Source organism: Micromonospora sp. H33, from assembly GCF_052068455.1.
Classification (GTDB): Bacteria; Actinomycetota; Actinomycetes; order Mycobacteriales; family Micromonosporaceae; genus Micromonospora.
In genome coordinates this window covers 1,074,087-1,129,009 of the sequence record NZ_JBQHDE010000001.1, presented here as the reverse complement: position 1 = coordinate 1,129,009, position 54,923 = coordinate 1,074,087, and the positions used below count along the sequence as shown (strand labels likewise).

Below are 54,923 nucleotides of genomic sequence, written 5' to 3'. Positions count from 1 at the left end.
TTGGCTGGTGCCCGAACTACCGGAGGTTGAGGCGCTCGCGGAGTACCTGCGCCAGCGCGCGGTGGGCCGGTGTGTCGACCGCCTGGAGGTCGCCGCGATCAGCGCCCTGAAGACGTACGACCCGGCGCCCACGGCCGCGGCCGGACGGGTGGTGACCGACGCGCGTCGCCACGGCAAGTTCCTCGACGTGGTGCTCGGCGACGACCTGCACCTGGTGGTCCACCTGGCCCGCGCGGGCTGGCTGCACTACCGGGAGGCCTTCCCGTCGAGCGCACCGCTGCGCCCCGGAAAGGGCCCGGTCGCGCTGCGGGTACGCCTCGACGACGGCTCCGGGTTCGACCTGACCGAGGCCGGCACGCAGAAGAGCCTCGCCGGGTACCTGGTGACCGATCCGGCGGCGGTACCCGGGGTGGCCCGCCTCGGCCCCGACGCGCTCGCCGCCGACCCGGCCACCTTCGCCGAGCGCATCCGCAGCCGGAAGGGCCAGGTCAAGGGCGTGCTCACCGACCAGACGGTGCTGGCCGGGGTGGGCAACGCGTACTCCGACGAGATCCTGCACGCGGCGAAGCTGTCGCCGTTCGCGCTGACCAACCGGCTCACCGACGAGCAGCTCGTCACCCTGCACGCCGCGACCCGGGACGTGCTCGGCGACGCGGTGGCCCGGTCGGTGGGCCAGCGGGCGGCGGAGCTGAAGGGCGAGAAGCGCTCCGGGCTGAAGGTGCACGCCCGGACCGGGCTGCCCTGTCCGGTCTGTGGCGACACCGTCCGGGAGGTCTCGTTCGCCGACTCGAGCCTCCAGTACTGCCCGACCTGTCAGACCGGCGGCAAGCCGCTCGCCGACCGACGGTTGTCCCGGTTGGTACGGTGAGTGACAACCCTCACCGACTACGGAGAGGAATTGGCCGCCGCGCGACGAACGTCCGGGTCGCGTCTCCACTCCGGCCCTCATCCATCGGTATAGTGGCTCGGTCCCCGGCTTCTGAAATGGTCCGGAGCCGGCCAGATGCCATGCGGTACGTCCCGACGCCACGCCCCCCGGGGCAGCGTCCGGGTCCGGTGACCGCGTGGGAGACTGGGACGGTGGGCGATGCGAGTCCCTCACGCCGAGTGAGCGGCTCGCGTCATGCGGGAGGACATGGGTGAGGTGACGACAAGCCTCCAGCGCCCGGTATCCAACGAAGGGCCGAGCAAACTCGTGCGGCACGTCGACAGCTTCGAGATCCAGCCGCCGACACCGCCGTCCCCCAACGGCGTACCCCGGTCGGCATGGGCCCGCGCCCGGCGCCGGGTCTCCCGCTGGCACCGCCCCTACACCGCCATTCTGCTGCTGCTGGACTTCGCCGCCGCGGCCTTCGCCAGCTTCACCGCGATCCGCACCTTCGACCAGGCCCGGTCCGGCTTCTACCAAGCCCACGACGACCCGACCTGGTTCTACACCGTGGCGTTCGGGCTGCTGCCGCTCGGCTGGGTGGTCATCCTCTGGTTCAACCGGTCGTACGACCGGCGGTACCTGGGCCTCGGGCCGGACGAGTTCAAGCGGGTGATGCGGAGCGGGGTGGCGGTCTGCGCGACGGTCTCCTTCCTGGCGTTCGCCACCAAGACCGACCTGTCCCGGTTCACGGTCGGCACCGCGCTGCTCCTCGCGCTGCTGCTGGTCCTGCTGGGCCGCATCCTGGCCCGGTTCGTGCTGCACGTCGTCCGGCGCAACGTCGGCCAGGCCGGGCACCGGATGGTGCTGGTGGGCACCCTGCCGGAGTGCCTGGAGGTCCACCGGTCGGTCACCCGCAGCCCGGCCGCCGGCCTGGTGCCGGTCGCCATCCACATCACCGACGGGTACGCGGCGGCCCGGGGCGTGGAGACGCCGGTCCCGATCTACGCCGGGCGGGACGTCCTCGCCCTGGTCCGCGAGGTGGGCGGCGACACGATCGCCGTCTGCGGGTCGGCCAGCGCCGAGCCGGGTGAGCTGCGCCGCCTGGCCTGGCAACTGGAGGGCTCGGGCGTCGACCTGATCGTGGCCCCGCAACTGACCGACATCGCCGGCCCCCGGGTGCACATCCGGCCGATCGAGGGCCTGCCGCTGCTGCACGTGGAGGAGCCCACCCTCTCCGGGCCGGCGCTGCTGGCGAAGAACCTGCTCGACCGGATGGCCGCCGGGCTCGGCCTGCTGCTGCTGGCCCCGATCTTCCTCGCGATCGCCGTCGCGATCCGGATCTCCGACCCGGGCCCGGTCTTCTTCCGCCAGCCCCGGGTCGGCCACGAGGGGCGGACCTTCCGGGTCTGGAAGTTCCGCACCATGTACGTCGACGCCGAGGACCGGCTGGCCGGCCTGGTCGACCAGAACGAGACCGACGGCATGCTCTTCAAGATCAAGCAGGATCCCCGGGTGTTCCCGGTGGGCCGTTTCCTGCGCGCGTCGTCGCTCGACGAACTGCCTCAGTTGATCAACGTGCTGAAGGGTGAGATGTCGCTGGTCGGGCCGCGCCCGCTGCCCGCCGACGACGGTGACTTCCTCGGCGACGTCCGGCGGCGGCTGCTGGTCAAGCCCGGCATGACGGGTCTGTGGCAGGTCTCCGGCCGCTCCGACCTGTCCTGGGACGAGGCGGTCCGGCTGGACCTCTACTACGTCGACAACTGGTCGCTGGCGTACGACCTGAGCATCCTGTGGCGGACGGTCGGGGTGGTGCTCGCCCGCAAGGGCGCGTACTGACCTCTTGGCGGGGCGGCCCACAGGGGCAAGGATCGCTGCGTGGGTGGCAACCTCTCCGCCGTCGTCGGCGTCGTCTCGCTGGTCACCGCGCTGGCCGCGGCCCTGTTCGCGGTCGTACGCCTGCGCGGGCGCCGGGGCATCGCCACCGCCACCCAGCGGGCCACGTACGAGGTGCTGCACACCGCCGGGCTCGCCGCCGAGCCGCTGCGCGCCGGGCTGACCACCGCGAACGCGGCGAAGGCCGTACGTCATCTGCGGGCCCTGGTCGGCGCGGTCGGCCTGGCGCTGACCGACGCCGACGGGCTGCTCGCCCTCGACGGACGCGGCGCGCACCACGAGGCCCAACTGGTCGCGGCGGCCCGGCGGGCGGTGGCGGTCGGCCGGTCGACCGTGCTCGGGGAGGCGGAGCTGCACTGCGACCGGGTGGACTGCCCGGTGCGGGGAGCGGTGGTCGCCCCGCTGACGGGGGTGGACGGGCGGGTCGTCGGCGCGCTCCTCGCCGTCGCCGACGGCGCACCCGCGCCCGGCCTGGTGCAGGCGACGCTGGAGACGGCGCACTGGGCCGGGAACCAGCTCGCCCTGGCCGAGCTCGACTCCTCGCGGGAGCGGATGGCCCGGGCCGAGGTACGCGCGCTGCGGGCGCAGATCAGCCCGCACTTCATCTACAACGCGCTGACCGCGATCGGCTCGTTCGTCCGCACCGACCCGGACCGCGCCCGGGAGCTGCTCCTGGAGTTCGCCGAGTTCACCCGCTACTCGTTCCGGGCCCACGGTGAGTTCACGACGCTCGCCGAGGAGCTGCGGTCGATCGACCGTTACCTGACCATCGAGCGCGCCCGGTTCGGCGACCGGCTCCAGGTGCGGCTCCAGATCGCGCCGGAGGTCCTGCCGGTCACGCTGCCCTTTCTCTGCCTCCAGCCACTGGTCGAGAACGCGGTGCGCCACGGGTTGTCCCGAAAGCCCGGCACGGGCATGGTGAGCATCGAGGCCCGCGACGCGGGCACCGAATGCCACATAACGGTGGAGGACGACGGAGTGGGGATGGATCCGGCCGCGCTGACCGCCGGCATCGCCGAGCTGGCCGGCGCCAGTGGCGACCCCGGCGACGACGCGGGCGGCCACGTGGGCCTCTCCAACGTCGACGAGCGGCTCCGGTCGGTCTTCGGGGACGGCTTCGGGCTGGTGGTGGAGACCGGCATCGGTTCCGGCACGAAGGTCAGCATTCGCGTGCCGAAGTTCCACCCCGGCGTACGGGCGGGGTCGTGAGCGAGCGCAGCGAGCGAACCATCAAGCACAGCGCGCTTGTGCCTCATGGCGGCACGGAGCGAAGCGGAGTGCCGACATGAGCGGGTTTTTGCGGGTGCTGGCGGTGGACGACGAGCCGCCGGCGCTGGACGAGCTGGCGTACCACCTGCGGACCGACCCGCGGGTGGCCCGGCTGCACACGGCCGGGGACGCCACCGAGGCGCTGCGGGTGCTCCGCGACGACGACGTGGACGTGGTCTTCCTCGACATCCGGATGCCCGGCCTGGACGGCATGGAGCTGGCCCGGGTGCTGCGGCGCTTCGCCCGGCCCCCGGCGATCGTCTTCGTCACCGCGTACGACGACGGCGCGGTGGACGCGTTCGACCTGGGCGCCACCGACTACGTCCGCAAGCCGGTCCGCGCCGAGCGGCTGGCCGAGTCGCTGCGCCGGGTGATCGGATCGCGGGTGGTGCCGACCCATCCGGCGGCGTTGGCCCGGGCCGAGGAGGATCCGACCATCCCGGTCGAGCTGGCCGGGACGACCCGCATGCTGCCCCGCTCGGCGGTGCGCTGGGTGGAGGCGCAGGGCGACTACGCCCGGCTGCACACCGCCGACGGCTCGCACCTGGTCCGGGTGTCGCTGGCGACCCTGGCCGAGCGCTGGGCGGATGCCGGGTTCGTCCGGATCCACCGGTCCTACCTGGTGCAGTTGAAGCTCATCGCCGAGCTGCGGCTGGTCAACTCCGGCTACGTGGTGGTGGTCGACTCGACCGAGCTGCCGGTCAGCCGGCGGCACACCCGGGAGTTGAAGGACAAGCTGGTCCGGGCGGCCAAGCAGGACTGGAGCCGCTAACCGACGAGCATCGCGAGGAGCGCGGCTCCGAGCATCGCCGGCCCGTACGGGACGGGGGTCCGCCAGCCGGCGCGACGGGTGATCAGGAGGCCGGCGACGAGCGGCAGGTTCACCAGCGGGGCGAGCACCACACCGGCCCCGACGGCCGGCCACCCCAGCCAGCCGAGGTGGAGCCCGAGGACGGCGCCGAGCTTCACGTCGCCGAAGCCGAGCGGAGAGCGGGGCAGCAGGGCGAGCGCGAGGTAGCCGGCGGCGCAGACCACCACGGCGAGCGCACCGCGTACCAGTGCCGGGACGGCCTCCTCCGCGAGCGCCGCCACCGCCAGGAGCACCACCCCGCCGAGGAAGGCGGCACCGACCAGCGGGTCGGGCAGCCGCAGCACGCGCAGGTCGACCAGGGCCAGCGGCACCGCGAGGGCGGCCAGCAGCAGGAACGCAGGCAGCGCCCAGGACGGGCCGGCCGCCACCGCGGCGGCCGCGCCGGCGGCCGCGGACAGCGGCACGGTGACCGCCGAGCCGGGTACGGGTCGCCGCCCGCACTCCAGGCACCGGCCCGTCGACCGCCACCAGGGCGGGCTCGCCGTCGCGCAGTCGGGGCAGGCACTGCGCCAGGGCGGCTTCGGCTGGCCGTCCGGCCACTCCACCGCGTACCGGTCGATCAGCCCGGGCAGCAGCAGCCCCCAGCCGGCGCCGGCGACGGTGGCGGCGGCCACGAGGGGGAGCAGCACGGGCGGGATAGTATCCATGCCCGTCGCTGTGGCGGGGTCCCGAACGACGTGATCGGCCGGACCGGGAATAGATGCGGCTTGCCGTACACTGTACGGTAGGCCGTACGAGCCCGAGGAGGACGCCCGTGACCGATACCCCCTTCGACCCCGGCGCAGAGTTCGACCGCCAGGTGCACCGACTCGTGGAACTGGGCTACCCCGCACTGGCCGGCCTCAGCCCGGAGAGCTTCCGCGACCTGGTCGTCCCGTTGCGGGCGGCGGCGGTCACCGGCGCGACCGGGCTGCCCGCCCCGACCGAGGGGCGCGTGCCGTTCCTCCTGGTCGTGACGCGCGACCTGGTGCCCGTCGAGGCGCGCGTCGCACTGACCACCCTGGCGGGCAAGAGCAGGCCCGGGATCGTCGACCGGCACTACGCCGAGGGCGACCTGGCCCGCTTCGATCCGATCAAGGAGCTGGAGGTGCCGGCCGGGCCGGCGTACCTCCTCTTCGACGTCGATCGGGGTGAGGAGACGCGCAACCTGGCCCCCGCCTCCGCGATGGAGGTGATCACCGGCCAGGACCGGCTGCCGCTCACCATCGACGAGGGCCTCGCCTTCGTCACGCTGCACCCGCCGGCCCTGGCGAAGAACAAGTGCTTCTCCCTGGTCGGCTCCCGCTGCGGCGACAAGCGGGTGCCGGCGATCTGGATCAGCCAGGGCGCGCCGAAGCTGGGCTGGTGCTGGTGGGGCAACCCGCACACCTGGCTCGGGTCCGCCTCCGCCCACCCCGTCCGCGTCGGCCTGGAGTGACCCTCGTCGGTGGGCCGGGCCCCCGTGTGCCCGGCCCACGGACGGCTCCCGTCAGTCCGGCAGCGAGAAGCGCACCCACGTCTCGCCATCGGTGGTGAGCTGCACGTGGTCGGGACCGAGCACGGACATGTCGTCCCGGCCGTAGAGCCAGGCGCTCCCGGGCGCCACCCCTGTCCCGCCCTCCCGGCCGTTCTCGCGCACACGGGTGAAGTGCCGGCCACCGTCGCGGCTTACCAGCAGGTGATCTGTGACCCTGTCGGCCTCGTGCCGGCTGTCCGAGATCATCAAGGAACCGTCCGCGCCGATCGTGAAGCCGCGCACGACCGGGGTGCTGGGCAGGTCGGTGCCGACGTCCGTCCAGGTCCGTCCGCCGTCGGTGGTGTGCAGCAGCCGCGACGCGACTCCGGGCTTCATGGGCTCGGTCCCGGGCGGCGGGTCCGGCTCGGTCAACAGGTACGCCTCCGTGCCGCTCACCGCCGCCACGGCGGTCACCGAGGCGCCGGCCGGCGCCTTGGACGTACGCCAGGTGGCCCCCCGGTCCACGCTGCGCGCGACGGTCGCCCGCAGATCCGCGTCCCCCGGCCAGTACGTCACCCAGATCGCCCCGTCCGCAGCCGGGTAGATGCTGAACGGCGGGTACGGAGACACCGGCTCGCCCCGCAGCCGGTAGACCGTTCCCGTCCCCGGGTCGGTCGCCAGCGGCTCGGCCATCGCACCGCATCCCTCCTGACAGAAGACCGGGCGGGCGACCCTCGGAAAGGCCGTCACCGTCACCATCGCCTCGTCCGCCGACCGCCAGGTGCGGCCGTGGTCGGTGGAGAGGTGGCGCTCGCCGTTGTGTAACACCAGGTAGGAACGCTCGTCGAGCACGGTGAACCGCAGGTCGGTGGAGGCCATCCCGTTCTCGTCCGGCCGGCAGCCCGGTACCTGGTACACCGCCGTCGCGTAGTCGCTCCAGGTCCGGCCGGCGTCCCGGGTATGGGCGAAGCGGAGCACGCAGCTCCGGTGCTCCACACCGACCGCGCTGTCGCCGCCGGTGAGGAAGAGCCGCGTCCCGCGATCCTCCCGGGTGGCGGTCGGCTCGGGCGTGGCCCAGTCGACGCCCGGCGACCGGTCGCCCAGCGGCACGGCCGTCATTCCGACCGTCACCACCACGGCGACCAGGGCCATCCCGGCGACCCGCCGTCGGCGTCGTGCGCGGACGGTGGCCCACAGCTCGTCGAGGGGTGGCTGGCGTACCGCGTCGGCGACCGTCGCGGTGTCGAACCCGGTGAACTCACGATCGGACATCGATCCTCCCGGTTCGCGTCGGGTCGGAGTCAGGGTCGGTGAGCCGCGCGGCGAGGGCCGTCCGGCCCCGGGACAACCGGGACTTGACGGTGCCGACCGAGACGCCGAGGGCGTGGGCGACCTCGTCCACCGGCAGGTCGACGAGGTAGTGCAGAGCCAGCGCCTGCCGCTGTCCCGTGGGCAGCTCGCGCAGGGCGGCGAGCAGCGCCAGGTGCTCGGGCGCGGTGTCGGCGACCATCGGCGGTGGTCCGATCCGGTGCAGCAGCCGGTCGAGTACCCGGCGGCGCCGGTGCCGGGTACGGGCCACGTTCACGGCGACCCGGCGCAGCCACGCCTCCGGGTTGTCCAACCGCACGAACCGCCGGGGCCGCGCGAGCGCGCGGGTGAACGCCTCCTGGACCGCCTCCTGGGCCTCGCCCAGGTCTCCGGTCACCGCGTAGAGCTGCACCACGAGCCGCCGGAAGCACCCGGCGTAGATGTCGCCGATGACGTCGTCGTCGGACACCGTCACCTCCCTCCTCCACCTCTTCCACTCGCGGGCGGGGCGGAAGGTTCCGAGGTGACGGTCGGAAGACGCCGGGAAGCGTCAGCGGGTGGTCCCGCATCGACCGTCACCCACAACGGACCAGGGTCGTCGGCGCAGGTCACCCGCGCCGGCGCGGATGTTATCCACAGGGGTGACGCGTTCTCCACAAGTTGTCCACAGGCCTCCTGTGCACCGCTTGACATTCCCGGCGATCGGGCCAGACTGCCGGAGTGGCCGCTGCCGACGATCCCGGCCAGGCGCCCCGGGCACGGACACGGCCCGGGGCGCCGCTCCGACGTGACGACCCCGGCCGGGTGCCGGCCCAGGCCGCCCGGCCGCCGGAGCGCACCCGCATCGTGCTGGCCGACGTGGTGCGGCGCGAGACGCGCACCGACCGCACCCGCACCGAGCTGGCCCAGCAGACCCGGGTCGGCGAGGCGCTGGTCCGGGGCCTGGTCCGCGCACAGCTCTCCCTCGCGCTGCGGCTGTCGCTGGTGGTGGCGATCGGGCTCGGCGGGCTGCCGTGGCTGTTCGCCATCGCTCCCTCGGTCGGCCGGGTCACCGTGCTCGGGGTGAACCTGCCGTGGCTGCTGCTCGGGGTGGCCGCCTTCCCGTTGCTGGTCGCGGTCGGCTGGGCGTACGTGCGGCTGGCCGAGCGCAACGAGCAGGACTTCACCGACCTGGTCCAGCGGCCGGAGCGCTGAGGTGGACAACGGGTACGTCGTCCCGGCGATCGTGGCGGTTACTCTGGTCACCGTCGGCATCGGCTTCTACGGCCTGCGCCTCGCCCGCACCACCTCGGACTTCCTGGTCGCGTCCCGGATGGTCAGCCCGACCTGGAACGCCGCGGCGATCGGCGGCGAGTACCTGTCGGCCGCGAGCTTCCTCGGCATCGCCGGCCTGATCCTCAAGTACGGCGTCGACGTGCTCTGGTATCCGGTCGGGTTCGCCGCCGGTTACCTCGCACTGCTGCTCTTCGTCGCCGCGCCGCTGCGCCGCTCCGGCGCGTTCACCCTGCCCGACTTCTGCGAGCTGCGGCTCGGCTCCCGGTGGCTGCGTACGCTCGCCACCGTCTTCGTGATCTTCATCGGGTGGCTCTACCTCGTACCCCAGTTGCAGGGCGCCGGGTTGACGCTGGCCACGCTGGTCGGCTCGCCGTACCCCGTGGGCGCCCTCGTGGTCGCGGCGGTGGTCACGGCGAACGTGGCGCTCGGCGGCATGCGCGCGATCACCTTCGTGCAGGCCTTCCAGTACTGGCTGAAGCTGACCGCGCTCGCCGTACCCGCGATCTTCCTGGCGTTGCAGTGGCAGGCCGACGCCCGCCCGGCGGTGACCCCGCCCGACGGGCCGACGTTCCGGGCCGCGACAACCGTCGTGGTCGAGCATCCCGCGACGCTCACCCTGCCCGACGGGGCCACCCGGGAGGTACGCCCCGGCGACGAACTGACGTTCGCGGCGGGTGACCCGGTGCCGGAGGTCTCCGGGGTGGCCACGGACGCGGCGGACTGGCTGCTGCCCAGCACCGCCGGGGACGACGACCGAGGGCTGTTCGCCACGTACTCGCTGATCCTCGCCACGTTCCTGGGCACCATGGGACTGCCGCACGTACTGGTCCGCTTCTACACCAACCCCGACGGCGCCGCCGCCCGCCGCACCACGCTGGTCGTGCTCGCCCTGGTCGGCGCCTTCTACCTGCTCCCGACCATCTACGGGGTGCTCGGCCGGATCTACACGCCACACCTGCTGATCACCGGGCAGACCGACGCGGTGGTGGTCCTGCTGCCCGGCGCGGCGCTCGGCGACGGCACGACGGGGCGGCTGCTCGCCGCACTGGTCGCCGCGGGGGCGTTCGCCGCGTTCCTCTCCACCTCGTCCGGGCTGCTCACCAGCGTCGCCGGGGTCATCTCGACGGACGTGCTGGGGCGGGGCTCGGTCCGCGGGTTCCGGCTGGCCACGGTGATCGCGGGCACGGTGCCCGCGGTGCTCGCGCTCAACGTCTCCGGGCTGGACGTGTCGCAGGTGGTGGGGCTGGCCTTCGCGGTCGCCGCGTCGAGCTTCTGCCCGCTGCTCGTGCTCGGCATCTGGTGGCGGGGGCTGACCGACCTCGGCGCGGCCGCCGGCGTGCTGACCGGTGGCGGCGCCGCCGTCGGGGCGGTGCTGGTGACGGTGCTCGGGCCGCCGCTGTCCGGCTGGCCGGCCACGCTCACCGCGCAGCCGGCCGCCTGGACGGTTCCGCTCGCCTTCACCGTGATGGTGGCGGTGTCGGTGGCGACCCGCCGCCGCGTCCCGGCCGGTATCGGCGCCACGATGCTCCGCCTGCACGCCCCCGAAGCCCTGCGCTTGTAAGGAAGAGCCCCTCTTGACGCGCGGTAGCGGAAGGTCCCCCTGCCAACAACTCTCAGCAGGCGTCCGTGCCCGCGCAGAGCCGGCTCGCCACCGTACGAACGTAGGACCGCGCCTCGTGCTCGGTCGCCTGGTCGCCCAACCGGACCTGTGCCACCAGGTCGCCCGCACGGACGAGGAGCAAGCGGCCCGGCTCGCCCTCGATGACCGAGCCCACCAGCAGCGACTCGGCTCCACCCAACCCGTCGGCCAGAAGGGTGAGCGAGTCGCCCGGGCGGTTCGGGACACAGCCCGCGACCAGCCGGCGCGCGTTGTCCATCACCGTGGCGGCGGCATCGCCCGAATGACGGGTCACCCGCTCGATGAGCACGTCGGTCTGCGAGTCGAACCGGACGTCGCGTCGGCCCACCTCGCCGACCAGCAGCGAGGGCGAGGTGTCGCGGCAGTGGACCGCCAGCGACTCCAGCGGCCAGTCGCCGCCCACGTCGCTCCTGAGGGACCGGAAATCGTCGGGCAGGTCGGCGAGTCGCAGCATCGCCGCGGCCGGGACCGACCGGGGCGGCGTACCGGCGCTCGGCGGGCCGCTGCCGGCACCCGGGGTCGACGGCGTCGACGGCTGGACCGACGGCGTCGGACCGGCGGTCCGGCTGGGGGCCACGCTCGGCGTCGGGCTTTCCGTCGTAGGTGCCGGTGGCGGCGCGGCGTCCGGACGGCCCGCCACGGCCACCCAGGCGCTGACGACCGTGGCGACGGCGACGGCACCGGCGAGGCCGGCGGCGATCCGGGTACGGCGGGCACTCCGGCCCACCTGGTCGGCGGGTTCCCCGAGCAGGCGCTCGGTGTCGCGGTGCGGCTCGGCGAAGAGCAGATCAGGCATGGCCGATCTCCCCGCGGTAGAACTGCTGGAAGCCACCATCCCCGTTCACACCTCGCCCCTCGGTCCAGGTCCTGCCCTCCATACGCCTGGCGCGAAGAGCCGGTTGCATGGCTACGCCCGAGGAATGACGGTGGATCATCCCTCAGCGGGAGCGGTCGGCTGGCCCTCGCCGGATACGGTCGGACGCATGACTGGTGAGCACCAGGCCCTCGCGTTGCGTGGGCTGGCCAAGCGCTTCGACGACAAGGTGGCGGTGGCCGGCGTCGACCTCGACGTGCCGGCCGGGTCGTTCTACGGCCTGCTCGGCCCGAACGGCGCCGGCAAGACGACCACGCTGTCGATGGCGGTGGGCCTGCTCCGGCCGGACGCCGGGCGCGCCTGGGTGCTCGGGCACGACGTCTGGGCCGACCCGGTCCGCGCGAAGCAGCTGCTCGGCGTCATGCCCGACGGCGTACGCCTCTTCGACCGGCTGAGCGGCGCGGAGCTGCTCGCGTACCACGGTCTGCTGCGCGGGATGGACCCGGCGGTGGTCGACCAGCGGGCGGCGGAGCTGCTGGACGTGCTCGCCCTCGGCGACGCCGGCCGGACGCTGGTGGTGGACTACTCGGCCGGCATGAAGAAGAAGATCGGCCTGGCCTGCGCGCTGCTGCACGGGCCCCGGCTGCTCGTGCTGGACGAGCCGTTCGAGGCGGTCGACCCGGTGTCGGCGGCGCTGATCCGGGACATCCTCCAGCGGTACGTGGCCGGGGGCGGGACGGTCGTGTTCTCCAGCCACGTGATGGAGGTCGTGGAGCGGCTCTGCTCGCACGTCGCGATCCTCGCCGCCGGCACCATCAAGCGCGTCGGCACGCTGGACGAGGTACGCGGGGACCGCTCGCTGGAGCAGGTCTTCGTGGAGGTCGTCGGTGGGCGTACGGCGACTGGTGAGGAGCTGGCGTGGCTGTCGCGGTGACCGGCTCGGCGGCACCGGCCCGGCGGGTGTCCGCACGGCACTTCGTACGGCTGAAGCTGCGGGTGATGGGCAACAACTTCCGTGGCCAGGGCTGGCGGATCGCCCTCTTCGTGGTGGGCTCGCTGGTCGGGCTCTGGTTCGCGGTGACCGGCTTCCTCCTCTTCGCCGCCCCGGGTTTCGCCGACAGCGACCGGTACGCGCTGCTCGTCGCGGCGTTCGGCGGCGGGCTCATGGTGCTCGGCTGGCTGCTGCTGCCGCTGGTCTTCTTCGGCGTGGACGAGACGCTGGACCCGGCCCGGTTCGCGCTGCTGCCGCTGTCCCGCCGGACGCTGGTCACCGGTCTGTTCGCGGCGGCGCTGGTGAGCGTCCCGGCGGTCGCCGTGCTGCTGGCGCTCTCCGGCCTGGTGGTCACGGCCGGCGCGCTCGGCGGGTGGTCGGCCGCTCTGGTGCAGGCGATCGGCGTGGTGGCCGGCCTGCTGCTGTGCGTCGCCGCCGCCCGCGCGGTCACCAGCGCCTTCGCCACCATGCTGCGCTCCCGCCGGGTCCGCGACCTGGCGGCGGTGCTGCTGGCTGTGGTCGCCGCGCTGATCGGCCCGCTGCAACTGGCCGCGACCGCCGCGCTCCGGGACGCGGACTGGGACCGGTTCACCTCGGCGGCGACGGTGGTCGGCTGGACGCCGCTCGGGGCGCCGTGGACCGTCGGCATCGACCTCGCGCAGGGGCGGGTGTGGGCGGCGCCGGTGAAGCTGCTGATCACCGCGCTCGCCGTGGGGGCGCTGTTGACCTGGTGGTCCCGCTCCCTGGAGTCGGCGATGGTCGGCGCGGCCAGCAGCGGCAAGGCCCCGACCCGGCCGGAGGCGAGCGGCGCCCCCGTCGCGCAGCTCTTCCCGCGTGCGCTCGGCTGGCTCCCGCGGGACCGGTTCGGCGCGCTGGTGGCACGGGAGGCGCGGTACTGGTGGCGGGACGCCCGGCGGCGGGCGAACCTCATCACGGTGGCGGTGGTCGGCCTGTTCGTCCCGGCCATGGTCAACCTGGGCGGCTCGAACGTCGTCGACGGCTCCGGTGGCTTCGGCACTCCGGACACGTCCTCCCCGGTGCTGGTGAGCCTGTCGATGCTGTTCGTCGGCGTCCTCGCCGCGGTCACCCTGGCCAACCAGTTCGGCTTCGACGGCAGCGCGTACGCGGCGAACGTGGTCGCGGGCGTACCGGGAAAGGTGGAGCTGCGCGCCCGGATGGCGGCGTTCTCGCTCTACGTGCTGCCACTGGTCGTGGTCATCTCCGTCGTGCTCGCGCTGATCCTGGGCGAGCCGGGCTGGATCGGGTTGACGGCGGGCAGCCTGCTCGCCACGTACGGCGCGGGGCTGGCGGTCAACACGTTCCTGTCGGTGCTCGGGGCGTACTCGCTGCCGGAGACGAGCAACCCGTTCGCGCTCAACACCGGGGCCGGGGTGGCCCGCAGCTTCCTGACCCTCCTGTCGATGCTCGCCTCGGCGGCCGCCGCCGTCCCGATGATCGTGGCCGCCGCACTCCTCGGGGACGTGTGGCTCTGGCTGGCCCTGCCGGTCGGTGCGGCGTACGGGCTGGGCGCAGCGCTGCTCGGCGCGTACCTGGCCGGCGACGTCCTGGACCGCCGCCAGCCCGAACTCCTGGCGACGGTCACCCCCCGCCGCTGACGCATCGGCGACACCTGCAACCGGCGCTGGTGGCAAGGGGTGTGCCGGGCAGAGCCGCACTCGAGCGGCGAGCCAACAGGGGAGGCGCCATCGTGATGGTGCGGATGCACGACCCCGGCGACATCCCGGAGGAGCTGTCGCCCACGCCCACGGGAGGCGTGGGCGACAGCTTCGAGGCGTTCTACGCGGCCAACTTCCAGCCGTTGATGCTCCAGTTGTACGCATACACGGCCGACCTCGGCCAGGCGCAGGACGCGGTGCAGGAGGCATTCAGCCGAGCCTGGCCCCGGTGGGACCGGCTCGTCCGGTACGACCGCCCGGCCGCCTGGGTGCGCACGGTCGCGCTGAACGTGGCTCGGAACCGTTGGCGCAGGCTGCGGGCCGCCCGCGCGCACGCGCGGTTCCATCGTGACGAGGTGACCGAGGGGCCGGGCCCGGACCGGGTGGCGCTGGCTCGCGCACTCGCCACCCTGCCCGAGAACCAGCGGCGAGCCGTCGTGCTCTTCCACGTGGCCGACCTCAGCATCGCCGACATCGCCGACCAGGAAGGGGTCGCTCCCGGGACGGTGAAGTCCTGGTTGCACCGGGGCCGTACCGCGCTCGCCACCGCACTCTCCGACTCGGACGGAGGAGCCTGATGCCTGAGCACGACACCGGGCCGAACCTGAACGACATCTTCACCGCGTACACCTCGGGGGGGCCGCTGGTGGCACCGCCCGGCGCCGCCGCCGCTCAGCAGGTCGCCCGCCGGCGCCGTACGGCCAGGATCGCGGCGGCCGGCGTGCTGGCGATGGTGCTGGCGGCCGCCCCGGCGTTCGCGGCGACCTGGGTCGACCCAGATCCGCCCGCACCGCCGGGGAACACGGCGACGCCGTCCGCCTCCGCCAGTTCCCCGCCCCCCTCGCCGACCCCGTCGTCCACGTCGACGCCCGCCGCGCCGCCGCCGGACGGCCGGATCGGCGAGGCGGAGTTGGGCGACGCCACCCTCGAGCTACCCGCCTGGCCGACGAACCTGAAGGACTACTGTCCGGCGGGGCAGGTCCGGTTCTCCGACGGCCGCGCCAAGCTCTCGCCGGACGCGGAACTCGACGTGCGCATCGTCCAGGTCGTCCATGCCGATCTGGACCGGGACGGGGCGCAGGAGACCGCAGCCCTGATCATCTGCAGCGGGCTGGAGATGAGCGAGTCCCGGGTGCTCGCCTTCGACCGGACCACGGACGGCCGGATCGCGACGATGGGCCTGGTGACCGGGGAGACCGACGGCATCGCCGGCATGCGCCGGATCCGCGCGAAGGGCACCGCCGTCGAGGTGGAGGTCGTGGACGCGGCAGGCGACGGGGTTGCGGACGGACTCGCGCAGCCACAGTGGCGGAGCTACTCGTGGTCGGACGGGCGCTTCGTCCAGTCGGGCGGACCGACCGCCTTCCCGGCGAACCCGCGGGTCACCGATCTCTCCGTCAGTGGTGGCGACGTTCGACTTACGCCCGACGGCGCGGACACGGCGTCGGGCACCTTGCGCCTGACCGTCGGCAACGAGGGACCGCAGCGGGCCACCGAGCCGCGGCTGCGGGTGACCCTGCCGACCGGGTTCGAGATCACCTCCCTCCCCCCGGACTGCACGACGTTCGTCTTCGCCCGGGGTACGGACTACACCTGCCAGCTGCCGACGCTGGCGGTGGGGGGCAGCTTCGGCGTCGACCTTCCGGTGTCCCTGCGACGGTCCCCGCTGGGCAGCGGGAAGGTCGGCGAGTGGTCGGCCAAGGTCGTCTGGAGTCCCGGGGACGGCGAGGGCGCACCCTACCCGGAGCCGGACGGCGCCGAGAAGGACAATTCGGCGAGGGGAGGCCTGGCGGTGGCCGACTGAATCCGGTCCAGACCGCCCGGCGACCCCGTCTACAGGTTGCCGGGCGGCGGCACAATGCCGTGATGCCTGTCGTCGAGGCGGTGGCGACCGTTCCGGTCCCACCCCAACTGGCCTTCGCGGTCTCGCAGACCACCGCGCCGGTGCGTTACCGGTGGGACCCGTTCGTCCGTGAGCAGCACTTCGTCGGAGGCGCCACCCGGCCCGGCAAGGGGGTGCGGACCTTCACCCGCTCCCGGCACGGGCTGGTCATGGTCAGCGAGTACGTGTCGTTCGCGCCGCCGACCAACGTCGGCATGAAGATGGTGCGCGGCCCCTGGTTCTTCGAGATGTTCGCCGGCGGGTGGCGGTTCGCGCCCGGCCCCGAACCGGGTACGACGGTCGCCACCTGGCGGTACAGCTTCCGCTGCCGTCCGGCGTTCCTGCGCCCGGTCGCCGACCGGCTCGGCACGTGGCTGCTCGGCCGGGACCTCCGCCGCCGGATCGCCGGCTACGCCGCCGGCTGCACCGACCCGGACGTGCTCGAAGCGGCCCGCCGCTCACTGCCGGCCGGCTGACACCCTCACCTTCGTCGCAGGCAGCGGCCCGGCTGCCCGGTGCGTGCCCGGCGGCCCGGCGGAGGAGGCTGTCGAGGTTCGCGTCCCCGCCCCACTGCAGATCTTGGACAGTTTCCGTCAGCAGCGAACGGAAACTGTCCAAGATCTCGGCGTGGCACGACCAGCGGGCGCCCGTCGAGGGCGGGGTCGGCAACGGTCGTCTGGGGTTGGACCTCCGCCGGCCGGGTCAGCGGGTACGGGTGGCGGCGATGAAGGTACGCCAGGCGTCGGGGCGGAACGTGAGCGCCGGACCGGACCGGTCCTTGCTGTCCCGCACCAGCACGACCCCCGGCAGATTGTCCGCCACCTCGACACAATTGCCTTGATCGTCCGACCTGGTCGACTTGCGCCAGCGAGCAACGGAGTTCACGGTGTCACCTTCAACTTGTTGATCAACTCAAGCGACGCGCGTTGCGAGAGCGCCTCACCCAGAAGACTCTCCCACTTGCGCAGCACGAGCCCAATCCACTCGGGATAGTCGACGATCTGCCCCCGCGCCGTGTTGTCAAGGCAGAGGAAGCGGTCGTTCCCGGGCAGGTCGGCGAGCACGAATCCCCCGCCGAGGCTGACATGGGCCCCCGCATCGAGCGGCACGACGTGCAACCGCACGTGGGACAACTCGGCCGCCTCCAGCAGCCGACCGAGTTGGCGATCCATCACGGCCGGTCCACCGATCGAGCGGCGCAGAGCGCTCTCGTCGATCAAGAAGACACACTCCGGCGGATCGTCCCGATCCAGCAACTGCTGCCGACTCATCCGAAGTCGGAGCAGTTCTTCCACCCGGTCACTACGGTTTATTCCACCTGCCGAAAAGATCGCCCGGGCATATTCCTCCGTTTGAAGCAGCCCCGGGATGAGGCAGGGCTCGAAGTGCCGCAACCGCTCCGCCTTCTCCTCGTAGCCGTGCCAGGGCAGGAACCATGACGGCGCGCGATCGCCCTCGTGCTCCTTCAGGAGGCCGGCGAGGAGGCCGCCGGTGCCGAGGGCCTGGTCGGCGGCCACGGCGAACTCCATGGTCGGTCGTCGGCGGCCGGTCTCGATGGCGGCGACGGTGGACGGGCTCCACTTGATCAGTGTCGCCAGCCCTTCCTGCGAGACCTCCGCGCCGGCCCGGGCGGCCTTCAGAGCGCGGATCCACATCTCGACGTTCATCCCTTACGTCTCCCGTAAGTATGCGACTGCGTTCCGTAGTAAGCCCTGGCATCCTCCCCCGTCCGGGGCTGACGAGTCCAGGGTGGAGGGTGCGCGGCCCGGCCGGTGGAGGCGACGACCCGGCGGCCGGTCCTGCGTCGGGCCGCCCCGGTCATTCCCCCGGTCGGGGCGGCCCCCGACCTCGAGGAGGCCACCCGTGTTCAGACTGTTCGGGAGGAACGCCGCGCTGCGGTCGTACCGGATGAGGAGCCGGCCGGTGCCGACCGGGGCGCCGGGCGCGACGGCGCCGCACCCGGTCCCGACCCGGTCGCCGGTGCCGCCAACCTGGGCGACCCGGCCGAAGGTGCCGCCGGCGACGGTGGCGCTGCCGCGACCGGGCCGGGCCGGCTGGCTGACCCCGGCGCAGACCTGGCGGGCCAACGGCGGTCGCTGGTGACCCGAACTGGTTGCCGTCCAGATCTTGGAAGATTTCGGCCCCTCGGGGGGCCCGAATCTTCCAAGATCTCCAGCGGCGAGCCGCACCCGGGAGCACGGCGGTGACGCGGTACGTGCCGCATGTGGCGATGCGCCCGCTCTGGCGGTGCCGGGCGTGCGGCGCGCACTGGCCGTGCCAGCCCGCCCGGCTGTCGCTGCTGGTGGAGTACCGGCACGACCGGCCGGCGCTGCTGGTGTACCTGGGGACGCTGATGGCCGAGGCGGCGACCCAGCTCGCGCAGCTCAACGGGAACGGGCGACCGGACGGCCTGCACGAGCGCTTCCTCGGCTGGGCGCGGGCCCGGGACGGCAGAATGTTCCACGTGAATCATGAGCCGGGTGCCGAGATCCACCACACCGACCCGTTCGCCGTGCCGGTGGACCGGCGTTCCCCCGTACGCCGGTTGCGCGGCCGCCTGGCGGCGCCGGTGACACTGTGGACGGCGCCCGGGCCGGCGGGCCTGACGGTCTCCTCCACGCTGGTGGCGGAGGGTGAGCCCGACCGGCTGCTCGGCCTGATCGACCCGGAGTCGGACCTGTGGGCCGCGGTCGAGGAGACCCGCCGCTTCGCGGTCACGCCGCTGAGTCCGTCGCACCGGCAGCTCGCGGACCGGTTCGCGGGGCTCTTTCCGTCGCCCGGCGGCCTCTTCGCCACCGGCACCTGGACGCAGACCGATTACGGTCCGGTGCCGTCGGACGCCGGCGGCTGGGCCGGATGCCGGCTCGACAACGCCCGGGAGTACGGCTGGGGCCTGCTGGTGGAGGCCACGATCGAGACCGTCGAGCTGGCGGAGGAGACGGACCCGCTGCTGCACTACCGGGGCCGGTACCGCGAGCTGACCTGACCAGGCACGCCTCCTTCCAGGCGGAGCGGCTCCCTGCGCCCGCCGGGGGCCTGACGATGGCCGACGCCCTCCCGCCGACGCCGGGGAGGCCGACCGGTCACCGGAGTGAGCCACGTCACTCGGCGCACCCACCGTGCCGTTCGGCGCAGCCGCCGACCGGCGCCGATCTCGCCCTTCCCGGGTTGGGAGCGCGCTACTTACCGTGCGCGAAACTCCCCGATGCCTGTGAAGGTGGTGATCCACAGATGTCCACGGACACACCCGCGTCCGCCCCCACCGAGTCGGTGGCGGAGCGCTATCTGGCCGTACAACGGTCGGACGAGTTCGCCGGGTTGCGTCGCGCGCTGCGCGGCTTCGTCTTCCCGATGACCGTCGCGTTCTTCCTGTGGTACGCGCTCTACGTGATCCTGTCCGCGTACGCGCGGGACTTCATGGGCACGAAGCTCGTCGGCAACATCAACGTCGCCCTGGTCTTCGGGCTGCTCCAGTTCGTCTCCACCTTCCTCATCGCCTGGCTCTACTCCCGGTACGCCGACCGGAAGATCGACCCGGTCGCCGACCGGATCCGCGCCGAGATGGGGGAGGTGACCCATGAACACGGTCCTCGCGGCTGAGGCGGGCGACACCACCGCCCGGAACCTCACCATCACGCTCTTCCTGATCTTCGTGGCGGTGACCCTGGCCATCACGATCTGGGCCAGCCGGCAGACCAAGACGGCCACCGACTTCTACGCGGGCGGTCGCTCCTTCTCCGGCTTCCAGAACGGCATGGCGATCGGCGGCGACTACATGTCGGCGGCGTCGTTCCTCGGCATCGCCGGCATCATCGCCCTGTACGGCTACGACGGGTTCCTCTACTCGATCGGCTTCCTGGTCGCCTGGCTGGTGGCGCTGCTGCTGGTGGCGGAACTGCTGCGCAACTCCGGCCGCTACACGATGGCCGACGTGCTGGCCTTCCGGATGCGGCAGCGGCCGGTCCGCACCGCCGCGGCGGTCTCCACCATCACGGTGTCGATCTTCTACCTGCTGGCCCAGATGGTCGGCGCCGGCGCGCTGGTCGCGCTGCTGCTCGGCATCAGGCCGGGAACGACCTTCCTCGGCATGGACGCGGACGCTGCCAAGATCGCCACGATCATCATGGTCGGCGCCCTGATGATCATCTACGTGACGGTCGGTGGCATGAAGGGCACCACGTACGTGCAGATCGTCAAGGCGTTCCTGCTCATGGGCGGCGCGCTCGTGATGACCCTGCTGGTGCTGGCGAAGTACAAGTTCAACCTCTCCGGGCTGCTCGGCGACGCGGCGGACGCCTCCGGCAAGGGGGCGGCCTTCCTCGAACCCGGACTCCGCTACGGCGTGGAGACACCCGGCGACGCACTCAAGACCTTCTACAGCAAGATGGACCTGCTCTCGCTCGGCATCGCGCTGGTGCTCGGCACGGCCGGCCTGCCGCACATCCTGATCCGCTTCTACACGGTGCCCACGGCGAAGGCGGCCCGGAAGAGCGTGCTCTGGGCGATCGGCATCATCGGCACCTTCTACCTGCTCACCCTCGCGCTCGGCTTCGGCGCCGCGGCGCTGGTGGGCAGCGAGGCGATCACGGCGCAGGACCGGGCGGGCAACACCGCCGCGCCGCAGCTCGCCGAGGCGCTGGGGATCGACTTCCTCGGCGGCGACCTGGGCGGTGCCGCCCTGCTGGCGATCATCGCGGCGGTCGCGTTCGCCACGATCCTGGCCGTGGTCGCCGGCCTGACCCTGGCGTCCTCGTCCAGCCTGGCGCACGACTTCTACGCGAACGTGATCAAGAACGGGACGGCGTCCGAGCGGCAGGAGGTGACGGTCGCGCGGATCTCCGCGCTGGTGATCGGCGCGATCTCGATCGTACTGTCGATCTTCGCGCAGAACCTGAACGTCGCCTTCCTGGTGGCGCTGGCCTTCGCGGTGGCGGCGTCGGGCAACCTGCCGGCGATCCTCTACAGCCTGTTCTGGAAGCGTTTCAACACCTCCGGCGCGGTGTGGGCGATCTACGGCGGCCTGTTCGCCGCGGTCTTCCTGGTGTTCTTCTCCCCGGTGGTCTCCGGGGCGCCGACCGCGATGTTCCCCGAGCAGGACTGGCAGTGGTTCCCGCTGTCGAACCCGGGCATCCTCTCCATCCCGTTCGGCTTCCTGTGCGGGTGGCTCGGCACCGTGCTCTCCAAGGAGCGCGACGAGGACAAGTACGCCGAGCTCGAGGTGCGCTCGCTCACCGGGGCGGGCGCGCACTGACCACCCCGGGTGGGCCGTGCGAACGTGCGCCGGCCCACCCGGCGGTGACCAACCCGGGCCCCCGGTCGACGACCCCGTCGACCGGGGGCCTTCCTCGTCGGGTCGCCGGCCCGGCCGCTCGGTAGGCTGACCGGCATGAAGGTTGTGCAGCGCTTCGGGCCCGGTCACCGCATCCTCGTCACCGGCGGCGCCGGTTTCGTGCCGTCGCACGTGGTGGACGTCCTGATCGCCCGGGGCTGCACGGTGGTCGCGGTGGACAACTTCGTCACGGGGTCGAAGGAGAACGTCGCCCACCTGGCCGACACGCCGACCTTCACGCTGGTCGAGGCCGACATCTCGGACGGTCTGCCGACCCACCACCCCGCGCTCGCCGAGCGGTTCGACGCGATCCTGCACATGGCCTCGCCGGCCAGTCCGACCGACTTCGAGAAGCTGCCGGTGGAGATTCTGCGGGTCGGCTCGGTCGCCACCCTGCACCTGCTCGAGCGGGCGGTCGCCGACGGCGCCCGGTTCCTGATGGCGTCCACCTCCGAGGCGTACGGGGACCCGAAGGAGCACCCGCAGCGCGAGACGTACTGGGGCAACGTCAACCCGATCGGCGTCCGCAGCGTCTACGACGAGTCGAAGCGGTTCGCCGAGGCCGCCACGATGGCGTACCACCGCAGCCGGGGGCTGGACGCCGCCATCGTCCGGATCTTCAACACGTACGGGCCGCGGATGCGCCCGGACGACGGGCGGGCCATCCCGACCTTCATCTCGCAGGCGCTGCGCGGCGAGCCGATCACCGTGCACGGCACCGGCAACCAGACGCGCTCGATCTGCTACGTCGACGACCTGGTGCGGGGCATCCTGCTGCTGCTCGACTCCACGGAGACGGGGCCGATCAACTGCGGCACCGAGCACGAGATGAGCATGCGGCAACTGGCCGAGACGATCGTGTCACTCTGTGGCAGCAGCTCCGAGGTGACCTACATCACCCGCGCGGCCGACGACCCGGAGATGCGCCGCCCGGATCTCACGCTCGCCCGGGAACTGCTCGGATACGAACCGCGCGTCGCGCCGGAAGAGGGCCTCCGACGCACGATCGCGTACTTCCGCGAGCGGCTAGGGTAACCAGTCCGCGACGAGCGGTCGCGACGCCGGCTCCGCCTCGGGGCGACACTGGCCCGACGTACGTACCCTGAGTTACATGTCAGCGACCACGCCCGCCGGTTTTCCGCTTCCGCACTCCGGGGGTGTCCACCGCAGCGCCGGGCGCGCGTCGGTGCCGGGCTCCGGCCCGGCTGGACGTGCCCGGTCGACCGAGACGCAGTGGTACCCCTCGCACGACGAACCGTCGGCGGGCGGCCCCCGTGGCCCCGTCGGCCCGGGTGGCCCCGGCGACTTCGGCGGCGGGGACGATGGTTCCGGCCGGCCGGGGCGGCGTGGCCCCCGCCCCCGCTGGGGCCGGATCGGTCTGGTGGCCGGCATCGCGGTGCTGGTGCTCGCGCTGCTCGGCGGCACCGGCGCCTGGTTCTACGCCCGGGGCCTCAACGAGGACCTGGGGCGCACCGACCCGTTCTCGCAGATCACCGGCGGCCGGCCGGCCAAGGCGGTCGACGGCGCGCTGAACATCCTGCTGGTCGGCAGCGACTCGCGCGACCCCGACGCCCCGGTCAACGAGGCCAGCAAGTGGCGCGCGGACACGATCATCGTGATGCACATCCCGAGCAACCACCAGCAGGCCTACCTGGTGTCGATCCCGCGTGACCTGTACGTGCCGATCCCGGAGAGCGCCAGTGCGGACTGCGGCTCGGGCCAGCGCGGGAAGATCAACGCGGCGTTCGCGTTCGGCGGCCTGCCCCTGGCCGTACGCACCGTGGAGTGCTTCACCGACGTACGCCTCGACCACGTGATGGCGATCGATTTCGCCGGCTTCAAGCAGGTCACCGACGCGCTCGGCGGCGTCGACCTGACCGTGGAGAAGACGATCACCTCGATCCACAAGCCGTACCGGACCTTCACCAAGGGCGTCAACCACATGGACGGCGCCGAGGCGCTGGACTGGATCCGGCAGCGCAAGCAGTTCCCGAACGGCGACTTCGACCGGATGCGGCACCAGCAGGAGTTCCTCCGCGCGCTGATGGACAAGGCCGCGAGCACGGGGACGCTCAGCAACCCCGTCAAGCTGAACAACTTCCTGAAGGCGGTGACCGCCGCGGTCACCGTGGACGAGGGCTTCTCGCTGGTCGACATGGCCGTGCAGTTCCGCAACCTGCGCGGGGAGAACCTGACGTTCGTGACGAGCCCGCACAACGGCAGCCAGACGATCAACGGCGAGTCGGTGGTGGTCTCGGACCGGGAGAAGGCGCTCTCCATGTACCAGGCGATGGTCAAGGACACGATGGCCGACTGGGTCAAGGCGAACCCGAAGAGCGACGCCGGCAACTGATCGTCCCGCCACCCGCCACATCGACGTCGGTCGTCACCGGTCGGCGGCTGAGCACCCCGGATCCCGGGCGGCAGCCGTCGACCGGCCGTATCCGACCCCTCCGTTCGGTCGATTTCTTCATTGGGCGGCCTGGATAACGGCATTTGGCCGTGGGGTGAACTCGCCAGGACGGGAAAGCATCCGTACAGTGATCCCGCCCCCCGATCACGAGCTGGAGCACCGCATGCCGGTTCAGACCAGCGGCCGCCCGCCGTCGCTGGAGGCCCCCCGCGCCCCGGTCCGGAGGTCCGCCACCATCCCGGCGCAGCCCGGGAGCGGCCGCCCGCCCACCACCCCCGCCACCCCCGCCACCCGGAAGCGCCGCCGCAAGGATCCGCTCTGGGCGCGCCTCACGCTGATCTTCGGCGCCGTCCTGATGCTCACCAGCGGCGTCGCGATCGTCGGCGGCAAGGTGATGATCGACCAAGCCACCGGCAACATCGACCAGCGCAACCTGCTCGGCGACGCCGGCAAGTCGGGCGCCGAGGGCGGCGCCAACCTCGACGGCCCGATCGACATGCTGCTGCTCGGTGTCGACGCGCGGCAGTCGTGGGCACCCGACGACGTCCGGGCCGACAGCATCATCGTGCTGCACATCCCGGCGAGCCACGACCAGGCGTACCTGATCTCGATCCCCCGGGACACCGAGGCGCCGATCCCGGCCTTCCCCAAGACCGGCTACCCGGGCGGGGTCGACAAGATCAACGGGGCGTTCCAGGCCGGTGCCCGCAACGGTGGCGGCTGGGAGGGCGGCGCGCAGCTGACCGCGCAGACCATCAAGCAGATGACCGGGATCAGCTTCGACGGTGCCGCGATCATCAACTTCGGCGGCTTCAAGCGCATCATCGACACCCTGGGCTCGGTCCGCATCTGCGTCAGCCAGGAGGTCAAGTCCCACCACATGGTGTACGTCGACGGCAAGCCGATGTGGAACGCGGAGGCGAAGAAGACCGGCAAGCCGATGACCCCGGTGGTGCACAAGAAGGGCTGCCGGGAGATGGAGGGCTGGGCGGCGCTGGACTACTCGCGCCAGCGCTACGGCCTCAAGAACGCCGACTACGACCGGCAGCAGAACCAGCAGCAACTGATCAAGGCGATGGCGAAGAAGGCGACCAAGGACGGCACGCTGACCAGCCCGACCAAGATCAGTAAGCTCCTCGACGCCGCCGGCGACGCGTTCGTCCTGGACACCAATGGCGTGGCGGTCGCCGACTTCATCTTCACGATGCGCGGGGTCACCGGCAACGACCTCACGATGCTGCGCACGAACGGCGGCACCTTCAACGGCAACGGCAACAACCGCGAGGCGCTCAGCGAGCAGACGCTGGAGATGTTCCGGGCCATCAGGGAGGACCGGCTGGCCGACTTCGTGGTCGCCAACCCGGAGGTGCTCTCCACCCGGAAGTGACGGAGAACCGGTTTCACCGAACCGGCCCGCCGGCGGTGCGCCGGACCGTAGCCTGACGTGAAGAGGATTCGCGCACGGGTGGCGGGGAGGAACCACGTCCAGGTCGGGGGGTGGACGGGAGCGGGCCGGCGCGGGCGTCCGACCCGGACCGCCCCGCTGGCCCCATCTCCTGCTCCGTCTCGGCCTCGCCCTGGCGCTGCTGGCGGGACTCGCCGTGGTCGGCCTCCGGGCGCTCGCCGAGCGGTACGACCGGGCCGTGGTCAAGGAGCAGTTGCTCGACGCGAGCGCCCGCCGGAAACGCACCGACCTGGACGGGCCCCTCAACTACCTCCTCGTCGGCACCGACCGGTGGCGGAGCAGCAGTGTCGCCGACCGGCGGTCGGACACCATCCTCATCGTGCACGTGCCCGAGGGCGGGCGGGAGGCGTACCTGGTCTCCGTACCCCGGGACCTGCTGGTCGCCATCCCCGCGACCGCCGGCTACGGCGGCGGGCAGGACAAGATCAACTCGGCGTACGAGCACGGCGGCGGCGGACTGCCAGGCACCAGACTGCTCTCGGCGACCCTGGCCCGGCTGACCGGGATCCGCTTCGACGGCGCCGCCCTGATCGACTTCTCCGGTTTCCGCAGGGTCATCGACCTCCTCGGCGGCGTCCGCATGTGCGTCGACACCGAGGTCCGGTCGATCCACACCGACCGGGTCTTCACGCCCGGGTGCCAGCAGATGGACGGGGGCACCGCCCTGGACTTCGTCCGCCAGCGGTACGACCTGCCGAACGGCGACTACGACCGGCAGACCCACCAGCAGCAACTGCTGCGGGCGCTGCTGGACCGGGCCGGCGAGACGTCGGTGCGGACCAACCCCGTGAAGCTCGACCAGGTGATCCGCGCCGTGGGCGGGTCGCTGACCGTCGACACCAACGGCGTACCCCTGGAGGACCTCGTCATCGCGCTGGGCGACCTGCCGGCGGACGCCCTGCGCGGGCTCCAGGTGCCGTCCCGGCCGGAGACCATCGGCCAGGTGTCGTACGTCGTGCTGGACGACGGCGGCGGCGGCCTCTTCGAGGCCGTCCGGACCACCCGGGTGTCGGAGTGGGCCCGGGCCAACCCGCGCTGGGTCACGCGCCTCTGAGCGGCGCCGCGCCCTAAGCTTGGTAATCGTGTTCGGACCCCGCGTACCCACCGTGACCATCTCCGAGATCGCCGACGACACGTACCTGCTCGACGTCCGGGAGGACGACGAGTGGTTCGCCGGCCACGCCCCCGGCGCCCACCACCTGCCGATGATGGAACTGCCGTCCCGGCTGGCGGAGGTGCCGACCGACCGGGACGTCGCGGTCATCTGCCGCTCCGGCGGACGATCCGCCCAGATCGTCGCGTACCTCATGCGCAACGGCTGGGAGCAGGTCCGCAACGTCGAGGGTGGGATGGGCGAGTGGGCCGCCGCCGGGCGTCCCGTGGTCGGCGAGGACGGGCAGCCGGGCCGGGTCCTGTAGCGGGGACGGACGGATGCACCGACCCCTGGTCTTCGCACACCGCGGCTCGTCGTACGACCTCCCGGAGCACACCCTCGCCGCGTACCTGCGCGCGCTCGACGAGGGTGCCGACGGGCTGGAGTGCGACGTCCGGCTGACCCGCGACGGGCACCTCGTCTGCGTCCACGACCGCCGCCTGGACCGGACCAGCAACGGGCGGGGCCTCGTGAGCGCACGCACCCTCGCCGAACTGGAGGCGCTCGACTTCGGGTCCTGGCACCCGGGCTGCGTGCCGGCCGACGGGGACGAGGTGCTCGACGAGTCGCACACCCGGCTGCTCACCCTGGAACGGCTGCTGGACGCGGTGCTCGCCGCCGGCCGGCCGGTCCGGTTGCTGGTGGAGACCAAGCACCCCTCCCGGTACGGCCGGGACGTCGAGCGGCGGCTGGTCGCGCTGCTGCGCCGGTACGGGCTGACCGACCCCCGGCCCGAGCACCCGGTCCAGGTCACGGTGATGTCGTTCTCGCTGCTGGCGGTCCGCCGGATCCGCGAACTGGCGCCCGCGCTGCCGACCGTGCTGCTGCTGGAGGTGCTGCCCCGCCGGGTGCGGCTGGGCCGGCTGCCGTTCGGGACCCGGATCGCCGGGCCCGGGATCGCGCTGGTGCGGGCCCGCCCGGACCTGGTGCCGGCCCTGCGCGCGGCCGGCAACCAGGTGTACGTCTGGACGGTCAACGATCCCGCCGACCTGGACCTGGTGCTGGCCGCCGGGGTGGACGGCATCATCACCGACCGCCCGGCCCAGGCCCTGGCCCGCGTCCGAGGGTAGGGGGCACACTCGGGGGCATGCCGGAGCGCACGGACTTTCCCGCTCTCATCGCGGGCCACACCGTGGTCATCGAGATGATCAACTGTGGGGACTCCGGCCTGCCGGTCCTCACCCAACTGCTCCGCGTCGCGCAGTCGGCGCTCGGCGCGTCGGGCATGGCGTTCGTCGAGTTCGCGCCCGCCGGTGGCCGGGTGATCGCCGCCAGCGGCGCCGCCGAGTGGACGCTCGGCCGCCCCGTGCCGGCCGACGAACCGGACATCGTCTGCCTGCTCTCCGGGCCCCGGGTGCGGCAGGTCCGGACGGACCGCCTCAGCGGCAAGCTCGCCCACGAGCTCGCCGGCCGCGGGTTGCACCGGATGGTGGTGTCCCGGGCCGAGATCGGCGGCCTGACGGTCGGCAGCCTGCACGCCCTCTACCCGGCCGACGGCGACGGGCCGCACGCCGAGCAGCACGGGGTCGTCGGGTACCTCGCCTCCTGTATCGCCCACATGTACGGCGACCAGACCGGTCTGCCCGTACACGGCGACGGTCCGGTGGTGGCCGCGATGGCGGACGGGCTGGCCGTGGTCGACCGCGACGGTCACGTCCGGCTCTGGAACCCCGCCGCCGCCCAGGTGACCGGCCGCCCCGCCGCCGACGCGCTCAACCAGCCGCTGCCGTTCCCCCTGCCCCCGTCCGGGCAGGTGCTCGACCACCGGCTGCCGGACGGCCGCTGGCTGCGGGTCACGTCCGGGGAGCTGCCCGGCCCCGGCACGCTCCGGGTGGTCACCTTCCGCGACATCACCGACCAGCAGCGCCGCGACAACGACCGGGACCTCTTCGTCGCGGTGACCAGCCACGAGCTGCGGACCCCGGTCACCGTCATCAAGGGGTACGCGGACACCCTCACCGACCACTGGGAGTCGCTGACCGACGCCGACCGGCGGATGGCCGCCCGCGTGATCGGCCAGCGCGCCAACGAGCTGGCCCGCCTCGTCGACCGGCTCCTCTCGTCGGCGGCCGAGGCGGGCCCGGGCGAGGAGGCGCCGGCCCCGTACGACCTCGGCGACGCCCTGCGCACGGCGGTGCTCGACCTGCCGGCGGAGCTGCGGCACCGCATCACGCTGGACCTGCCGGCGGGGCTGCCGAAGGCGCTCGGCCACCGGGCGAGCCTGGCCACGGTGCTGACCGAGCTGTGCACGAACGCCGGCAAGTACTCGCCGCCCGGCACCCCGATCGGCATCACCGCGGAGGCCGACGGGCAGACCGTCTCCTTCCGGGTCGCCGACCAGGGCATCGGCATCCGCCCGGAGCACGTCGAGCGCGCGTTCGACCGGTTCTGGCAGGGCGAGTCCGGTGACCGCCGCCGCTATCCGGGCGCCGGGCTGGGCCTCTATCTCGTCCGCCGGATCGTTGAACAGCAGAATGGATGGGTATCCCTCCGACCGAAGGTCGGTGGCGGTACGGTCGCAGAGGTGCGGCTGCCCCGCGGGTGACCGGCGGTGGCGGGGGGCGTGGAGGGGCGACGGTGTCGACGGAAGGTGCCGAACGGGCTTGGTGCGTGGTGGTCCCCCACCACGCGACGGGGGCGCGGCAGGCGCGGCACCGACTCGCCGACGAACTGACCGCGGTCGTGAGCCCGACCCTGCTCGCCGACCTGGTGGCGGTCCTCGCGGAGCTGGTGGGCAACGCCGTACGGCACGCCGACCCGCTCCCGGGCGGGGTGATCCGGGTGGCCTGGCGGCTCCGCGACACACCCACCGGCCCGCGCGTCCAGCTGCGGGTGACCGACGGCGGCGCGCCCGCCGGGCCGCGCATCCGGGCAGCCGATCCGGACGCGATCGACGGCCGGGGCCTGCACATCGTCTCCGGCCTGTCCAGCCGCTGGGGCGTCGACCGGGACGGGCTCGGCCAGAGCGTCTGGGCGGAGTTCGAGCCGGCCGGGTCCCCGCGCCCGGACCTGGTGGTGGCGTGACCGGGGGGTACGGGCGGGTCCTCCCCACGCCGGCCCGCGCCGGCCTCTAGGCTGTCGACCCGTGAGCAAGCGTCGAAAGAGCCAGCGGGCCGCGGACACCACCGGTAAGCGCGAGAAGGTACGGGACGTCTTCGTGCCCCGCCCCTTCGAGGGGCTGACCGACGAGCCGGAGTGGATCGCGCTGCGCGAGCTGGTTCCGGCCGCCTCCGCGCCGCTGCGGCTCGCGCCGGACCTCGTCGAGGAGTACGGCGACCGCGAGGTCCTGCTGGCCACCGTGCTGCCGATGGCGGCGCCGGCGATGACCAAGCCGGACGGGCGGGTCTTCATCGGTCTCCAGCGGCACCAGCAGTCCGGCGACGTCTCGCGGGACCTGGCCGAGGCGCTGCTCTGCGCACTGCGTACCGAGCCCGGTGGCCAGGTCACCGTGCCGCCGCTGCCCGGCCCCGGCCCCCGGCTCCAGGACGTGCTGGTCGACGGGCCGCTGGAGATCACCATGCACGACGGCTTCGAGTTCTGGCTGGACCCGGGCGCGGCGGACGACCCGACCGTGCAGGCGTCGCTGGAGCGGGCCAACGCCGCGATCTACCCCACCGTGCGGCTGAACGCGGCGCGGGCCGCGTACTGGTGCCAGGTGCCGGAGAAGGCGCACGTGCGGTGGGTGCTGCCCGACGACGAGGACGCCGCGCTGGACGCGCTGGCGCGACTCAGCGCGGCCGGCACCCTGACGCTCGGCGAGCAGACGAAGTTCGCCGGCATGTTCCGGGCGCACGGCCGCCTCGTACCGGTCTGGGACCTCCCCGAGGACACCCCGGCCGGCGAGTGGGAGCAGCCGGTGGCGGACTTCGCCAAGCGCTACGCCGAGGCCCTGGCGGACCCGACCCCGCTGGACGCGGCGGCCCGGCGCGCCCGGCACGGCCTGCTCGGGCGCCAGCTCACCCTCCGCTGAGGGACGTTCCTCCCCGCAGCGGGTCGCGGACCAGGGGGCAGGACATGCACCGGGGGCCGCCACGGCCGGAGCCCAGCTCCGAGCCGGCGATCGGGATGACCTCGATGCCGGCCCGTTCCAGCTGCGCGTTGGTCTCCGTGTTGCGCTCGTAGCCGACGCAGAGCCGCGGAGCGAGGGCGAGGGTGTTGTTGCCGTCGTCCCACTGCTCGCGCTCGGCGGTGACCGGATCCAGACCGGTGTCGATGACCCGGAGCTGGTCCAGGTCCATCGCGTCGGCGGCGGCCCGCAGGAACGGCGCCGGCCCGTCCACCCGCGGGTCCTCGCCGTCCGCACCGGCGATGACCGTGTACGCGGACAGCGTGTTGGCGATGTTCGGGTACATGAGGACGGCGTCGACGTCGACCATCGTGCAGACGGTGTCGAGGTGCATCGTGGCGCGCTCCTGCGCGATCGGCACCACCAGGATGGTGTGCGCCAGCCGGGCGGCGAAGACCTGGCGGGCCAGGCGCTCGGCGCCCGCCGGCGTGGTCCGCTCACCCACCCCGACGGCCAGTACGCCGGGGGCGAGCAGCAGCACGTCGCCGCCCTCCAGGTGCTCCATCTCCGGGTGGTACACGAATCCGGTGCCGGCGAACCGGGGGTGGTGCCGGTAGATCGCGTCGGTGAGCGTCGTCTCCCCCCGGCGGGCCGGCATGGCCAGGCTCGTCACGGCGACCCGGTCACCGATCCAGACCGACGAGTCCCGGGTGAAAAGCAGGTTCGGCATGGGGTCGATGACGAAGTCGTGCCGGTCCATCAGCGTGTAGACCAGGCCGCCGGGCCGGTCCCGGCTGATCCGCAGCTCCTCGTGGGCCAGGCCGGCGATGAGCACGTCGGCCAGCGCCGCCGGGTCGAGGTACGCGAGGTGGTCGGCGACCCGGGCGCGCAGCGAGTCGCCGAGCCGGGGCGAGCGCAGCACGATGTCGGTGAGTTCGGCCCGCGCGTCGGCGACGGCGAGCGTCTCGGCCAGCAGCTCGGCGAGGTAGAGCACCTCGACCCCGCGCTCGCGCAGGGCGGCGGCGAACGCGTCGTGCTCCTCCTGCGCCCGGCCCACCCAGGGGATGGCGTCGAAGAGGAGGGAGTCGTTGTTGCGGGGGGTGAGCCGCGCGAGTTCGGGCCCCGGCCGGTGCAGCATGACCGTGCCGAGCCGGCCGACCTCGCTGTCCACGTAGTGGGTCACCACCGAAGCCTAGGGCTTGCGTCGACGTCCCGGCGTCCGTCGCGTCGACTCATGCCTTGCGGCAGGGTTTGGCGGCATCCGGCAAAACATCTGTGGATGAATGCGGCATTCATCCACAGTCACTCCGGCGCTCCAACTTGCCGACCCGGGGGACTGGCAACGTAGGGTAGTGAGGACATAACTTCGAGGGACCTTTTGCCGGAGGTCGCGATGACTGTCTTCCCCGCTCGACGAGCCGTACCGTCCCCCCGGGCACTGCCGCCCGTCGCGGTGCCGCACCCCCGGACGGAGGTCCAGGGCGTTCTCAACCCGGCCCGTCCGTCCCCGTTGGAGTGGGCCCGCCGCCTGCGGGCGGAGCGCGGGGCCCGGCGGCTGGAGGCGGCCGGCGCGCGGGCGCTGGGCCAGCTCGACCACCTCGGCCCGGCCTGGCACGTCATCGAGTGGCCCCGCACCGACGCGGCCGACCTGCTGCGGGACCAGGCGGGTGACGACCGCGCCGGCTTCCTCGCCATCGGCCCGAGCGGCCTCTACGCGGTCACCATCGCCGACCACGGCCGGACCCGCGTGCTGGTGGCCGGTGACGTCGTGCAGATCAACGGCAAGCGCCCGCCGTACGTGGCCGAGGCCCGCCGCGACGCCAAGCGGGCGAGCAAGGCCCTCTCCGACGCGGTGGGGCTGCCGATCCCGGTGACGCCGGTGCTGACCTTCGTCGGCTCCGGCGTCATCAGCGTCTACGGCCTCCCGAAGGACTGCCTGATGGCGACCCACCGGGAACTGGACCGGCTGCTCGTCGCGGCCGGCAACCGGATCAGCCCGGCCACCGCGGAGAAGCTCTCGCGCGTCGCCCAACATCCGGCCACCTGGCTCAACGGCACCTACCGACCGGCCGCCGACTACCGGTGGTTCGAGGAGGGCCGAACGGCCGCTGACAAGCCGGTCGGCCGGCGGTAACGTCAGCCGCGACGCCACGCGGCCCGGGGCCGGTCGGCATCCGCCGGTCGCGCCGTCGCCGGCCGCCCGGTCAGGGCCTGGATCACCACCCGGCGGCCCGGTGGCTTCAGCGCGGTCAGCGGCCGGCTCCCGGACCAGCTAGCGTGGACAGACCGTCGGTGTACATAGGAGGCTCGGTGGCCCACGTCGAACTCTCGCTCTCGGAAGTGTTCGTGCCATCGGCAGGGGCATCGACAGAGCAGGGGTCCGACAACTTCGGGCAGTGGTCGTCGACGGTCTCCCGGGCGGACGAGCCGTGCCTGCTGATCGACGCCGAGGCCCGGGTGATCGCCGTCTCCACGTCCGGGTGCGAGCTGCTCTGCCTGGGCGCCCCGCAGGACGTGATCGGGCGGCCGTTGCTCGACGGTGGTCTGCGGCTGCTCGACTTCACCGCCAACCGGGGTGAGCTGACCGAGCCGGAGATCGACAAGATCCCGCCGCTGCTCGCCCTCTCCTCGGGTCGCCTGGCCCGCGGGCTGCTCCGGGTCCAGGGGGCGTCGCCGGACGCGCCGGACGCCACCGTCGACGCGATCTCCACCCCCGTGCTCACCGACGGGGCGGTCGCCGGCTCGCTCACGTTCTTCTCCGAGGTCTGACCTGCGGCGGCATGTGGCGTTCGCCGCACGCGGCGAAGCTGGGGCGGGCGCTCGCCGAGGCCGTAAGGTGCCCTCATGCTGGATATCGCTCTGCTGCCGGGTGAGTACGCCGTCTGCCGCCTCGCGGCCGGCTCCGCCCTGCCGCCCGCCCTGTCGGGCGGCCTGAGCGACGGCGACGTCGTCACGGTGAGCTGGACGGCCGACGGGGTCTCGCTCATCTGCCCCGCCGACCGGGCGCCCGAGCAGGCCGTGGTGGAGACCGCCTGGCGCTGCCTGCGGGTGGCGGGCCCGCTCGATCTCGCCGTCTCCGGCACCCTGGCCGCGCTGGTCGACCCGCTCGCCGAGGCCCGGGTCAGCGTGGTCGCCTTCTCCACCTACGACACGGATTACCTGCTGGTCCCCGCGGTACGCCTCGACGAGGCCGTCACCGCCCTGGACCGGGCCGGGCACCGCGTGCTCACGTAGAAGTGCCGGCGCGAAGCATCGAGACGCGGCGGATGAAACTTCGGGACACCGCCTCCGCTTCACCCGGCCGCCGGATGCTCCTACGATGGGCACGGCCGGCCCCGGCCGCAACGGTCAGCGTCGATGTCATGAGGATCGGTCCGTGCCGCCCACCCCGCCCCGCCGTGCCACCGCCCGCCCCCGCGCCGCGGTCGTCGCCCTCCTGGTCGTGCTGCTGACGGCCGGCTGCGGCGCCCCACCCGACCTGCGGCAGCCCGCACCCACCCGGGCCGCCACGCCCGGCCCGACCGGCACACCCACCGCCGTCCCGAGCCCGCCGGTGACCGGGCTCCCCGAACTGCCGGGCACCGGGTCGACGTCCTCCCCGGGCCTGGTCGCCGTCACGTGCACCGCCGGACCGTCCGGCCAGCGGGTCACCGACCTGGTACGCGGGCGCGACGTGCTCCCCCGCGACGCCCGCGTCCAGGTGAAGACCGGGCCGCTCTGCGCCGACGACTGGCACTACACCGTCCTCGACGTGGCCGGGTACGAGCCGCTCCAGGTGGTCACCCGCGGCCCGGGCGGCGCACCGCGCCTGGTCACCGCCGGGACCGACGTGTGCACCGTGGAGGTGCGGGTTGCCGCCCCGGCCGGCATCCGGGCCCTGGCCTGCGACGCCGGCACGGTCACCGTCTTCGGTGCGTAGGCTGTCGCCATGCCGGGAACACCGCCGACCCGCTTCGTCTACCTCGGGCCCGAGGGCACCTTCGCCGAGCAGGCGCTGCGCACCATCCCCGCCGCCGAGCGGGCCAGCCGTACGCCCGCCCGCAGCGTCGGCGAGGCGCTGGAGAGCGTACGGGCCGGTGACGCGGACGCGGCGCTGGTGCCGCTGGAGAACTCGATCGGCGGCGCGGTCGGGGTGACCCTCGACGAACTGGCCGAGGGGGATCCGCTGGTGATCACCCGCGAGGTGATCCTGCCGGTGGAGTTCGTGCTCGGCGCCCGCCCCGGCACGTCGCTGTCGGCGGTCCGCAGCGTCGCCGCCCACCCGCAGGCGTCCACCCAGTGCCGGAACTGGCTGCGCGCCCACCTGCCGGACGCCGTGGTGGTGGACGTCCTCTCCAACGGCGCGGCGGCGGCCGGTGCCGCGGCCGGCGAGTACGACGCGGCGATCTGCGCCCCGATCGGCGCGACCCGGCACCGGCTCGAGGTCCTGGCCGACAAGATCGCCGACCATCCGGACGCGGTGACCCGGTTCGCGCTGCTGTCCCGACCGGGGCCACCCCCGCCGCCGACCGGGGACGACGTCACCTCGCTGGCGGTCTACATCGCCCACGACCGGGTGGGTGCACTGCTGTCGGTGCTGATGGAGTTGGCCGTCCGCGGGGTCAACCTGACCCGGATCGAGTCCCGCCCGACCGGTGAGGCGCTCGGCCGGTACGTCTTCTTCCTCGACTGCACCGGCCACGTGGCCGACGTACGCCTCGGCGAGGCGTTGCAGGGGCTGCGCCGGGTGTGCGCGGACGTCCGCTTCCTCGGGTCGTACCCCCGGCACCGCTGGACCGCCGCGGTGGGGGACCGGCCGGTCCCCGCCCCGGCGGGACTCTCCGACGCCGACTACGCCGACGCCGCCGCCTGGCTGGCCCGGCTGCGCAGGGGCGACCTGACCTGAGGGCCGGTGGAACGGGGCCTTGGGGGCGCACCGCGTCCGCGGTGCGCCCCGAGCGGCGTCAGCTCAGCAGGCCGCCGAGGAGGCCGCCCTGCTGCTCCTGGGCGCCGCTGCCCATGATCGGCGGCTCCTCGGAGGGCTGGACGACCACGAAGCCCTGGCCGGCGAAGCTCATCGTGAACGCCTCACCGGTGCGCCGGCCGAGCAGCGTGCCCAGGCCGAGTTGCTCCGCCCGGTGGTAGCCGGTCTGGAGGTTGGCCGACCAGCAGACCGCCGCCTGCGGATCGACGTAGGTGGGGGCGTCCACGTTGAGGACGACCGGCGTGCCCTTGGTCGTGATGGCGATCCGGCCGTGGCCGCTGAAGACGCAGTTGAACAGGCCGGACGACGACGCCATGCCGGCGCCGCCGACCATGCGGATGTCGTACTGGAGGGAGGAATCGAAGGCGAGCACGCTCGAGCCGTTGATCGACAGGGCGTCGCCCGGCTCCAGGTCGATGATGTGCACGTCCTTGGCGAAATCGGCCAGGAAGACGTCACCCTGACCGGTCACCTTCATCAGCGGGACGCCCTCGCCGGTGAGCTTCTGCTTGAGGAACTTGCCGAGCCCGCCGGAACCGAGTGCCTGGAACTGCACGTGCCCCTGGTAGGCCACCATCGAGCCGACCCGGGCCATCGCCTCACCGTTGAGTTCGATCTTGAGCATTTTGGAGTTCTGCAGCCGCATACCGGGCTGGGCGGACTCCTTCTCCAGGTTCTCGGAGGAGAAGAGCTCGCTGCGCATGGACGTGCCTCCTACAGTTCGCGGTGCCTTGGGCCCGACGGTAGGTCAGCAGCGCAACGGACGGCCATCGGCTGACCGGAGCGTCAGGCCCACCCCAGCTCGTGCAGGCGGTGGTCGTCGATGCCGAAGTGGTGGGCGATCTCGTGCACCACGGTGATCGCCACCTCGTCCACCACGTCGTCCTCGCTGTCGCAGATGCGCAGGATCGGGTTGCGGTAGATGAGGATGCGGTCCGGCAGCACGCCCGAGTAGTCCCAGCCCCGGGTGGTCAGCGCGTGCCCCTCGTAGACGCCGAGCAGGTCCTCACCCGGGGGCGGGTCGTCCTCCACCAGGATGACCACGTTGCTCATGAGGGCGAGCAGCTCCTCCGGGACCTCGTCGAGTGCCTCGCCGACCAGCTCCTCGAACCGCTCCCGACCCATCTCCACCGCCACACCCCCATTCTGCCCCGCCGGCCGGCGCCCCCAAGATCCCCGCGCCCCCCGGAATGGTCGCGCGCACTTTCACGGAAAGAGGGCCCACCCGTCGCCGGATGGCCACTCTTTCCGTGAAAGTGCGACGCGGAACGTGCGGTGCGGGCGCCCGGGTCAGGAGGCGAGGCGGGCGTTCAGGGTGATCTGGGCGCCCGGCGAGAGCAGGCGGGAGATCGGGCAGTTCTCCTTGGCGGCCTCGGCGAGCTTGGTGAACTGCGCCTCGTCCATGCCGGGCACCTGGCCGACCGTCTCCAGGTCGATCCGGGTGACGGTCATGCCCGCGTCGGTCTTGTCGAAGTGCACCTTGGCGGTGGTCTCCACCGAGGTGCCGGTCGCGCCGGCGTCGGCGAGCTGCTTGGAGAGGGCCATCGAGAAGCAGCCGGCGTGCGAGGCGCCGATCAGCTCCTCCGGGTTGGTGCCCTCGCCCTCCTCGAAGCGCGACTTGAAGGAGTAGTTCCCCTCCAGGCCGCCCTTGCCGGTGCGGACGGTGCCGGACCCCTCGGTGAGGTTGCCCTGCCAACGTGCGGAAGCGGTACGGATAGGCATGCACCCGACGCTAGTCGAAAGCGGACGCCGGGGCGACCGACCGGCGCACCCCGCCACTCGCGGTGCCGCTCGCCGGTCGTCGCCTGTGTCATGATTCGCCTCTGAGACCCTCAAGGACCTGTCCCGTCCGCCCCCGGGCCAGCCCCGACGGGACGGACGTCAGCGCGGAAGGGTGCCCCGATGTCCCAGGACCTCCCCATCCCCCGGCAGGAAGACCGGTCCGACGACGCCGTCGTGGAGTGGGGCGGGTCCGACCCACGGCCGCCCGGCCGGGCCGGGCGCTTCCTCACCGGGCTCGCGCGGGACCGCCGCCTGCCTCTCGTCCTCGCCGGTCTCGGGGCGGCGGCCGGCCTGGCCTCGCTGATCGGGGAGTGGGTGGTGCTGAGCATGCCGACCGCCGGGCCCGACGGCGGCCCGCTGCGCGTCCCCGAGGGGGTCTCCAACGTGGGCGGGTTCGGCTCCGCGTACCTGGCCGGCCTGCTCGCGCTGGTGGTGGCGGTCGCGCTCGCGTTGCGGGGCACCGAGGCCGCCCGGCCGAACGCCCGCACCGCCGGTCTGGCGCTGGCCGCAGCGCTGCTGGCCGTGCTGACCGCCGCGGCCGTGACGATCGGCGACGCCGACATGCGCGCCATCTACTACGGCGACCAGGACGGATTCGCCATCGAGTACGGGCGCGGGCTGGTCACCGCGTTCCTGGCCTGCGCGTTGCTGGGGGCGGCGCTCCTGCCCAGCCCCTCGGCCACCGCGCCAGTGAGCGACACGGAGGGCGTCGAGCCGGTCCCACCGGCACGGCGACGCCCCCGAGGGGGCGACCCGGGCGAGGCCCTGCCGCCCCCGGCCGACCTCACCGTCGGGCCCGCCATCCCGTTCACCCGCCCCGAACCGCCGATCTGAGTCGGGCGGTACCGAGCGGATCGGCGGCGTCCGGGCCCCCGGGAGGCTCCGGCGGGTGCGCGCCCGGTCGTCCGACGCCGCCCGCGCGACAGGCCGCTGGGGAGCGTGCGAGCCGCCGACGGCAGTCCGGAACGGGCACCACGGGGCAGACGTTCCCCGTTGGCACCGGATTCGTCTGATCGCCATGGTTGCGACCGCTCTCGCGAGGTACGGTTGCTGCCCGCCGTCACGCCGGGTCACAGGACCGGAACGGCTGGCAGCGACGGCGGCGGGCGAAGGAGGAACGATGACCCGCCCGGGCCTGCCCAAGCTGATCGCCACCGATCTCGACGGGACGCTCGTCCGCAGCGACGAGACCGTCTCCGCGTACACCCATGAGGTGCTCGACCGGGTGCGGGCCGCCGGCATCCCGGTGGTCGGCGCGACCGGTCGCGGCCCCCGGCTCACCGAGCTGACCCGCAACGACATCCGCGCCGCGGACTTCCTCGTGATGGCCGGCGGCGGCCGGGTGGTCGACCAGAGTGATCCGGGCGGGCCGGTGGTGCTGCGCGACGAGCGACTCCCCGGTGCCGTCCTGGCCGGGCTGCTGGCCGACCTGGAGGCCGAGGTCGGCCCGCTGACCGTGATGGTGGAGGCGTCGGACGAGCACGACGCGCCGCTGTGGGGCGACTACCACGCGAGCTGGCCGTACCAGGACCGGTTCGAGGCCCGCACCCGCGCCGAGTGCCTCTCGCGCGATGTGCTCAAGGCGTTCGCCCGTACCGCCGACCACCACGTCGACGAACTGCTCGACGTGGCCCGGCGGATCGTCCCGGCGGAGGTCGCCACGCTCACCCAGGCCGGGCTCGGCTTCGTGGAGATCTGCCCGCCGGGGGTCGACAAGGCGACCGGGCTCACCGTGGTGGCGGAGCGGCTCGGCGTCGACCCGGCGGAGGTGCTGGTCTTCGGCGACCAGCCCAACGACCTGCCGATGTTCGCCTGGGCCGGATGGGCCCGGGTGGCGGTCGCCAACGCCCACCCGACGGTCCGCGCGGCGGCCGACGAGATCACCCTGCGCAACGACGACGACGGGGTGGCGGTGTACCTCGATCGACTACTCTCCCGCTGATGGGAGAGCCACCCCGCCTGATCGCCACGGACATCGACGGCACGCTGCTGCGCGACGACCGGACGCTGAGTCCACACACCGCCGACGTACTGGCCCGGATCTCCGCGCGGGGCACGCCGGTCGTGCTGGTCACTGGCCGTCCCATCCGCTGGCTCAAGCTGGTGTACGAGCAGCTCGCCGAGCCGCTTCCGGCGATCTGCGCCAACGGCGCCGTGGTCTACGACCCGGTGGCGGACGAGGTGCTGCGCGCCGACCCGCTCGCCCCCGAACTGCTCGCCGAGGTGGCCCGGCGGCTGCGCGCCGAGGTGCCCGAGGTGACCTTCGCCGTGGAGATCGTCGACAGCCGGGAGATGCGGCACGAGGCGCACTACCCGCTGCTGTGGGACGCCGACCACAAGGCGATCCGGGCGGTCGAGACCCCGGAGGAGCTGCTCGCGGCGCCGGCGGTGAAGCTGCTGGCCCGCGCCGGGGAGCAGGATCCGGACGCGTTCGTCGCGCTGGTGGCCGGGGCGCTGGCGGGGCTGGCCGAGGCGACGCACTCGTCGTACTCGGGGCTGGTCGAGATCTCCGCCGCCGGCGTGACCAAGGCGGCCGGCCTGGCCTGGTACTGCTCACGGCACGGGATCGACGCGGCCGACGTGCTGGCCTTCGGTGACATGCCGAACGACGTGCCGATGCTCACCTGGGCGGGCCGGGGCGTCGCGGTCGCCAACGCGCACCGCTCCGTCCTGGCGATCGCCGACGACGTCACCACGGCGAACACCGCGGACGGTGTGGCGGCGTACCTGGAGAGGGTCTTCGGGCTGGACTGAGCAGCCGGCCGGCTCCGCGGCCGGCCGGGGCCAGGCAGCGCGGCCGGCTCCCGGCCGGCCGCGCGCCAGGCGCTACAGGTACTGACCGGTGCCGTGCCCCTCGCCGCCCTGCGGCTGGCCCACGCCGGGCATCCCCGGGACGATCCCACCCGGTCCGCTCGGCAGCGCGGGCCGGCCGGACCGCATCTGCTCCAGTTGGACCCGGGCGGCCATCTGCTGGGCGACCAGGGCCGCCTGGATGCCGTGGAACAGCCCCTCCAGCCAGCCGACGAGCTGCGCGTGCGCGATCCGCAGCTCGCCCTCGCTGGGTGCCTTCTCCTCGGTGAACGGCAGCGAGATGCGCTCCAGCTCCTCCCGCAGCTCGGGGGCGAGCCCTTCCTTGAGCTCGACGATCGACCGTTCGTGGATCTCCCGCATGCGGTTCCGGCTCGCGTCGTCCAGCGGAGCGGCCTTGACCTCCTCCAGCAGCTGCTTGATCATGCTGCCGATCCGCATCACCTTGGCCGGCTGCTCGACCAGGCGCGTCGGGTCCTCACCCTGCCCCTCGTCGGTCTGCACCGTGCCGACCGGCCGGCCGTCGGGCCCGACCACCACCACGGTGCCGGAGCGAGCGGTGCCGTCCGGGCCCGGCTCGTCGTTCTGTTCAGCGGAGTGTGCTTCGGTCATGGGGTCCATCTTTACCCAGCCGCGCCCCCGGATGCGCCCCGGGAGTCGCTGCCGACGACGATCGGGTGCCGGTGGCGCGCTAGCGTCGCTGGCATGCCCAGCGACCCGCGAGCCGTGCTCACCCGCCCCGCGCCGGCCCCGGACGTCACGGTCGCGTACGGCGACCACCCGGACCAGATCGCGGACCTGCGCCGGCCGGCCGGCACCGGCCCGGCCCGGCCGCTGGTGATCGTCGTGCACGGGGGCTTCTGGCGGGCGGAGTACGACCGGCGGCACACCGGGCCACTCGCCACCGCGCTGGCCGCGCTCGGGCACCCGGTCGCCCAGCTTGAGTACCGCCGGACCGGCCAACCCGGCGGCGGCTGGCCGGGAACGCTCACCGACATCCTGAACGGGGTGGCCCAGCTGCCGCGGCTGGCCGCCGAGGCGCTGCCCGGCCAGGTGGCACCCGACGCGCCGATCCTGGTCGGCCACTCCGCCGGCGGACACCTCGCCCTGTTCGCGGCGGCGGTCGCGCCGGCCGAGGTCGGCGCGGTGCTGGCCCTCGCGCCGGTGGCGGACCTCGCCGAGGCGTACCGGCTGGACCTGGACTCCGGGGCGGTGGCCGCGCTGCTCGGCGGCGGCCCGGCCGACGTTCCGGACCGGTACGCCGCCTGCGATCCACGGTCATTGGTGCCGATCCGAACACGCAGCGTAATCATGCACGGCGCGCTCGACCAACAGGTGCCGGTCGCCATGAGCCGGGGCTTCGTGGCGGCGGGCCAGGCCGCCGGAAGTGACGTACGCCTCGTTGAGCTGCCCGATTGCGAGCACTTCGGCCTGATCGACCCCGAGTCCGCGGCCTGGCCGGAGGTTGCCAGTGCGTTGCGGTCTTTGCGTGAAGATCACTAGGCATTGACGGAGCGTCGCCGAGCAGGTAGAACGCCGAAGGGGCGAGACCCGCCCTGCATCCTTCTGGAAGGAACTCGGTGTCGCAGATGAACCGCAGGCGGGCCCTACAACTGCTGGCCGCGCTCGGTACGACCGGACTCGTCGCCGGATGCGGCACCGACGACAGCGGGGCCGAGTCCGGCCCGGAACTCAGCCCGATCAAGATCGGCCTCATGGCGCCGCTGACCGGCAACCTCAAGGCCATCGGCCAGGAGATCGTCAACGGGTTCCAGCTCTTCCTCGAACTCAACCAGGCGCGGCTGGGCGGCCACCCCACCGAACTGCTGACCGCCGACGAGGGCTACACCGCGAAGTCCGGCAAGGCCGCCGTCGACGAACTGCTGAAGCAGGGCGTGCTGGCCCTCACCGGGGTGGCCACGTCGGCCGTCATGCTCAGCATCCGGGACACCGTGGAGCAGGCCCGGGTGCCGCTCGTCGGGTCCAACGCCTCGCCGACCAGCCTGCAGAGCGTCGTCTACATCTGGCGGACGTCGTACGTTCTGGACGAGGCCGGTCGCGCCCTCGGCCGCTACCTGCGGCAACGGCTCGATCCGACGGAGCGGCTGGCCATCATCATGCCGCAGGGCCTGACCAGCGAGGACGTGCTGCGGGGCTTCCGGCAGGAGTTCGGCGAGTCCGACCCGCGGATCAAGGACCCGGTGACCTGGACGAAGGGCGCCTCCGGCGCGCCGGACAAGCGCGACTACGCCGACAAGATCCGGACGGCGCTCGCCCGCAAGCCCGCCGCGGTCTTCTGCTTCTACGACGGAAGCGCCGCGGTGGAGTTCATCAAGCAGTTGCGGAACGCCGGGTTCCGGGGCGCCGTCTACGCCCCCGGCTTCCTCACCGAGGGCGCGGTGCTGGAGAGCTTCAAGGAGACGCCGGGGGACGCGCTGGGCATCCAGACCGCGCTGAACTACTCCGCCGACATCAACAACGCGGCGAACCGACTCTTCGCCTCGGCGTACCGCAAGAAGCACGGCAGCTCGCCGACCACGTACGCCATGGCGTCGTACGACGCGGCACAGGTGCTCGACCAGGCGATCCGGATCGCCGGCGACGCACCGACCCCGCAGCAGGTGAACCTCGCGCTCGGCAAGATCGGCCAGATCGACAGCCCGCGCGGCGTGTGGCAGTTCAACCAGCCGCGCACCCCGCAGCAGAAGTGGTACCTGCGGGAGGTCCAGATGGACGGCCAGGTGCTGTCGAACGTCCTCATCACCGAGCTGGCCACCCTGGGCTGAGCCGGGCTTTGGGCTCCGGGCTCTGGGCTCCGGGCTCTGGGCTCCGGGCTCCGGGCTCCGGGCTCCGGCCTCGGCTCGGGGCTCCGGGCCGGGCCGGGCCGCGCCCGGCGACGGCGTACGCACGCGAAAGGGCCGGCCTCCCCTCCCGGGAGGCCGGCCCTTGGCGCTCGGGGCGACGTCTAGCGGCGCAGTTCGGCGATGCAGCACTTCACGCTGCCGCCGCCCTTCTTCAGCTCGGCCAGCTCGACCGGCACCGGCTGGTATCCGGCGGCCTTCAGCTTGCCGGCGAGCCGGGTGGCCTCGCTGTTGAGCACCACGTTGCGCCCGTCGCTGACCAGGTTCAGGCCGAACGCGAGCGCATCCTCGTCGTCGGCGACGATCGCGTCCGGGAAGAGCTGGGCGAGCACCTTCTGGCTCGCGACGGAGAAGGCGCCCGGGTAGTAGACGATGTTGGTGTCGTCGATCGAGGCGAGCGCCACGTCGAGGTGGTAGAAGCGGGGGTCGACCAGCCGCAGCGAGACCACCGGTCGACCGAGCGCCTCCTGTGCCTCGACGTGGGCGGCCGGGTCGGTCCGGAAGCCGTACCCGGCGAGGATCAGGCCACCGTGCGCCTCGGGCAGGTACGCGAAGTCGCCCTCGCCCTCGTTGGTCGCGGTAGGGGCGATGAAGCGCCAGCCCTGTGCCTCGTAGAAGGCCCGGTGGGCGGCGGCCTCGGCGGTCCGCTGCTCGTGCTTGAACTGGGCGCCGTAGACGGTGCCGTCGACGACGAAGGCACCGTTGGCCGCGAACACCATGTCGGGCAGGCCCGGCTCGGGGGTGAGCTGGTGCACCTCATGGCCGAGACCGACCAGCGTCTCGCGCAGCCGGTCCCACTGCTTGACCGCCAACTCCGCGTCGACCGTGGTGGTCACGTCCATCCACGGGTTGATCGCGTACTCGACCGCGAAGTGCTCGGGCGAGCACATGAGATATGTCCGCTTTCGCGGCACTCGCTGCTGGTTCACGGTGACCAAGGGTAGGTACCGTGGAACGTGGGTAACAGCCACAACCATTGCTTCCCGGAGGCGGAACGTTGCAGATAGACGCGGTTGACCAGCGAATCATTGCGCTGCTCGTCGCCGACGCCCGAGCCTCGTACGCCGACATCGGGCAGCGGGTGTCACTCTCCGCTCCGGCGGTCAAACGACGGGTCGACCGGCTCCGCTCGACCGGTGTCATCCGGGGATTCACGGCCGTCGTCGACCCGGCCGCCGTCGGGTGGACCACCGAGGCGTTCGTGGAGCTGTTCTGCGCCGGCCGGACCACCCCCGCGCAGATCGGTGTGGCCGCCCGCCGGCACCCCGAGGTGGTCGGCGCGTACACCGTGTCCGGCGAAGCGGACGCCCTCGTCCACCTGCGCGCCGCCGACATCGCCCACCTGGAGGCAGCCCTCGAACGGCTGCGGGCCGAGTCCTTCGTGACCTCCACCCGCAGCACCATCGTGCTCTCCCGGCTGGTGGAGTCCCCCGGCGTCGGCCCGTCGGCCCGCTGAGCCGGCCCGTGGGTGTTTGCAAGGGACCCTTCCTCTACCGGAGGCGTTAAGAAGGGGCCCTTCCTTCCCGGGAACCGGGTGTCGCCCGGCGGCGTCGGAGTGGGCATGACACCGGCACGGCCAACCGTCGCGGCGGGCACGCTGCTCGCCCTCGCCCTGCTCGCGGGGAGCGCCGTGCTGCCCGCCGCCCCACCGGCGCGGACCGCCGCGCCCCGCCCGGAGCCCACCGGGCCGGCCGCCCCGGTCCGGCTCGTGTCGTTCGACTCGTGCGCCGACGCGCTGGCCGACCTGCGGGCAGCGGCCGCCGCGCACGTCGGCCCGTGGGGCTTCGCCGACGACGGGGCCGGGTGGTCGGGCCGCCGCATGCTCGACGCGGAGCCCGCGGCCGCCGGTGTGGCGGACCGAGCCAGTGCCCCGGCGTACTCCGCCACCAACGTCCACGAGCGCGGCGTCGACGAGCCGGACCTCGTCAAGACCGACGGGCGGCGGATCGTCACGGTCACCGGCGGGGTCCTCCGCGTCGTCGACCCCGCCACCCGACGGATCACCGGGCGGCTCGACCTCGCGGGCGACGGTGACACCGACCTCCGCTGGGCAAAGCACGACCTGCTTCTGCACGGCGATCGCGCCCTGGTGCTCACCGACTCGGCGATGGTCGCCCGGCCGCTGATCCGCATACCCGAGGGACGGCCCGCCGGGGCGCCCTTCGCGCCCACCCGGGTGCCCGGCACCCGGCTCGTCCTGGTCGACCTGTCCGGCGCGCCCCGCGTGCTCGGGACGTACCGGATCGAGGGCCGGACGGTCGACGCCCGGCAGACCGCTGCGACCGCCCGCGTCGTGGTCCGCTCCGGCGCCCGGGTCGCGTTCCCGGACCTGCCCGCCGCCGACGAGGCGGTCCGGACCACGGCCAACCGGGCCGCCGTCGCCGCCGCCGGCGTCGATGCCTGGCTCCCGGCGTACGAGTGGACGGCCGGAACGGAACGGCGGACCGGGCGGGTCGGCTGCGACCGGCTCAGCCGGCCGGCGACCGCCACCGGCTCCTCGGTGCTGACCGTGCTCAGCTTCGACCTCACGGCCGACCGCCTCGCCGACGGCGACCCGGTCAGCGTCGCCGCCGACGCGGACACCGTCTACGGCACCGGCGGCAGCCTCTACCTGGCCGCGCAGCGGGTCGTCGGCGGCGAGCCCCCGGGCCGGTGGCTGCGGCCGACCGGCGCCTCCGTCACGGACATCTACCAGTTCGACACCGGATCCCCCGGCCGTCCCCGGTACGTCGCCGCCGGCAGCCTGCCGGGCTGGCTCGTCAACCAGTACGCGCTGTCCGAGTGGGAGGGCCACCTGCGGGTCGCCACCACCACCGGCACCGGCGAGCGCACCTCGGAGTCCGCCGTGCACGTGCTGCGCCGGCAGGGTGCCGCGCTGGTGGTGGTCGGCGCGGTCACCGGGCTGGGTCGGGGCGAACGGATCTACTCGGTGCGCTACCTCGGCGGCACCGCGTACGTGGTGACCTTCCGGCGGACCGACCCGCTCTACGCCCTCGACCTCACCGACCACGCCGCCCCGAAGGTCACCGGCGAGCTGAAGATCACCGGGTACTCGGCGTACCTGCACCCGGTCGCGGACGGCCGGCTGCTCGGTGTCGGGCAGGAGGCCGACCGGGCCGGACGGGTACAGGGCGTCCAGGTCTCCCTCTTCGACGTACGGGACCCGGCCCGGCCGGCCCGGTTGGACCGCTGGCACCGGCCCGGCGGCTGGTCCACCGCCGAGCACGACCCGCACGCCTTCCTGTACGACCCGGGGACCGGGCTGCTCGCCGTCCCGATCGACCAGGGCGTACGCGTGTTCCGGATCTCCGGTGACACGATCACCGAGCAGGGTGCCGTGGCCCATCCGGCGGGTGCCGTCACCCGGTCACTGCTCGTCGACGGGGTGCTGTGGACCGTGTCGGACACGGGCCTGCTGGCCACCGACCCCGGCGACGCACGGAGCCTCGCCTGGCTCCCCTCGACCTGACCCTCCCTCCCCCGGTGGGTGGGGCCCGGTCATTCGGGGTTCCGGGCCTCACCCATCGTCAGGTCCTCGGCCGGAGGCCGCGCCGTCACAGGTACATGCCGGTGCGGTGTTCGCCCTGGTCGCGCTTGACCGGCTTGTCGCCCTCGCCGAAGAAGCGCTTCCCGCCGAACTCGCCGTGCAGCCGGTCGTCCAGCTCGTCGGCGAGGCCGGTCATCACCTGCACGGCGAGCATGAGGTGGGTGGCCTGGAAGTTGCGGCCGAACACCGGGATGGACGCCCAGACCGTGTCGTCGGCGCAGTAGAGCCGGCCGATCGGCATCCGGTTGGTCAGCTCGGACAGCTTCACGTACAACCGCTCGGTCGGCTCGACCTCGGTCAGCACCGGGGAGAAGACGTCGACCAGCGGCGGGTTGTCCCGGACCCGGACGAACACCATCGCCGAGCCCGCCCGGATGTTGATGTCCCCGTCGGAGTCGACCTGGAGCCGGTCGGAGTCCGACTTGAGCATCGTCGAGACGACCGTCCGGACCCGCTCGGCCAGCCCCAGCACGTCGTCCGTGGCCGGCTGGGCGGCGGCCGTGGCGTTCAGCGCCTCGTCGAGGTCGGCCTCGACGTTCCGGTCCACGCCGAACTCGCTCCGCGCGGTGCCGAGCGGCGCGCCCTCCAGCGGCTCCCCGTCGGCGTCATGGATCAGGTAGACGAGGAAGGCCGGGTGCGGGGCGCCGTAGACGTCGCGCAGCGTACGGGAGAACAGGGCCGCGAGCTGGGTCGCCTCGGCCGCGGTGCCGTCCAGGCCGAACTGCTCGCCGGAGCCCTCGACGACACCGGGCGGCGACCAGCCGAGCGCGACCATGTCCGCGACGGCTGCGCGGTCCAGCCGGTACCCCGGGGGCAGGCCGGCGTTGCCGACCGCCCGCGCGGCAAGCTTTCCGTCGGGCCCCACGTCGATGCCGATCGAGTACACGGCGTCGCCGGTGCCGGAGGCGGTCGGATCGAGGGTCAGGTCGACGTGCGCTCCGGCCGGGAGCGTACCGAGCCGCTCGCCCAGCGCCCGGGCGAACTCCCGCCAGGCCTGCGTCACCTTCACGCGCAGGTCGGCCGTGGTCGGCTCGTCGAGCAGGATCGACTCGTGCTGCTCCGGCAGGCCGCCGGCCGGCGTCGGGGGGTGGTCCGCCGTCATGATCGCCTCCGTCCGTCAAGGTCACCCTACCCACGAAACCGGGGGTACGAATCAGGGCCGACCGGGATCGGACAGCATGCGGGCGGCGTCAGGCCGGGATGTCACCGGGTTCCTGGGCACCCAGGTCGACGGGCCAGTTGGCGGCCAGGTCGCGGAGCCGGGCCGCGGCACCGCCCAGGTCCGCGCCACCGCCGACCGCGAGCCCCAGGAGGTACGCGGTGACCGGCGCACCCGGGCGCAGGACCTGGTGGGCCACGTCCTTCGCGAGGTCGAGCACGGTCGGCACCGGCACCCGGGCGGGGTCGAGGCCGAGTTCCGTGCACGCCGCCGTGACCCATTCGTCCATCACCGTCATCGTGCCCACTCCTCCGCCCGGCGTACGTCCTCGTCAGTGTCGCAGTCGAACCACGGCGGCGGGCCGTCCCCGTGCCACGGCACCTCCTGGACGGTCAGCCCGTGCAGCAGCGCCCGCAGCGGCGCCCCGGCGAGCGGTTCGTCGGCGGCGAGGCGGTCCACCGCGCCGCGCAACGCGGCGACCCGCCACACGCCGCACAGCGTCTGCCGCCGTCCGGCCTCGTCGACGAAGCACACGCCGTCGGCCCCGGTGTCGAGGTGGTGCAGCAGGTCGTCGATCGCGGCGCGGGTGAGCAGGGGCAGGTCGGCGGCGAGCAGGGCGACCACGGTCGCGTCCCCGGGCAGCAGCACCAGCCCGGCTGCGGTCGCGGCGACCGGACCACCGCCGGGCGGCTCCTCCCGGGTGACCAGCACGCCGCGCGGCACTCCGGCCGCGGGGCCGACCAGGATCCGTGGATCGGCGTCGGCGACCGCGGCCAGCACCCGGTCCCGCATGGGCCGGCCGCGGACCGGCCGGGCCGGCTTGTCCACGCCGCCCATCCGCCGGGCCGCGCCGCCGGCCAGCACCACCGCCGCGTACGCGTTCACCACGCCACCGTAGCCGCCACGTCGGCTCCTTCCGGGTCGCGTGCCGGCGGCTTCGCGGTATCCGGCCTTCCCGGATGCCGCCATGCCGCCGGCATCGGGTCGATCAACTTGCTTCCGGGAGATCGAGTGGATCACCGTGGCCGGTGCGGGCAGGATGGCGGGATGGGACGGGCGACTGACCGACGCGGCGTGCTGCGGATCGACCTCGACGCGGCGGACGGCCGCACCTCGGTCCGCCGCCGGGACACCCTCGCCGTGGAGGAGCCACTGGAGATCCGGGTCGGCCCGCCCGGTCCCGGGCAGCGGCGGCCGCTCGCGGTCACGATGCGTACCCCCGGGGACGACCTGGACCTGGCGATCGGCTTCCTGCTCACCGAGGGGCTGATCCGGTCGGCCGACGACGTGCACACCGCGCAGCTCTGCGCCGGGGCGGAGACGCCCAACACGTACAACGTGGTGGACGTCGTGCTCGCGCCCGGCGTGCCGGAACCGACCACCGACCCGGCCCGCAACTTCTACACCACCAGTTCCTGCGGCGTGTGCGGCAAGGCGAGCATCGACGCGGTGCGTACCCGGTCGCTCTTCGCGGTGGCCGACGACCCGCTGCGGGTGCCGGCGGCGGTCCTTGCCGACCTGCCGGAGCGGCTGCGCGCGGCGCAGCGCGCCTTCGACCGGACCGGCGGCCTGCACGCGGCCGGGCTGTTCACGGCGGACGGCGAGCTTGTCGTGCTGCGCGAGGACGTGGGCCGGCACAACGCCGTGGACAAGGTGGTCGGCTGGGCGGTCCGCGAGCGGCGGCTGCCGCTGGCCGGTCACGTGCTGCTGGTCAGCGGGCGGGTCAGCTTCGAGCTGACGCAGAAGGCGTGGATGGCCGGCGTACCGCTGCTCGCGGCGGTCTCCGCGCCGAGCACGCTCGCCGCCGACCTGGCCGCCGAGGCGGGGATCACCCTGGTGGGCTTCCTGCGCGGGCGCACGATGAACGTGTACGCCCACCCGGAGCGCGTCACCTCGTGATCCGGTGACCGGCGGCGCGATGCCGAGGACCCAGCCCAGTGTGCTGCCCGACGTCCGGGTGATCCAGGCGTTCAGGCGGACCAGCAGCGGCTCGATCCAGGCCGGCCAGGCCATCCGGGCCGCCAGCAGCAGCACCTGTGGTCCACCCGTGCCGTCCGGGCCATGGCCGATCGCCCGAGGCCGGGCGGCCGACCCGCCGGTGATCCCGGCCCGTTCAGCGACAGTCGATCGATGCTCGAATCGGGGGCGATGTCCTCGCTGGTGCTCGACAGCGCCGTGCGCCGTGGCGAGCGCTGGTGAGTTCCGAATTCCGACAGCTGTGATCAGCGATTCGGGCACGGGGGTCGACACATGCAACGGATGGGCACCGTCTCCCCGGCTTCGTCGCGGCCGGACGACACGTACACACCGCCGGCGATATACCGGCTGTCCCGGAGCGCCGACGTCGAGGCGCTGGTCGAACTCGAAAGCAGTGGGGCGATATTTTCCCGCCATGACCAGATAGCGCTCCAGCTGGAGAATCTGGCCCGGGTTCGGACGCCGGAGCGCGGGAAGTCCGCGGACCGCGCCGACGTCATCGCGGATCTCGTGGCCGGCGCGCCACTCGCCGAGGTCGGCGCCTGGGTGTTCTATCCCTGGTCCGGGCGGCTCGTGCACGTCCTGGACGAGCCGGAGTTCATCGAGATCCGCACGGCCGCCAACCGCAACAAGCTGACCACGGAGGAGCAGTCGCGCCTTGCCGGTAGGACGGTCGGCATCGTGGGCTTGTCGGTGGGAAACGCCGTCGCCCTGACCATGGCGCTCGAACGTTCGGCCGGTGCGATCAAGCTCGCCGACTTCGACGAGCTGGACATCTCCAACCTGAACCGCCTCCGTGCGACGGTCGGCGACCTCGGCGTCAACAAGGCGGTGCTGGCGGCTCGCCAGATCGCCGAACTCGACCCGTATCTCGATGTGCGGGTCTATGCGGGCGGGATCGACGAGTCCACCATCGACGAGTTCTTCGACGGCTCCCCGTCGCTCGACGTCCTCATCGAGGAATGCGACACGCCGTGGATCAAGGTCCTGGCGCGTGAGCACGCCCGCGCTCGTGGAATCCCGGTCGTCATGGAGTGCAGTGACCGCGGGGTGCTCGATGTCGAACGTTTCGATCTGGAGCCGCGCCGTCCGCTGCTCCACGGCCTGCTCGGCGACCTGCCCACGGGTCGCCTGCGGGACGCGGACCGGGACCTGCAACTGGCCGCGATCGCGCTGATCGTCGGTGTGGACGGCATCTCGGATCGAGTCGCGTCCTCGATGATCGAGCAGGATGTGACGCTGTCGACCTGGCCGCAGCTCGCGTCGGAGGTGAACCACGGCGGGGCGGTGGCGGCCACGGCGGCCCGGGCCATCCTGCTCGGTCACGACGTTCCATCCGGACGCCGGTACGCGGACATCCCCTACGGCATCGGGCAGACGCCCCGGCCATCCGTCCTGCCCGCGCCGGCGCCGGAACCCCGCGCCCGGGTCGAGGATCTCCCGGCGGACATGCGGGAGATCCTCGAGTTGGCGATGCGGTCCCCCTCCGGTGGCAACACGCAGCAGTGGCGGTTCGTGGTCCGTGGACGAGTGGTCGACGTGGTCCACGTCCCGGACCGCTCGGCCACCCACGCCCTGTTCGACTGCCGTGGCACGGTCCGCCGGGTCGTCATGGGGATCGTCACCGAGAGCATCGTCGTCGCCGCTCGCGCGCGCGGCCTGTCGGTCGAGGTCGAGTACGACCCGCTGGGCCCGGACGATCTCGTTCACACGAGGATCACGATCGGTGCCTCCGGCCCGGACGCCACCGGGGTGGAGCGCGCACTCGGGGACGCTCTCCGCACCCGGTGCAGCCAACGGACGCGATCCCTGGGCCGCCCGCTCACCGGTGAGGAGCGGGCTGTCCTCGAAACGGCGCTGTCGCCGTTCTCCGCGAGCGTCCGGATCGGCGACGACGAGAACGTCCGGCGGGTCTACGGTGCGGGCACGGCGATCGGGAACCGGCTCCGCCTGCTGGTCCCGGAGATGCACAAGGAGGCCTTCGACGAGTTCTACTTCGGGTCGGACGAGCCGCGGCGGCAGGACGGTGTCCCCATCGAGAACCTGCACCTGCTCCTCCCGGAACGGATCGCGCTACGCATCCTCCGGCGTCCGGAGGTGGCGCGGTTCCTGTACGGGCGTGGGGAGGGGACGCGCCTGCTGGACTACAGCCGCGCCTGGGCCGAGGGGGCGTCGGCGATCGGTGCGGTCATCGCCGCGAGCGGGAGCCGGCGGGACGTCGTCGAGGCGGGCCGTGCCGTCCAGCGATTGTGGTTGGCGGCGACATCGGCCGGCGTGGGGATGCATCCGACGACGTCGTTGATGCTGGAATCCGAGATGCTCACCGGCCGTGAGGGCGACGTCTTCACCCCGGAGGAGCGCACGGAGATCGAGACCCGCATGGCGGAGCTGCGCGCCGTCCTCGTTCCGGACACCGACGCGCCCGTCGCTCTCGTGTTCCGTCTGGTCGCCGGTCCCGACCTGCCCGACGCGGCGACGTCGCCACGCCGGCCGCTCGCCTCCCACCTGGACATCCTGCCTGCGGTCGGGTCGGCGAGGGTCCGGCAGGGCTGACGGTGAGCGTCCGACCGACCGTTCCACACGTCGACATCGAGGTCCGCTACGCGACGCCGGACGACGCCGACGGGATCGCCGCCCTCTACGACCGCGTCTACAACGGCGGCTATCCCCTCACCGAATGTACCGATCCCGCCCTCGTCCGCCGGATCGTGACGGACCAGGAACACATCTGGATGCTCGCCCTGGACCGGGGCACCGTCGTCGGTTCCAGTGTGGCCAGGCGTGATCCCGGCAACGCGAGCTACGAGCTCTGCCGGGCCGCCGTCGACCCGGATTACCGGGGACGGGCCAACTACAGTGCCGTGTTCGGCCGGACGCTTCGCGACGCCGTCGAGCGACCGGACTGCGAGGTGATCTACGGCTACGCCCGGTCGGAGCGGGCACGGAGGATGTTCAGCCGAGCCCGCCCGACCTGGGCCTGGACCGGCACCGACGGGGGCTTGCACCCGGTCGGGGACGAGCGCGAGGAACATCTCCTCGGCATGGCCTTCAACCCCGAGCGGGTGGTGACCAGGATCGTTCCGCCTCGACCGATCCTGGTCCCGGGCAGTGCGGTGGCGCGGGAAATCGGCGTGCTGACGTCGGCGACGCGGACCGGCGAGCAGATCCCGCAGCGACTCGGGCTCGACGACCGCATGGAATCGATCTACCGGAGCTTCCCCGCTGAATTCAGATGATCCGCGGAGCCGCCGCTCAGTGGGCGTCACGCCGGCGCCTCCCGCGGCGGCGGACCACACCGGGCAGCCGGACCGCGGGCCACCCGTCGAGGTGGGACGGTGGCACGCCCCGCCGGAGCAGATCGTCCAGGAGCAGCGCGAGCGAATAGTCGGGGTGCCGACCGAGCACCCGTTCGAGTGCCACCGCCGCCAACGACCCGTGGCCCGCGCGCCAGGCGGCGAAGGCGAGCAACGAGCCGGGCGCGGCGCTGAACTCCGGCTCGGCCCGGCGCAGCACGTCGGTCCAGAGCGCGATGTCGGCGTCTCGCCCGTCGGTGCGTTCCCAGGCGTGGTCGCGGACGGTCAGGTCGGTCAGGAGCACGCTCAGCCAGGCCACCTCGTCGTCGTCCAGCCGCTCACCCTTCCGGTGCCGGCGCAGGGCGACGCGGATCGCCGCCCGCCCGGCCGTGCGCACCGTACGGCCGCCGAGCACGTCGGCCGAGTCGAGCAGGTCGGCGAACCGCTGCCCGGCCCGTTCCGTGGCCCGGCGCAGGGCGGCCCGCTCCGCGCCGTCGACGGGTGCCACCTGCGCGACGAGGGTGGCCCGGTCGGGCAGGGCGACCTGACCGGCGAAGACCGCGGCTGCGGTGAGCTCGCTCGACCCGGTGTCGTACGGGGTGCCCTCGGGCGGGCAGCATTCCGGCTCGTCGCAGAGGTACGACCAGTACCGACCGTCGGTGACCCGCAGCGCGTCGAGCACGGGGATCCCGGCGTCGGCGAGGGCCACGCGGACCGCGTCGACGGCGGGGGTGACCCGGGCCGCGGGGCCGTAGCCGAGGACCGTGGCGCGGTCGGCGACCTGCCGGGCCACCACCGCGGCCAGGTGCCGGGCCGGCTCATCCACTGGCCGGGCCGGCTCGGCCATGCGTCGGGCGGAATCGACGGGTTCCCGCAGATCCGGCAGATCCGACCGGGCGGCGAAGGTGACCCGCTTGCCCTGCATGGCCACCACGACCACGCTGTCGGCGGGGTGGAACCCGAGCAGGTAGGGCACGGCGGCGATCAGGTCGCCGGGGGACCGGACGGAGAGCCGAGGGACATCGGTCGAGTTCATGCACGGCAGCCTGCGCGGCGCGACCACCCCTCGTCCGCCCCTGTGGACGACACACGGGTTATCCACAACTACAGACCGTAACAACCCAGCTCAGAGCGCATCCAGACCGTCCGCGCCAGGAACACCAGGAAGATCTTGGAAGGAAACGGCCCCCGGAGGGGCCGGAATCTTCCAAGATCTGCGGGAGGAGCCGCCCCGACCGGCAGCCGCCACCCGCTACCGTCCCAAGGCATGGATCTGGCGTACCTGCGGGCGCATCCGGAGCATCTGCCGACCTTCCTGACCCATCAGCGGATCCGGGAGACGCCCGTCTCGGGAGGCGACATCTGCGCCGCCTCCCGCCTCACCCTGGACGACGGGCACTCGGTGTTCGCCAAGACCTGGCCGGAGCACGCCAGCCGGCAACGACCGGACCACTTCTTCGCCACCGAGGCGGCCGGGCTGCGCTGGCTGCGGAAGGCGGGCGCGGTCGCCGTACCGGAGGTGATCGTGGCGCTGCCCGACCTGCTGGCGCTGGAGTGGGTCGACCCGGGCGAGCCGAGCTCTGAAGCGGCCGAGCGCTTCGGCCGGGAGCTGGCCGCGCTGCACCGGGCCGGCGCACCCGCCTTCGGCGCCGACTGGCCGGGCTTCATCGGCGCGCTGCCGGCGGACAACACCCCCGACGAGGGCCCCTGGTCGCGCTGGTTCGCCGAGCGCCGGCTGGTCCCGTACCTGCGGATGTCGATCGACAACGGCGCGCTCGGCCCGGCGGAGCAGGCCCTGGTGGAGCAGGTCGCGACCCGGACCGGGCACCTGGGCGGCGACGAGCCGCCGGCCCGCGTCCACGGCGACCTGTGGCCGGGCAACGTGCTGTGGGGCGCGGACGACCGGGCATGGCTGGTCGACCCGGCGGCGCACGGCGGGCACCGGGAGACCGACCTCGCCCAGCTCGCGCTCTTCGGCGGCGCACCGCACCTGGACCGCATCCTGGCCGCCTACCAGGAGGTGTGGCCGCTGACCGACGGATGGCGGGAGCGGGTCCCGCTGCACCAGCTCCACCTGATGCTGGTGCACACCGCGCTGTTCGGCTCGGCGTACCGGGATGCGGTCGCTCACACCGCCCGGGCCGCCCTGAGCGGGCGCGGTCGCGCTACCGTCGACGGGTGAGCGTCGCCCTACCGACCGACGGCGTCCTCGTCGACCGGTACGGCCGCGTCGCCCGGGACCT

At 73.2% G+C, this 54,923-nt stretch carries 57 protein-coding genes and 1 pseudogene (1 of these 58 only partly in view); 42 read left to right on the top strand and 16 right to left on the bottom strand.

The features are described 5' to 3' along the window. Positions 1 to 7: 7 nt before the first annotated feature. The 4 genes from ACTMS0_RS05355 (at position 8) to ACTMS0_RS05340 (ending at position 4,805) form a co-directional block, all read left to right on the top strand. Positions 8 to 868 (top strand): Fpg/Nei family DNA glycosylase, encoded by an 861-nt coding sequence (locus tag ACTMS0_RS05355; RefSeq protein WP_441153926.1) that lies wholly within the window; start codon positions 8 to 10, stop codon positions 866 to 868. 267 nt (positions 869 to 1,135) lie between these two features. Continuing rightward, positions 1,136 to 2,707 (top strand): sugar transferase, encoded by a 1,572-nt coding sequence (locus ACTMS0_RS05350; protein ID WP_441154018.1) that lies wholly within the window; start codon positions 1,136 to 1,138, stop codon positions 2,705 to 2,707. 39 nt (positions 2,708 to 2,746) lie between these two features. Next, positions 2,747 to 3,973: a sensor histidine kinase gene (locus ACTMS0_RS05345; protein WP_441153925.1), complete on the top strand. Its 1,227-nt coding sequence runs from the start codon at positions 2,747 to 2,749 to the stop codon at positions 3,971 to 3,973. 76 nt (positions 3,974 to 4,049) lie between these two features. Beyond that, the gene (locus ACTMS0_RS05340) at positions 4,050 to 4,805 is read left to right on the top strand and encodes a LytR/AlgR family response regulator transcription factor (protein WP_441153924.1); all 756 of its coding nucleotides are present in this window, start codon (positions 4,050 to 4,052) and stop codon (positions 4,803 to 4,805) included. Here the strand turns inward: ACTMS0_RS05340 and ACTMS0_RS05335 are convergent. Continuing rightward, positions 4,802 to 5,533: a prepilin peptidase gene (locus ACTMS0_RS05335; protein WP_441153923.1), complete on the bottom strand. Its 732-nt coding sequence runs from the start codon at positions 5,531 to 5,533 to the stop codon at positions 4,802 to 4,804. The genes ACTMS0_RS05340 and ACTMS0_RS05335 overlap by 4 nt on opposite strands. Positions 5,534 to 5,658: 125 nt before the next feature. Between ACTMS0_RS05335 and ACTMS0_RS05330 the strand changes: the two genes are divergently transcribed. Then, a complete protein-coding gene (locus ACTMS0_RS05330) occupies positions 5,659 to 6,321 on the top strand; it encodes a DUF5701 family protein (RefSeq protein ID WP_441153922.1) in 663 nt (220 codons plus the stop codon). 51 nt (positions 6,322 to 6,372) lie between these two features. Here ACTMS0_RS05330 and ACTMS0_RS05325 read toward each other — a convergent pair whose 3' ends face one another. Further along, a complete protein-coding gene (locus tag ACTMS0_RS05325; protein WP_441153921.1) occupies positions 6,373 to 7,611 on the bottom strand; it encodes a WD40/YVTN/BNR-like repeat-containing protein in 1,239 nt (412 codons plus the stop codon). Then, positions 7,598 to 8,116 (bottom strand): RNA polymerase sigma factor, encoded by a 519-nt coding sequence (locus ACTMS0_RS05320; protein WP_441153920.1) that lies wholly within the window; start codon positions 8,114 to 8,116, stop codon positions 7,598 to 7,600. The genes ACTMS0_RS05325 and ACTMS0_RS05320 overlap by 14 nt, the downstream gene beginning before the upstream one ends. Before the next feature lie 335 nt (positions 8,117 to 8,451). On the opposite strand from ACTMS0_RS05320, the gene ACTMS0_RS05315 reads away from it, so the two are divergent. Together ACTMS0_RS05315 and ACTMS0_RS05310 are read left to right on the top strand one after the other, a co-directional pair. Further along, positions 8,452 to 8,841, top strand: a complete 390-nt coding sequence (locus ACTMS0_RS05315; RefSeq protein WP_441154017.1) for a hypothetical protein — start codon at positions 8,452 to 8,454, stop codon at positions 8,839 to 8,841. A 1-nt stretch (position 8,842) separates the two neighbouring features. Next, entirely contained in the window at positions 8,843 to 10,483 is a 1,641-nt protein-coding gene (locus ACTMS0_RS05310; RefSeq protein WP_441153919.1) for a sodium/solute symporter, read from the top strand. Positions 10,484 to 10,535: 52 nt separating this feature from the next. On the opposite strand, the gene ACTMS0_RS05305 is transcribed toward ACTMS0_RS05310, so the two are convergent. After that, on the bottom strand, positions 10,536 to 11,357 hold the full coding sequence (locus ACTMS0_RS05305) for a hypothetical protein (protein WP_441153918.1): 822 nt from the start codon (positions 11,355 to 11,357) through the stop codon (positions 10,536 to 10,538). Between the two features lie 187 nt (positions 11,358 to 11,544). Here ACTMS0_RS05305 and ACTMS0_RS05300 point away from each other — a divergent pair, with 187 nt between their 5' ends. The 5 genes and pseudogenes from ACTMS0_RS05300 (at position 11,545) to ACTMS0_RS05280 (ending at position 16,400) form a co-directional block, all read left to right on the top strand. After that, on the top strand, positions 11,545 to 12,309 hold the full coding sequence (locus ACTMS0_RS05300) for an ABC transporter ATP-binding protein (RefSeq protein WP_441153917.1): 765 nt from the start codon (positions 11,545 to 11,547) through the stop codon (positions 12,307 to 12,309). Continuing rightward, the gene (locus ACTMS0_RS05295) at positions 12,294 to 13,982 is read left to right on the top strand and encodes an ABC transporter permease (protein ID WP_441153916.1); all 1,689 of its coding nucleotides are present in this window, start codon (positions 12,294 to 12,296) and stop codon (positions 13,980 to 13,982) included. The genes ACTMS0_RS05300 and ACTMS0_RS05295 overlap by 16 nt, the downstream gene beginning before the upstream one ends. Before the next feature lie 92 nt (positions 13,983 to 14,074). Further along, positions 14,075 to 14,627, top strand: a pseudogene (locus tag ACTMS0_RS05290) (SigE family RNA polymerase sigma factor). Beyond that, positions 14,620 to 15,846: a hypothetical protein gene (locus ACTMS0_RS05285; RefSeq protein WP_441153915.1), complete on the top strand. Its 1,227-nt coding sequence runs from the start codon at positions 14,620 to 14,622 to the stop codon at positions 15,844 to 15,846. Before ACTMS0_RS05290 ends, ACTMS0_RS05285 begins: the two are co-directional and overlap by 8 nt. Positions 15,847 to 15,908: 62 nt before the next feature. Next, the gene (locus tag ACTMS0_RS05280) at positions 15,909 to 16,400 is read left to right on the top strand and encodes an SRPBCC family protein (protein WP_441153914.1); all 492 of its coding nucleotides are present in this window, start codon (positions 15,909 to 15,911) and stop codon (positions 16,398 to 16,400) included. A 226-nt stretch (positions 16,401 to 16,626) separates the two neighbouring features. Here the strand turns inward: ACTMS0_RS05280 and ACTMS0_RS05275 are convergent, their stop codons facing one another. Next, complete coding sequence (locus ACTMS0_RS05275) at positions 16,627 to 16,809, bottom strand: DUF397 domain-containing protein (RefSeq protein ID WP_441153913.1); 183 nt, start codon at positions 16,807 to 16,809, stop codon at positions 16,627 to 16,629. After that, positions 16,806 to 17,591 carry a helix-turn-helix domain-containing protein gene (locus tag ACTMS0_RS05270; RefSeq protein ID WP_441153912.1) on the bottom strand — a complete coding sequence of 262 codons (786 nt, stop codon included), beginning with the start codon at positions 17,589 to 17,591 and terminating at the stop codon, positions 16,806 to 16,808. Before ACTMS0_RS05270 ends, ACTMS0_RS05275 begins: the two co-directional genes overlap by 4 nt. Positions 17,592 to 17,787: 196 nt before the next feature. Here ACTMS0_RS05270 and ACTMS0_RS05265 point away from each other — a divergent pair, with 196 nt between their 5' ends. From ACTMS0_RS05265 to ACTMS0_RS05205, 13 genes are all read left to right on the top strand, one after another. Further along, entirely contained in the window at positions 17,788 to 18,027 is a 240-nt protein-coding gene (locus ACTMS0_RS05265; RefSeq protein ID WP_441153911.1) for a hypothetical protein, read from the top strand. Positions 18,028 to 18,226: 199 nt separating this feature from the next. Next, entirely contained in the window at positions 18,227 to 18,910 is a 684-nt protein-coding gene (locus ACTMS0_RS05260) for a flavin reductase family protein (protein ID WP_441154016.1), read from the top strand. Positions 18,911 to 19,155: 245 nt separating this feature from the next. After that, positions 19,156 to 19,524 (top strand): DUF485 domain-containing protein, encoded by a 369-nt coding sequence (locus ACTMS0_RS05255; protein ID WP_441153910.1) that lies wholly within the window; start codon positions 19,156 to 19,158, stop codon positions 19,522 to 19,524. After that, entirely contained in the window at positions 19,502 to 21,175 is a 1,674-nt protein-coding gene (locus ACTMS0_RS05250) for a solute symporter family protein (RefSeq protein ID WP_441153909.1), read from the top strand. Before ACTMS0_RS05255 ends, ACTMS0_RS05250 begins: the two co-directional genes overlap by 23 nt. A gap of 135 nt (positions 21,176 to 21,310) precedes the next feature. After that, positions 21,311 to 22,288: an NAD-dependent epimerase/dehydratase family protein gene (locus ACTMS0_RS05245; protein WP_441153908.1), complete on the top strand. Its 978-nt coding sequence runs from the start codon at positions 21,311 to 21,313 to the stop codon at positions 22,286 to 22,288. Positions 22,289 to 22,364: 76 nt separating this feature from the next. Further along, a complete protein-coding gene (locus ACTMS0_RS05240; protein ID WP_441153907.1) occupies positions 22,365 to 23,606 on the top strand; it encodes an LCP family protein in 1,242 nt (413 codons plus the stop codon). A 223-nt stretch (positions 23,607 to 23,829) separates the two neighbouring features. Further along, on the top strand, positions 23,830 to 25,053 hold the full coding sequence (locus ACTMS0_RS05235) for an LCP family protein (protein ID WP_441153906.1): 1,224 nt from the start codon (positions 23,830 to 23,832) through the stop codon (positions 25,051 to 25,053). Between the two features lie 214 nt (positions 25,054 to 25,267). After that, the gene (locus ACTMS0_RS05230; protein WP_441153905.1) at positions 25,268 to 26,185 is read left to right on the top strand and encodes an LCP family protein; all 918 of its coding nucleotides are present in this window, start codon (positions 25,268 to 25,270) and stop codon (positions 26,183 to 26,185) included. A gap of 28 nt (positions 26,186 to 26,213) precedes the next feature. Then, positions 26,214 to 26,549: a rhodanese-like domain-containing protein gene (locus ACTMS0_RS05225; protein ID WP_441153904.1), complete on the top strand. Its 336-nt coding sequence runs from the start codon at positions 26,214 to 26,216 to the stop codon at positions 26,547 to 26,549. A 13-nt stretch (positions 26,550 to 26,562) separates the two neighbouring features. Next, positions 26,563 to 27,354, top strand: a complete 792-nt coding sequence (locus ACTMS0_RS05220; protein WP_441153903.1) for a glycerophosphodiester phosphodiesterase — start codon at positions 26,563 to 26,565, stop codon at positions 27,352 to 27,354. A 17-nt stretch (positions 27,355 to 27,371) separates the two neighbouring features. Further along, positions 27,372 to 28,829: an ATP-binding protein gene (locus tag ACTMS0_RS05215; protein WP_441153902.1), complete on the top strand. Its 1,458-nt coding sequence runs from the start codon at positions 27,372 to 27,374 to the stop codon at positions 28,827 to 28,829. Positions 28,830 to 28,894: 65 nt separating this feature from the next. Beyond that, positions 28,895 to 29,308 carry an ATP-binding protein gene (locus ACTMS0_RS05210; protein ID WP_441154015.1) on the top strand — a complete coding sequence of 138 codons (414 nt, stop codon included), beginning with the start codon at positions 28,895 to 28,897 and terminating at the stop codon, positions 29,306 to 29,308. Between the two features lie 61 nt (positions 29,309 to 29,369). Further along, a complete protein-coding gene (locus tag ACTMS0_RS05205; protein WP_441153901.1) occupies positions 29,370 to 30,254 on the top strand; it encodes a DUF5926 family protein in 885 nt (294 codons plus the stop codon). Here the strand turns inward: ACTMS0_RS05205 and ACTMS0_RS05200 are convergent. Beyond that, positions 30,241 to 31,476 carry an arginine deiminase gene (locus tag ACTMS0_RS05200; RefSeq protein WP_441153900.1) on the bottom strand — a complete coding sequence of 412 codons (1,236 nt, stop codon included), beginning with the start codon at positions 31,474 to 31,476 and terminating at the stop codon, positions 30,241 to 30,243. The two genes, ACTMS0_RS05205 and ACTMS0_RS05200, sit on opposite strands and share 14 nt — an antisense overlap. 207 nt (positions 31,477 to 31,683) lie before the next feature. On the opposite strand from ACTMS0_RS05200, the gene ACTMS0_RS05195 reads away from it, so the two are divergent. The 5 genes from ACTMS0_RS05195 (at position 31,684) to pheA (ending at position 35,175) form a co-directional block, all read left to right on the top strand. Continuing rightward, complete coding sequence (locus tag ACTMS0_RS05195) at positions 31,684 to 32,424, top strand: hypothetical protein (RefSeq protein ID WP_441153899.1); 741 nt, start codon at positions 31,684 to 31,686, stop codon at positions 32,422 to 32,424. A 176-nt stretch (positions 32,425 to 32,600) separates the two neighbouring features. Further along, positions 32,601 to 33,059, top strand: coding sequence for a hypothetical protein (locus tag ACTMS0_RS05190; protein WP_441153898.1), 459 nt, complete (start codon positions 32,601 to 32,603; stop codon positions 33,057 to 33,059). A gap of 75 nt (positions 33,060 to 33,134) precedes the next feature. Next, positions 33,135 to 33,524, top strand: a complete 390-nt coding sequence (locus tag ACTMS0_RS05185) for an ACT domain-containing protein (RefSeq protein WP_441153897.1) — start codon at positions 33,135 to 33,137, stop codon at positions 33,522 to 33,524. A gap of 85 nt (positions 33,525 to 33,609) precedes the next feature. After that, the gene (locus ACTMS0_RS05180) at positions 33,610 to 34,209 is read left to right on the top strand and encodes a hypothetical protein (RefSeq protein WP_441153896.1); all 600 of its coding nucleotides are present in this window, start codon (positions 33,610 to 33,612) and stop codon (positions 34,207 to 34,209) included. A gap of 9 nt (positions 34,210 to 34,218) precedes the next feature. Further along, positions 34,219 to 35,175: a prephenate dehydratase gene (pheA, locus tag ACTMS0_RS05175; RefSeq protein WP_441153895.1), complete on the top strand. Its 957-nt coding sequence runs from the start codon at positions 34,219 to 34,221 to the stop codon at positions 35,173 to 35,175. A gap of 58 nt (positions 35,176 to 35,233) precedes the next feature. Here the strand turns inward: pheA and ACTMS0_RS05170 are convergent, their stop codons facing one another. The 3 genes from ACTMS0_RS05170 to ACTMS0_RS05160 form a co-directional block, all read right to left on the bottom strand. After that, entirely contained in the window at positions 35,234 to 35,956 is a 723-nt protein-coding gene (locus ACTMS0_RS05170; RefSeq protein ID WP_441153894.1) for an AIM24 family protein, read from the bottom strand. 83 nt (positions 35,957 to 36,039) lie between these two features. Further along, positions 36,040 to 36,384 (bottom strand): metallopeptidase family protein, encoded by a 345-nt coding sequence (locus ACTMS0_RS05165; RefSeq protein WP_441154014.1) that lies wholly within the window; start codon positions 36,382 to 36,384, stop codon positions 36,040 to 36,042. A 159-nt stretch (positions 36,385 to 36,543) separates the two neighbouring features. Continuing rightward, on the bottom strand, positions 36,544 to 36,975 hold the full coding sequence (locus ACTMS0_RS05160) for an OsmC family protein (protein WP_441153893.1): 432 nt from the start codon (positions 36,973 to 36,975) through the stop codon (positions 36,544 to 36,546). Positions 36,976 to 37,155: 180 nt separating this feature from the next. Between ACTMS0_RS05160 and ACTMS0_RS05155 the strand changes: the two genes are divergently transcribed. The 3 genes from ACTMS0_RS05155 to ACTMS0_RS05145 all read left to right on the top strand — a co-directional run bounded on the left by ACTMS0_RS05155 (position 37,156) and on the right by ACTMS0_RS05145 (position 39,789). Further along, positions 37,156 to 37,869, top strand: a complete 714-nt coding sequence (locus ACTMS0_RS05155; RefSeq protein WP_441153892.1) for a hypothetical protein — start codon at positions 37,156 to 37,158, stop codon at positions 37,867 to 37,869. 286 nt (positions 37,870 to 38,155) lie between these two features. Then, a complete protein-coding gene (locus ACTMS0_RS05150) occupies positions 38,156 to 38,977 on the top strand; it encodes an HAD family hydrolase (protein ID WP_441153891.1) in 822 nt (273 codons plus the stop codon). Continuing rightward, positions 38,977 to 39,789: an HAD family hydrolase gene (locus ACTMS0_RS05145; RefSeq protein ID WP_441153890.1), complete on the top strand. Its 813-nt coding sequence runs from the start codon at positions 38,977 to 38,979 to the stop codon at positions 39,787 to 39,789. The genes ACTMS0_RS05150 and ACTMS0_RS05145 overlap by 1 nt, the downstream gene beginning before the upstream one ends. Before the next feature lie 72 nt (positions 39,790 to 39,861). Here ACTMS0_RS05145 and ACTMS0_RS05140 read toward each other — a convergent pair whose 3' ends face one another. Further along, positions 39,862 to 40,464: a bacterial proteasome activator family protein gene (locus ACTMS0_RS05140; RefSeq protein ID WP_441153889.1), complete on the bottom strand. Its 603-nt coding sequence runs from the start codon at positions 40,462 to 40,464 to the stop codon at positions 39,862 to 39,864. 84 nt (positions 40,465 to 40,548) lie between these two features. Between ACTMS0_RS05140 and ACTMS0_RS05135 the strand changes: the two genes are divergently transcribed. Both ACTMS0_RS05135 and ACTMS0_RS05130 read left to right on the top strand, forming a co-directional pair. Next, entirely contained in the window at positions 40,549 to 41,346 is a 798-nt protein-coding gene (locus ACTMS0_RS05135; RefSeq protein ID WP_441153888.1) for an alpha/beta hydrolase family protein, read from the top strand. A 77-nt stretch (positions 41,347 to 41,423) separates the two neighbouring features. Continuing rightward, positions 41,424 to 42,629, top strand: coding sequence for an ABC transporter substrate-binding protein (locus tag ACTMS0_RS05130; protein WP_441153887.1), 1,206 nt, complete (start codon positions 41,424 to 41,426; stop codon positions 42,627 to 42,629). Positions 42,630 to 42,808: 179 nt separating this feature from the next. Here ACTMS0_RS05130 and ddaH read toward each other — a convergent pair whose 3' ends face one another. Further along, the gene (gene ddaH / locus ACTMS0_RS05125; RefSeq protein ID WP_441153886.1) at positions 42,809 to 43,642 is read right to left on the bottom strand and encodes a dimethylargininase; all 834 of its coding nucleotides are present in this window, start codon (positions 43,640 to 43,642) and stop codon (positions 42,809 to 42,811) included. A gap of 59 nt (positions 43,643 to 43,701) precedes the next feature. Between ddaH and ACTMS0_RS05120 the strand changes: the two genes are divergently transcribed. Beyond that, positions 43,702 to 44,160 (top strand): Lrp/AsnC family transcriptional regulator, encoded by a 459-nt coding sequence (locus ACTMS0_RS05120; RefSeq protein WP_441153885.1) that lies wholly within the window; start codon positions 43,702 to 43,704, stop codon positions 44,158 to 44,160. A 105-nt stretch (positions 44,161 to 44,265) separates the two neighbouring features. Then, positions 44,266 to 46,173 (top strand): beta-propeller domain-containing protein, encoded by a 1,908-nt coding sequence (locus ACTMS0_RS05115; RefSeq protein WP_441153884.1) that lies wholly within the window; start codon positions 44,266 to 44,268, stop codon positions 46,171 to 46,173. An 85-nt stretch (positions 46,174 to 46,258) separates the two neighbouring features. Here the strand turns inward: ACTMS0_RS05115 and ACTMS0_RS05110 are convergent, their stop codons facing one another. From ACTMS0_RS05110 to mobA, 3 genes are all read right to left on the bottom strand, one after another. Beyond that, positions 46,259 to 47,353, bottom strand: coding sequence for a T3SS (YopN, CesT) and YbjN peptide-binding chaperone 1 (locus tag ACTMS0_RS05110; protein WP_441153883.1), 1,095 nt, complete (start codon positions 47,351 to 47,353; stop codon positions 46,259 to 46,261). A gap of 88 nt (positions 47,354 to 47,441) precedes the next feature. Then, a complete protein-coding gene (locus ACTMS0_RS05105) occupies positions 47,442 to 47,708 on the bottom strand; it encodes a DUF6457 domain-containing protein (protein WP_441153882.1) in 267 nt (88 codons plus the stop codon). Continuing rightward, positions 47,705 to 48,379: a molybdenum cofactor guanylyltransferase gene (mobA, locus tag ACTMS0_RS05100; RefSeq protein WP_441153881.1), complete on the bottom strand. Its 675-nt coding sequence runs from the start codon at positions 48,377 to 48,379 to the stop codon at positions 47,705 to 47,707. The genes ACTMS0_RS05105 and mobA overlap by 4 nt, the downstream gene beginning before the upstream one ends. Before the next feature lie 78 nt (positions 48,380 to 48,457). Here mobA and fdhD point away from each other — a divergent pair, with 78 nt between their 5' ends. The 3 genes from fdhD to ACTMS0_RS05085 all read left to right on the top strand — a co-directional run bounded on the left by fdhD (position 48,458) and on the right by ACTMS0_RS05085 (position 52,623). Further along, positions 48,458 to 49,309 (top strand): formate dehydrogenase accessory sulfurtransferase FdhD, encoded by an 852-nt coding sequence (fdhD, locus tag ACTMS0_RS05095; protein WP_441153880.1) that lies wholly within the window; start codon positions 48,458 to 48,460, stop codon positions 49,307 to 49,309. 351 nt (positions 49,310 to 49,660) lie between these two features. Then, positions 49,661 to 51,940: an Rv1355c family protein gene (locus tag ACTMS0_RS05090; RefSeq protein WP_441153879.1), complete on the top strand. Its 2,280-nt coding sequence runs from the start codon at positions 49,661 to 49,663 to the stop codon at positions 51,938 to 51,940. A 2-nt stretch (positions 51,941 to 51,942) separates the two neighbouring features. After that, positions 51,943 to 52,623, top strand: a complete 681-nt coding sequence (locus ACTMS0_RS05085; protein ID WP_441153878.1) for a GNAT family N-acetyltransferase — start codon at positions 51,943 to 51,945, stop codon at positions 52,621 to 52,623. Positions 52,624 to 52,639: 16 nt separating this feature from the next. Here ACTMS0_RS05085 and ACTMS0_RS05080 read toward each other — a convergent pair whose 3' ends face one another. Continuing rightward, a complete protein-coding gene (locus ACTMS0_RS05080; protein WP_441153877.1) occupies positions 52,640 to 53,716 on the bottom strand; it encodes a DUF4192 domain-containing protein in 1,077 nt (358 codons plus the stop codon). Positions 53,717 to 53,947: 231 nt separating this feature from the next. On the opposite strand from ACTMS0_RS05080, the gene ACTMS0_RS05075 reads away from it, so the two are divergent. Next, positions 53,948 to 54,862, top strand: coding sequence for a fructosamine kinase family protein (locus ACTMS0_RS05075; protein WP_441153876.1), 915 nt, complete (start codon positions 53,948 to 53,950; stop codon positions 54,860 to 54,862). Next, a protein-coding gene (moaA, locus tag ACTMS0_RS05070; protein ID WP_441153875.1) for a GTP 3',8-cyclase MoaA crosses the window boundary here: on the top strand, positions 54,859 to 54,923 show its beginning. Its footprint extends 949 nt past the window's final position; only the first 65 of its 1,014 coding nucleotides appear in the window; its start codon is at positions 54,859 to 54,861; the stop codon falls past the right edge of the window. The genes ACTMS0_RS05075 and moaA overlap by 4 nt, the downstream gene beginning before the upstream one ends.

Bases quoted from the DNA above. Each gene is read 5' to 3' on its own strand.
- ACTMS0_RS05350 (WP_441154018.1), top strand. From the start codon at position 1,136: ATGGGTGAGGTGACGACAAGCCTCCAGCGCCCGGTATCCAACGAAGGG.
- ACTMS0_RS05340 (WP_441153924.1), top strand. From the start codon at position 4,050: ATGAGCGGGTTTTTGCGGGTGCTGGCGGTGGACGACGAGCCGCCGGCG.
- ACTMS0_RS05325 (WP_441153921.1), bottom strand. From the start codon at position 7,611: ATGTCCGATCGTGAGTTCACCGGGTTCGACACCGCGACGGTCGCCGAC.
- ACTMS0_RS05305 (WP_441153918.1), bottom strand. From the start codon at position 11,357: ATGCCTGATCTGCTCTTCGCCGAGCCGCACCGCGACACCGAGCGCCTG.
- ACTMS0_RS05300 (WP_441153917.1), top strand. From the start codon at position 11,545: ATGACTGGTGAGCACCAGGCCCTCGCGTTGCGTGGGCTGGCCAAGCGC.
- ACTMS0_RS05285 (WP_441153915.1), top strand. From the start codon at position 14,620: ATGCCTGAGCACGACACCGGGCCGAACCTGAACGACATCTTCACCGCG.
- ACTMS0_RS05280 (WP_441153914.1), top strand. From the start codon at position 15,909: ATGCCTGTCGTCGAGGCGGTGGCGACCGTTCCGGTCCCACCCCAACTG.
- ACTMS0_RS05270 (WP_441153912.1), bottom strand. From the start codon at position 17,591: ATGAACGTCGAGATGTGGATCCGCGCTCTGAAGGCCGCCCGGGCCGGC.
- ACTMS0_RS05255 (WP_441153910.1), top strand. From the start codon at position 19,156: ATGTCCACGGACACACCCGCGTCCGCCCCCACCGAGTCGGTGGCGGAG.
- ACTMS0_RS05250 (WP_441153909.1), top strand. From the start codon at position 19,502: ATGAACACGGTCCTCGCGGCTGAGGCGGGCGACACCACCGCCCGGAAC.
- ACTMS0_RS05245 (WP_441153908.1), top strand. From the start codon at position 21,311: ATGAAGGTTGTGCAGCGCTTCGGGCCCGGTCACCGCATCCTCGTCACC.
- ACTMS0_RS05240 (WP_441153907.1), top strand. From the start codon at position 22,365: ATGTCAGCGACCACGCCCGCCGGTTTTCCGCTTCCGCACTCCGGGGGT.
- ACTMS0_RS05235 (WP_441153906.1), top strand. From the start codon at position 23,830: ATGCCGGTTCAGACCAGCGGCCGCCCGCCGTCGCTGGAGGCCCCCCGC.
- ACTMS0_RS05220 (WP_441153903.1), top strand. From the start codon at position 26,563: ATGCACCGACCCCTGGTCTTCGCACACCGCGGCTCGTCGTACGACCTC.
- ACTMS0_RS05215 (WP_441153902.1), top strand. From the start codon at position 27,372: ATGCCGGAGCGCACGGACTTTCCCGCTCTCATCGCGGGCCACACCGTG.
- ACTMS0_RS05195 (WP_441153899.1), top strand. From the start codon at position 31,684: ATGACTGTCTTCCCCGCTCGACGAGCCGTACCGTCCCCCCGGGCACTG.
- ACTMS0_RS05185 (WP_441153897.1), top strand. From the start codon at position 33,135: ATGCTGGATATCGCTCTGCTGCCGGGTGAGTACGCCGTCTGCCGCCTC.
- ACTMS0_RS05180 (WP_441153896.1), top strand. From the start codon at position 33,610: ATGGGCACGGCCGGCCCCGGCCGCAACGGTCAGCGTCGATGTCATGAG.
- pheA (WP_441153895.1), top strand. From the start codon at position 34,219: ATGCCGGGAACACCGCCGACCCGCTTCGTCTACCTCGGGCCCGAGGGC.
- ACTMS0_RS05170 (WP_441153894.1), bottom strand. From the start codon at position 35,956: ATGCGCAGCGAGCTCTTCTCCTCCGAGAACCTGGAGAAGGAGTCCGCC.
- ACTMS0_RS05160 (WP_441153893.1), bottom strand. From the start codon at position 36,975: ATGCCTATCCGTACCGCTTCCGCACGTTGGCAGGGCAACCTCACCGAG.
- ACTMS0_RS05155 (WP_441153892.1), top strand. From the start codon at position 37,156: ATGTCCCAGGACCTCCCCATCCCCCGGCAGGAAGACCGGTCCGACGAC.
- ACTMS0_RS05150 (WP_441153891.1), top strand. From the start codon at position 38,156: ATGACCCGCCCGGGCCTGCCCAAGCTGATCGCCACCGATCTCGACGGG.
- ACTMS0_RS05145 (WP_441153890.1), top strand. From the start codon at position 38,977: ATGGGAGAGCCACCCCGCCTGATCGCCACGGACATCGACGGCACGCTG.
- ACTMS0_RS05140 (WP_441153889.1), bottom strand. From the start codon at position 40,464: ATGGACCCCATGACCGAAGCACACTCCGCTGAACAGAACGACGAGCCG.
- ACTMS0_RS05135 (WP_441153888.1), top strand. From the start codon at position 40,549: ATGCCCAGCGACCCGCGAGCCGTGCTCACCCGCCCCGCGCCGGCCCCG.
- ACTMS0_RS05115 (WP_441153884.1), top strand. From the start codon at position 44,266: ATGACACCGGCACGGCCAACCGTCGCGGCGGGCACGCTGCTCGCCCTC.
- ACTMS0_RS05110 (WP_441153883.1), bottom strand. From the start codon at position 47,353: ATGACGGCGGACCACCCCCCGACGCCGGCCGGCGGCCTGCCGGAGCAG.
- ACTMS0_RS05105 (WP_441153882.1), bottom strand. From the start codon at position 47,708: ATGACGGTGATGGACGAATGGGTCACGGCGGCGTGCACGGAACTCGGC.
- mobA (WP_441153881.1), bottom strand. From the start codon at position 48,379: ATGGCGGCATCCGGGAAGGCCGGATACCGCGAAGCCGCCGGCACGCGA.
- fdhD (WP_441153880.1), top strand. From the start codon at position 48,458: ATGGGACGGGCGACTGACCGACGCGGCGTGCTGCGGATCGACCTCGAC.
- ACTMS0_RS05090 (WP_441153879.1), top strand. From the start codon at position 49,661: ATGCAACGGATGGGCACCGTCTCCCCGGCTTCGTCGCGGCCGGACGAC.
- ACTMS0_RS05080 (WP_441153877.1), bottom strand. From the start codon at position 53,716: ATGAACTCGACCGATGTCCCTCGGCTCTCCGTCCGGTCCCCCGGCGAC.
- ACTMS0_RS05075 (WP_441153876.1), top strand. From the start codon at position 53,948: ATGGATCTGGCGTACCTGCGGGCGCATCCGGAGCATCTGCCGACCTTC.